Below are 57,211 nucleotides of genomic sequence, written 5' to 3'. Positions count from 1 at the left end.
AGCTGGGCGGGCATCGCGCAGGCGCCCGGCGGGAGCGACGGCGGCACGCTGCGGCTGGAGCGCGCCCGGGTGCTGGACACCGTGACGGTGCTGGCCGAACCGGGCACCACGGGTTCCGTGGAGGTGCGTACGCAGGCCGGGGCCTGGCGGCGGATCGGCGCGCTGGCCGCTGAGGGCGCCACCGAACTGCGCGCCGGCGGGCGGCCGGTTGACGCCGTCCGGGTCGTGGACGTGGATCCGGAGCGGGTGCGGCACGTGGTGCCGTGGTTCGCCGACGTGCCGGACGCCGTGGTGGAGCTGCCCGGCGGCCGCGCCGACGCCGACATCGGCCGCACCCGCACGGTGACGGTCACCCTCGGCTCGGCCCGCCCCGAGGACGTACGGGACCGGCTCACCGTGGACGCGCCGGAGGGCGTCGAGGTGCGGGTGCCGAAGGAGCCGCTGTCCGTGCCGCGCGGGACGCCGGTGCGGGTGCCGGTCGAGGTGACCGTGAAGCCCGGCACGCCCACCCGCTCCTACGACGTCCGCCTGGGCTTCGGCGGCGCGGCCCGCACACTGACCGTGGACGCGGTGCCGCCCGTCGAGGGCCGCGACGTGGCCCGTACCGGCCGCGCGGAGTCCTCGGCCGACGAGACGCCCGACTTCCCGGCCTCGGCGGCCAACGACGGGGAGACCGGCACGCGTTGGTCGTCGCCGGCCGAGGACGACGCGTGGTGGCAGGTGGAACTGGACCGCCCGGTGCGGCTGGGCAGGGTCGACCTGCACTGGCAGGACGCGCACGCCTCGGCGTACCGCGTGGAGGTCTCCCGGGACGGCCACGCCTGGCGCACCGCGGCGGAGGTCCACGACAGCCGCGGCGGCCACGAGACGGTCCGCATGGACGAGCCGGACGTCCGCCACATCCGCGTCCAGGGCGAACGGCGGGCCACGCGGTACGGGTACTCGCTGTGGTCGGTGGAGGCGTACGCGGTCGCAAAATGATCATTTGCGGCACACCGTCCACGCCCGGCCAATCGGACAGCTGAAAAGGCGAAGGCCGCCTCAGGCAAATAAAGTTGACCCTCAGTCAAGTCTGCTGCTAGCTTTTCCGGGCTGGCCGACATTCGGCCGCACGGGGGGCGGTAAAAGTGGGGGGACACCACTCGCGCGAGCTTCCTCGTGTCTTTACGGAAACAGGGGAAGATGAAGAACAGCGTTCGCATTTCCACCATCGCCGGTACCGCAGCAGTGATCACGCTGGCCCTCGCGCCGCTCGCCCAGGCCAACTGGAGCAGCTCCATAACGGGCGCCAGCGTGGGCTTCGAGTCCCGGCGCTGGTCGGACGAGCTGTACTCGCAGGTCCAGTTCACCAACTGCCGGACGGACGGCTCGAAGAGCACCGACGTGCAGATGTGGAACGACATCTCGCTGCAGCCCGACGAGTCGTACGACAACAAGACGTTCACGGCCTGCTTCAGCGGCGGCACCAGCAACGGTGAGTGGACCGACCTGCCGTCCGGCAAGCGCGACTACTACTTCAAGATCATGAAGATCGGCGGCTCGACCTTCGGCCCGCAGCTGAGCGTCAGCACCGTCACGGTGGACACCACCAAGGCCGACGGCTGATCGACCAGCCCCGAGGGGTGCCCACCGGGCACCCCTCCCCGTCGACCGAAGAACAGTCCGGTGAATCAGCATGAAATTCAGCACCGCCTTCCGCAGCGGTAGTGCGCGATGGGCCTCACCCGCCGTTCTCTTTCTTGCGCTGCTTTATTACGTCACCGGGGAAACAGCCCCGCTTTCCAGTTATTACCATTACGCGCCCAGCATTGTCGCGGAGCCTTTGAAGACGCTTTATGCGCTGGCTTATGCGGTGGCCGCGGCGCTCTCCTGCTGGGAAAGCGGACGACTGCGCAGCGCTCGCGTCTGGGAACTCGCACCCGCACGGTCCCGCTACCGCATCGCGGCCAACGCCCTGGCGCCGGCCGTGGTGCTGGCGTGGCTGGTCGTCCTGGTGCCCCCGGCGCTGTCGCTCGCGCGCTCCGGCACGCTGCCCACACCGGACAGCCTCCGGCTGCCGCTCGGCGCCATGGTGCTGTGCGTCGCCCACGCCGTCCTCGGCTTCGCCGTGGGCTGCTGGATCCCGCGGGTCATCGCCACGCCGATCCTGGCCGTGGCCGACTGGATCACCGTCGCGTTCACCAGGTCGGTGCTGCCCTACTGGCCCCGTCACGTCTCCGGCCAGTACGGCTCCATAGGCTTCGGCGAGGTGCCCGGTCTCGTCACCGTCCTCGTGCCGGTCCTGCTGGCGGGCGGTGTGGCCGTGGGGCTCCTGCTCCTGTGGCTCCCGTACGGGCCGCTCGCGCTCCGTGCCGCACTCGCACTCGCCGTCGCGGCGGGCGGCGCCCTCGGCGCGTACCGGACGGCCGTCCCCTGGACGGCCACGCCTCCGCTGACCGCCGGCCACGTGGCCATGACGTGCACCGGTGAGGCCCCCCGCATGTGCGTCCCGGAATTCACCGCCGGCACCCTGCCTCAGGTGCAGCGGGACACGGCCGAGGCGCTGGACACGCTGCGCGAGGCGGGCGCGACCTCGGCGCGGCCCCGGCTGATCACCGACAGCTATGTCGACGGCCGTCTGCACAAGCCGTCGACCGACGCCGTCTGGCGCATGGCGCTCACCGGGCCGATGCAGAGCGGTGACGCCGTCTACCGGGTCGTGGTCCGGTCGCTGCGCTTCAGATGCGAGCAGGTGGACGCCAGGACCGCCCATGGCGTCTGGCTGTGGGCCGCGTCCAGGACCGGCCAGGAGGACGCTTACCGCAAGCGCCGCGAGGAGGAAGGTCTGACGCCGGTGGCCCGGCAGCTCGAGGAGCAGGTACAGGCGGACGTCACCCGGGTGCTGTCCACGTCGCCGGCCGAGCAGACCCGGTGGGTCAGGCGCTCCCTCGCCGCCTGCGGTACGGAGCAGTCGTGAGGTGGTGGTTCAAGGCCCGCAGGGGCTACACCCTGCTGCCTCTCGGCCTGGCGCTGTTCACGCTGGCCCTGTTCGCGGTGCAGGACACCACGGTGCTGCTGCCCTCCGTCACGGGCAGCCCGCGGGTGGCGCTGTCCCTGTTCGTCCCGGTGCCGCTGTTCGCCCTGCTCATGGCGGTGCTGGAGTCACGGCTCCCGTCCGCCGAGGCGTCCGGCGTGCGGTCCCTGATCTGGTTCGACAACGCGCTCGTCATCTCGGTCATGGCCGCCGCGGCCCTGTGCAGCGTGGCTGTCGCCGCACTGCAGGGCACCGCTGCCGCGACCACCGGGGCGCGCAACGCCCTGTTCCTGACCGGTCTGATGCTGATCGGACGGGCCTGGGCCGGCCAGGCGGCGGTCATGGTGCCCGTCGGCTGGCTGGTCACCGTCGTGGTGATCGGGTTCCGCGGCAACATCCCGCGCCCCTGGACGGTGATCGCCCTGCCCGCGGACGACGTGTTCGCCGCGGTCGCCTGTGCGACGGTGTTCGCCGTCGGTCTCGTGGCCCAGATCCCTTCGTCGAGGAAGACAGCGTGACACTCGAACTGCGCAACTGCACCTACGGCTACCGGCGCTGGAAGCGGCCGGTGCTGAGCGACTTCTCCTACGCCCTGCCGGACGGGATGACCGTCCTCCTCGGCCCGAACGGCGCCGGCAAGTCCACCCTCCTGAAGCTGGCGGCCTCGGTGAACCGGCCGCAGGCGGGCGAGGTGGTCCTGGACGACATGCGCGCGGGCACCCCGGCGTACCGGCGGGCCGTGGCGTGGATGCCGCAGGACATCGCGCCCATGCCCACCCTCACCGCCCGCGAGTACGTCGCCTACATCGGCTGGCTGAAGGGCATGAACCGCGCGGACGCCTGGAAGCAGGCCCGCAAGGCGCTGGTGCGCGTGGACCTGGCCGACAAGGCCGACGACCGCACCGGGCAGCTGTCCGGCGGCCAGTTGCGGCGCGTGGGCGTCGCCGGGGCGCTGGTGCACGGCGCGCGCGTCCTGCTGCTGGACGAGCCGACCGCGGGCATGGACCCCTACCAGCGCCGCGTGTTCCGCGACAACCTGCGCGCGCTCACCGATGACGTGCGGGTGCTCCTGTCCACGCACGACGTCGCCGATCTGGCGGAGGAGGCCGATCACGTCACCGTGGTGCACGGCGGCCGGATCCTGCATCACGGCGACACCCGGGCGTTCCTGCGCCACACCCCGCCGGGCACCGTGGAGGGGCGCGCCGCCGAGGCGGCGTACACGGCTCTCCTCCGGGACAACGGCGTGGCCGCCTGAGGGACGGGGCACCCGGGACCGCGGGGACGGTCCGGGGCGCGACGACGGCGGGCGCCGTCAGGCAGAGATCCCGTCGATCCTCGCCAGCGCGTCGTCCGCGCCGTACGGCTGGAGGTACGGCAGCCAGCGCGGGTCGCGGTGGCCGGTGCCGATGATGCGCCAGGCCAGGCCCGTCGGCGGTGCGGGCTTGTGACGCAGGCGCCAGCCCAGTTCGAAGAGGTGGCGGTCGGCCTTCACGTGGTTGCAGCGGCGGCAGGACGCCACCACGTTGTCCCAGACGTGCTTGCCCCCGCGGCTGCGCGGGATGACATGGTCGACGCTGGTGGCGACGCCACCGCAGTACATGCACCGGCCCCCGTCACGGGCGAACAGCGCCCTGCGGGTGAGTGGGACGGGCCCCCGGTAAGGGACCCGCACGAAACGCTTGAGCCGGACCACGCTGGGTGCGGGGACGGTGACGGTCGCGCTGTGCAGATAGGCGCCGGTCTCCTCGAGGCAGACTGCCTTGTTCTCGAGGACGAGCACGAGCGCGCGGCGGAGCGGTACGACGCCGAGCGGCTCGTACGACGCGTTGAGGACCAGGACATGCGGCACGGACGGCCTCCTTGTACGCCGGCGGCGCGTGGCTCGCGCCGGGACGATCCGTAGTCAGTCTCCCCTCATGCCTGGTGAACGCGCCACCATGTCCCGGTAACGGGCTGGGAGTGTTTTCGACCACACCCGGATACATCCCCAGGATCATGGCCTGTTCAAGCGCAGGTGAGCACGGTCTCTTCTTCACACATACCGGCGATCCGCTCACAATGCCCCGTTAGTGTGGTGGTTCCGTCCCCACCGGTGACCTGTTCGTGATCTCGCAGGTCTTGACGGCCGCACCGGGGACGGTCGTGCACCTGGAGGTACCCGCCGTGTCCTTGTCCGCCGCCCTGCCGGCCGCCGACCCCTCACCGACCCCCGCGGAGTCGGAGACCCCACGGGTCCCCTCGCTGCAGGACGCCCAGGAGAGCGCCACGAGCGCGGCCGGCTGGGTCGAGGAGAACTGGTCGACGTGGCTCGCCATCGGGCTGCGGGTGCTGCTCATCGTGGTGATCGCGGCGGTGCTGCGCGTGCTCGTCCGGCGGGCCATCACCAAGCTGGTCGACCGCATGTCCCGCACCGGGCAGGCGATGGAGGGCGGCGGGCTCGGGGGTCTGCTGGTCAACGCCGAGCGCCGCCGCCAGCGGTCCATGGCGATCGGCTCGGTGCTGCGTTCCGTGGCGTCGTTCCTGATCGTGGGCACGGCCGCGCTGATGGTGCTGGGCACCTTCCAGATCAACCTCGCGCCGCTGCTGGCGTCGGCCGGTGTGGCCGGTGTGGCGATCGGCTTCGGCGCCCGCAATCTGGTCACGGACTTCCTCTCCGGCGTCTTCATGATCCTGGAGGACCAGTACGGCGTGGGCGACACGGTCGACGCGGGCGTGGCCACCGGCGAGGTGATCGAGGTCGGGCTGCGGGTGACGAAGCTGCGCGGCGAGAACGGCGAGATCTGGTACGTCCGCAACGGCGAGGTCAAGCGCATAGGAAACCTCTCGCAGGGCTGGGCGACCGCCAACGTGGACGTCACGGTCCGCTCCGACGAGGACCTGGACCGGGTGAAGGCCGTGCTGAGCGACGTCGCCGAGCGCACCAGCAAGGAGGAGCCCTGGAACGAGCTCCTGTGGAGCCCGGTCGAGGTGCTCGGCCTGGACTCCGTGCTGCTGGACTCGATGGTGGTCCGGGTCTCCGCGAAGACCATGCCGGGCAAGTCGCTCACCGTGGAGCGGGAGCTGCGGTGGCGCATCAAGCGCGCCTTCGACGCGAACGGCATCCGCATCGTCGGCGGCGCCACGGCCACGGAGGACGCCCCGGCCCCCGATCCGACGGCCGGGATGGCCGCGCCGTCCGCGTACGCCAGCTCGGTCTCCCCGCAGTCGATGGCCGCGTCCCCGCTGCCGGGCCCGAACACCACCAAGTAGCCGCAGGACCGCCGAGGGGCGGCGCCCGGGGGACCTCTCCCGGGCGCCGCCCCTCTCCCCTGTCCGGGGCCGGCTCTTGACGCCCGCTCGACGCCAGGCCTACCTTCGCCTCGTCCGACAGGAAACTTTCCTAACGGTTTCCGGCGAGTGGCCACCGGGATGGACGTCCCGTGCGGCCCGCTGAGAAGCTGTGCAGGCGACGAAGGGCAGGTGGCGCACCCCATGGCAGGAACGGCCGGCACGCCGGGCACCCCGCGCGTCCTGCGCGCCATGAACGACCGTGCCGCCCTGGACCTCCTGCTGGAGCACGGCCCGCTGTCGCGCACCCGGATAGGCAAGCTCACCGGCCTGTCCAAGCCGACCGCCTCCCAGCTCCTTGCCCGCCTCGAGGCGGCCGGGCTGGTCCTCGCCACCGGCACCACGGAGGGCCGCCCGGGCCCGGGCGCCCAGCTCTACGCCCTGAACCCGGCCGCCGGGTACGCCGCCGCGCTGGACGTGAACCCGCACCGGATCCGCGCGGCCGTCGCCGACATCACCGGCCGCACCGTCGGCCACCACGAACTGCCCACCCCCGGCCGCCGCCCCGCCGTGCCCGTCGTCCGGCAGGTCACCGACGCCCTGGACGGCGCGGTGAAGGCGGCAGGACTGACCCGCGCGGACGTCCACCGCACGGTGATAGGCACCCCCGGCGCGTTCGACCCGAACACCGGCCGCCTGCGGTACGCCTCCCACCTGCCCGGCTGGCACGCCCCCGCGCTCCTGGACGAGCTGGCGGCCGCCCTGCCGATGCCCTGCGAGTACGAGAACGACGTCAACCTCGTCGCCCTCGCCGAACAGCGACTCGGCGCGGCCCGCGACCACGGCGACTTCGTCCTGCTGTGGAACCAGGAGGGCCTGGGAGCCGCCCTGGTGCTGGGCGGCCGGCTGCACCGCGGCTTCACCGGCGGCGCCGGGGAGGTCGGTTTCCTGCCGGTGCCCGGCACCCCGCTGGTCCGCCGGGTCACCAAGGCCAACAGCGGCGGCTTCCAGGAGCTGGCCGGCGCCCAGGCGGTGCCCCGCCTGGCCCGGGAGCTGGGCGTCGAGCACGTCCCCGACGGCCCGTACGCCGAGGTCGCGGCGGCGCTGCTGGAACGCGCCGCGGCCCGCCCCGGCGAGGAACCGCACCGCGCGCTGCTGCGCACCTACGCCACCCGCCTGGCGACCGGCCTGGCCTCCCTGGTCGCCGTCCTCGACCCCGCGCTCGTGGTGCTGAGCGGCGCCGTCCTCACCGCGGGCGGCGAGCCGCTGCGCGATCTGGTCCAGGCCGAGCTGGCGGAACTGGCCGCCTCCCGCCCGCGGCTCGTCCTCGCCGGCGTCCGCGATCACCCCGTGCTGCGCGGCGCGCTGGAGAGCGCGCTCGCGACCACCCGCGACGAGGTGTTCGACACCTCGCGCTGACCCCGCTGCCCGACCCGTCCCGCACCACCCCGTCCGCAGGGAGCATCGTCATGCCCGGAACATCCGGCCACCGCCGCCTTCCCTCGCCCCGCTCACCACCGCCCGCCCCAGCTCATTACGAGGGCCTTCCGCGGCGCCTTCTCGGTGCTCCTGCTCATCGCCGCAGTGGCCCTCTTCCGCTTCCTCCACGCCTGGAACGACTACTTCGCCCCGCGGATCCACGCCTCGGAGAACCCGGCGGCCTGGACCCTCTCCCACGGCCTTCAGCCCTGCAAGGGCGCCCACCACACCGGCCGGAACCTCACCATGGCCGCGACCGTACCGGTCATGGCCCCCGTCGTCCTCGTGTTCTTCTTCGCCCGGAAGGCGTTCGTCGAGGGCGTCACTTTCACCGGAGTCAAGGGACAACGCGCATGAAACTCACCGTGGTCGGCGGAGGCTCGACCTACACCCCCGAACTCATCGACGGTTTCGCACGGCTGAGAGACGTCCTGCCCATCACGGAGCTGGTCCTCACCGACCCGGCGGCCGACCGCCTGGACCTGATCGGTCCCCTCTCCCGCCGCATCTTCGCCCGCCTGGGCCACCCGGGCCGCATCACCACGACCACGGACCTGGACGCGGCGGTCGAGGGCGCCGACGCGGTCCTCCTCCAACTCCGCGTGGGCGGCCAGGCGGCGCGCCTCCAGGACGAGACATGGCCCCTCGAATGCGGCTGCGTGGGCCAGGAGACGACCGGGGCGGGCGGCCTGGCCAAGGCGCTGCGCACGGTCCCGGTCGTCCTGGACATCGCCGACCGGGTCCGCCGCACCAACCCCGACGCGTGGATCATCGACTTCACCAACCCGGTCGGCATCGTGACCCGCGCCCTGCTCAGGGAGGGCCACAAGGCCCTGGGCCTGTGCAACGTGGCGATCGGCCTCCAACGCAAGTTCGCGGCCCTGTTGAACGTGGCCCCCTCCGAGGTCCACCTGGACCATGTGGGCCTGAACCACCTCACCTGGGAAACGGCGGTCCACGTCAACGGCGAGAACGTCCTCCCGCGTCTCCTGTCCGACCACGGCGGGACGATCGCCGCGGACCTCCGCCTCCCCCTCCCCCTCCTCACCACGCTGGGCGTGATCCCCTCCTACTACCTCCGCTACTTCTACGCGCACGACGAAGTGGTGGCGGAGATGCGCACCAAGCCGTCCCGCGCAGCCGAAGTGGCCCGCATGGAGAAGGAACTGCTGACGCTCTACGCGGACCCGGCCCTCGACTCGAAGCCGGCCCTCCTCGCCAAGCGGGGCGGCGCGTACTACTCGGAGGCGGCGGTGGACCTGGCGGCGGCGCTCCTGCGCAACGCGGGCTCGCAGCACCAGGTGGTCAACACCCTCAACAACGGCACGCTCCCCTTCCTCCCCGACGACGCGGTGGTCGAAGTACCCGCAACGGTCACCGCCAAGGGCGCGTCCCCCCTCCCCGTACAGCGGCTCGACCCCCTCCTCACGGGCCTGATGGCGAACGTGACGGCGTACGAGGACCTGGCTCTGGAGGCGGCCCTGCACGGGGGCCGGGACCGCGTCTTCCGCGCTCTGCTCGCCCACCCCCTGATCGGCCAGTACGCGTACGCCGACCGCCTGACCGACGACCTGATCGCGCACAACCGGGAGCACCTCACGTGGGCCTGACCGCAGCCGTCCTCGCCGTCGACGCGGGCAACAGCAAGACGGACGTGGCGGTGATCGCCCCCGACGGCACGGTGCTGTCCACCGCCAGAGGAGGCGGCTTCCGCCCACCGGCGGACGGCCTGGACAAGGCGATGGAGGCCCTCTCCCGAACGGTCACGGAGGCCCTCACGACGGCGGGCGCCCCCACCGCCGCCCACACCTCGGCCTGCCTGGCCAACGCGGACCTGCCGGTCGAGGAGGAAGAACTCACCGAGGCCATCGCATCCCACAACTGGTCCTCCACGACCACGGTCCGCAACGACACGTTCGCCGTCCTGCGCGCGGGAGTCCCGGAACCCCGCGGGGTCGCGGTCGTCTGCGGCGCGGGCATCAACTGCGTGGGCATGCGCCCCGACGGCCGCACGGCGCGCTTCCCCGCCCTGGGCCGCTTCTCGGGCGACTGGGGAGGCGGCTGGGCCCTGGCCGAGGAGGCTCTGTACCACGCGGCGCGCGCGGCGGACGGCCGAGGCGAACCCACCGCCCTCTCCACCACCCTCCCCGCCCACTACGGCGTCCCCGACATGCCGGCCCTGATCGAGGCCCTGCACCTGCACCGCATCCCGCACCACCGCCGCCACGAGGCGACGCCCGTCCTCTTCACCACCGCAGGCCAGGGCGACGCCGTGGCCCGCAGCGTCATCGACCAACAGGCCACCGAAATAGTCGCGATGGCGACGGTGGCACTCACCCGCCTGGACCTCCTCGACGAGGAGACCCCGGTCTGCCTGGGAGGCAGCGTCCTGGCAGCGGACCACCCCCTCCTCACGGAGGGAATCCGCACAAAACTGAAGGCGGCAGCCCCCAAAGCCGTACCGCACGTCGTGACGGAGCGCCCGGTCCTGGGCGCGGCCCTCCTCGGCCTGGACGACATAGCAGCCCCACCGGAGGCCCAGGAACGCGTGCGCGCGCACTTCACCTGACGGGATGTCCCATACGGCGGTAAGGGGACGGGGTGGGGGTGCCCCGCCCGCAGCGGCCGGCGCGTCCGCACCCTGAGCTTTCCAGGAAGCACAGTCGCGCCGGACCGAGGACGGGCACCTCACCACGGCCCCGGCCCCCACCCCGTCGGCGGGACGTGCACCCCCACTCACGGGCACAACGTCCCGGAACCGAACGGATTTCCCGGGCGTGTTCCTGGGCAGGGTGGGGTGCGGCGGCCGGAACTTCCGGCCATCTCGCTGCAATTGGATCAAGATCGTGCCAAGGCCGGTGCGGATGTCGCGCCCGACGGCGATACTTGCCGCGGAGGATGACCATGGGGGAGGTCAGATGACACACACACCGGACACGGGCGCGCCACCGACGCTGCCCGCGATCCCGCCCCAGCCGTCGTCCTCCACGCCCCCCGGCACCAGCACCGCCCGGCCCCCCGCACCCGCCTCTCCCCCCACACCCCCCACCCGCCGCCGCACGGCTTTCGCCGAGGGCGTCGACCAGCTACGCCACGCCGCCACCACGGAACCCGGCCGCCTCCGCATCATCGGCGCGGTCCTGGCCGCACTGGTCGTCGCGTTCGGCGCGGTCACGGCCTGGCAGATGACCGAACGAGCGGCCGCCGCGGACGCCGTCCTCACCAGCAGCCAGCCCCTCACCTCCGACGCCGCCGACATCTACCGCTCCCTCACGGACGCGAACACCGCCGCGAGCAGCGGCTTCCTCGCAGGCGGCCAGGAGTCCGCAGCCACCCGCGACCGCTACGAACGCGACATCGCGACGGCCGCGGCGAAACTGGTGAACGCAGCAGCCAACGCGGCCCCGGGCTCCCCCTCCACCCGCACCATCACCAAGCTCAACCGCCTCCTCCCCGAGTACAAGGGCCTGGTCGAACGCGCCCGCACGTACAACCGCCAGGGCTACCCCGTGGGCGGCGCCTACCTGCGCTACGCCAACGAGAAGATGCAGCAGGAGATGCTCCCGGCCGCCCAGGACCTCTACACCAAGGAGAACGAACGCCTCCGCGCGGACTACGCGGACGCGACCCCGTACCCCTGGCCGGCGATCGCCCTGGGCCTGGCCACCCTCGCCGCCCTCGCCTGGGTGCAGCGCCGCACGTACCTCCGCACGAACCGCGTCCTCAACCACGGTCTCGTCGCGGCGACGACAGCGACCACCGTCGTGCTGCTGTGGCTCACGGCCGGCCACGCCCTCGCCCGCAGCCACCTCGACGACTCCTACGACCACGGCGTCCGGTCCCTCGCCGTGCTCCACGACGCCCGCATCGCCTCCCTCAAGGCCCGCGGCAACGAGAACCTCACCCTCGTCGCCCGCGGCGCGGAGACGGTGAAGGTCGGCGACGAGACCCTCGACGCCTACGACCACGACTTCACCCGCGACATCGGCGCCCTCGCCAAGGGCCTCGCCCACGCCCGGCGCCTCGCGGACGACGACACCGGCGCGAAGCCGGTGACCGCGGCCGTGGGCAGCATGACGGAGTGGAAGAAGCGTCACGCGGCCGCCCGCGAGCAGGACGAGAACGGCAACTACCAGCAGGCGCTGGACATGGTGATCGGCGCGAAGGGAGCGACGGGCGAGTGCTTCGACGCGGTCGACAGGAATCTGGCGACGGCGCTGAAGCACGAGGAGGCCGAGTTCGTGACGGCGGCCGGCGACGGCCGGGACGCGCTGACGGGCCTGCCGACGGGCGCCGCGGTCCTCGCCGTGCTGGGCGCGACGGGCGCGGTGCTGGGCATCGGCCGCAGGCTCTCGGAGTACCGATGAGTGAGCGGCGGCGGACGACGAAGCCGGAGGGGGCGATGACGATGCACGCACGACACCTGCGGGCCCGCCTGAAGGGCTGGGGCGGGGTGGGCGCGATGGCGGCTGCCTGCGCCCTCGCCGTCGTGTTCGCCCTCGCCGTGACCTGCACGGGCTCGGTCGCCTCACAGACGGGAGCACAGCCGGCGGGCCACCGCACCGCGAAGGCCCTCACCGTCGACGCCGCCCGCGCGGCCGACGACTGCGAGGCACCCGAGAAGCAGACCCTGTCCCCGTCCCGCGCCGACGGTCCCGCCATCACGGCGATCAAGAACCGCCCGGGCGAGAAGCGCAAGCTGGTCGTCGGGGTGGACCAGAACAGCTTCCGCTGGGGTTACCGCGACCCGAACGGCGGCGAGAGCGGCCGCCTCGAGGGCTTCGACATCGACCTGGTGCACCGCATCGCGGAGGACATCCTCGGCGACCCGGACGCCGTGCAGTTCAAGGCGATCCCGACCGACCAGCGCATCCCGGCGATCCAGGACGGCCGGGTGGACCTGGTGGTCCGCACGATGACGATCAACTGCTCGCGTCTGAAGGACGTGGCGTTCTCCGCGCCGTACTTCAAGACGGGCCAGCAGGTGCTGGCGCCGAAGTCCTCCCCGATCGAGGGGTACGACGAGACGCTCGCCCACCGCAAGGTGTGCACGGCGAAGGGCTCGACGGCGTACGCGAAGCTGGAGGAGGACCGCAGGAGCGGCGACCTGCCGGCGTCGACGGACATCTCCACGACCGTGCCGAACCAGCTGGACTGCCTGGTGCGGCTCCAGCTCGGCGAGGTGGACGCGGTCGTCAACGACGGCGCCCTCGCGGCGAGTCAGGCCGCGCAGGATCCGACGGTGGAGCTCAAGGGCGAAGCGTTCACGACCGAGTACTACGGCGTGGCGATGAAGAAGGACGCGGACGACCTGGTGCGCCGGGTCAACCAGATCCTGGTCGACTTCCGGCAGGACACCGCGACCGGCTGGCAGGCGTCGTACACGAAGTGGCTGTCCGCCACGCTGGACGACGACCCGTCCGCGTCGAGGCCCCCGGCCCCGGAGTACCTGCGTCGCAGCTGACCGCGATGTGTGTCACCCACAACCGCACCGCACCAGACCGAATCCCCCGCAGCGAGAGGTGATCGATGGCCGACACGGATCCCGCCGGGCCGGTGATGGACCGGGACGAGGTGGACCGTGCGCTGGCGCGGCTCGGCCAGGAGCACGAGGCGATCGAGACCTCGCTCCTCGCCCTGCAGGACCACGCGGGCCGACGACTGCTGGAGGGCGCCCGGCTCACGGGCGTCACCGCCGAGCGGTGGACGTCCACCGAGGCGGCGATCACGCTGCTGTGGACGTACTTCGACGCGTACACGGACGTGTTGCGCCGGGCGCGGGAGATCCGCGCCCGCCGCCGCTGGTCCAGCCGCGAGGACCTGGTGGAGCTGACGGAGCTGCTGCGCGGCGAGCCGGTGACGGTGGCCGGCAGCGCGGCCGCGACGGCCGGCGCGCCGACGCCGCACGGCGGTCAGGCCGGTCCGGGCGTGCTCAGCGAGCGCTGGTCCCTCTCCGCCCTCGTCGACCGGATGAACGAGCTGTACGCGTCCTCGCTGGACATGGTGGTCGCCGCGGACGCGGTGTGGTCCGCCCTGCCCGCCCGGATCGACTTACTGTCGGCGGAGCTCCGGCGCACGAGCAGACTGGCGCACTCGGTCGGGGTGCGCCCGGGCGAGCATCCGGCGGGCGACGACCTGGAGCGGATCACCCGCACGCTCAAGAAGCTGCGCGAACAGGTCGTGTCCGACCCGCTGGCGTACTGGAAGCCGGCGGAGGGCAGCTCGGCGCCGGGCGGCGGAAAACCCGACACCACCGTCTACGACCGTGAGGCCCGTGCCCTGGAGGAGGTGCGCCGCGAGATCGACGCGGTGCTGGCGGTCCGTCAGGACGCCGAGAAGCGCATCGTCCGCCTCCGCGACGTCCTCTCCCGCGCCGACCGCACCCTCGCCGAGGCGCGCACCGCGCGCGGGGAGGTGCTGGCGAAGATCGCGGCGACGGAGGTGCCGGTGGTCAGCGGCCCGCCGACGGCGCTCCAGGAGCAGCTGTCGACGGCGGCGGAGTACCGGCGGCATGCCCAGTGGCACCGGCTGTCCCCCCTGCTGGAGTCGCTGGAGCAGAAGGCGGAGGACGAACTGCTGCGTGCCCGCGAGTCGTTGACCGCCGTCACGGCGCCGCTCGCGGTGCGCGCGGAGCTGCGCGGGCGGCTGGACGCGTACAGGGCGAAGGTGTCCCGGCACGGTCTGGCCGAGGACCCGCTGCTGGTGGAGCGGTACGAGAAGGCGCGCCGCATGCTGTGGAGCGCGCCGTGCGACCTGCGCGCGGCGGAGCAGGCGGTGCTGCGCTACCAGCAGGCGGTGGCGGAGCTGCTGGGCGCGGCGCCAGGGGTGCCGGGGCAGGGTGCGGGACCGGACGAGCGGAGGGGGCCGGGCACATGAGCGGACCGGGAACACAGGGACCCGTGGCGCCCGCGACGCCCGCGCAGGAGCGGTCCGCCTGTCAGCGTCCCGAGTGCGACGGCACGTACGACGACGTCGGCGGGGGCGAGCTGTACTGCGACACGTGCGGTCTGGCGCCCGTGGTGTCGCCGACGGGCCTGGTGGCCTCACCGCCGACGGGCATCACGGCGGGCGGACACGACTCGCAGGGCGCGCGCTCGGGGAGCGGGGGCGCGGGCAGCGGCCGCAGCTCGCGCACGTCCTCCCAGTCGTCGAAGTCCCGCCGCTCCGTCTCGGGGCGGCTGTCCCGTTCGCTGTCCGGCCGGACGGCGGCGGGCCGCTCGGTGTCGGTGCGCAGCTCCGGCTCGGGCGGCAGCAGTTCGGGGCGGGGCCGGCTGGGGGCGGGGCTGGTGCAGGTACCGCCGATCCCGCGGCCCGATCCGCGGCGGATGGTGCTGGACAACCCGGAGGTGCCGGAGCGCAAGCGGTTCTGCTCGCGGTCGGACTGCGGGGCACCGGTCGGCCGCGCCCGCACCGGCCGGCCGGGCCGTACGGAGGGCTTCTGCACCAAGTGCGGCCACCCGTACTCGTTCGTGCCGAAGCTGCGCCCCGGTGACGTGGTGCACGGCCAGTACGAGGTGGTCGGCTGTCTGGCGCACGGCGGGCTCGGCTGGATCTACCTGGCCGTGGACCGCGCGGTGGCCGACCGGTGGGTGGTGCTGAAGGGCCTGCTGGACACGGGCGACCAGGACGCGATGGCGGCGGCCATCTCCGAGCGCCGCTTCCTCGCGGAGATCGAGCACGCCAACATCGTGCGGATCTACAACTTCGTCGAGCACCTCGACCAGCGCACCGGCTCCCTCGACGGCTACATCGTCATGGAGTACGTCGGCGGCAAGTCGCTGAAGGAGATCGCCAACGCCCGCCGCACCCCGGAGGGCAGGCGTGACCCGCTGCCGGTGGAGCAGGCGTGCGCGTACGGCATCGAGGCGCTGGAGGCGCTCGGGCATCTGCACAGTCGCAACCTGCTGTACTGCGACTTCAAGGTCGACAACGCGATCCAGACCGAGGACCAGCTGAAGCTGATCGACATGGGCGCGGTGCGGCGGACGGACGACGACGAGTCGGCCATCTACGGCACGGTCGGCTACCAGGCGCCGGAGGTCGCCGAGGCCGGCCCGTCGGTGGCGTCCGACCTGTACACGGTCGCCCGCACCCTCGCGGTCCTCACGTTCGACTTCCAGGGCTACACCAACGTCTACGCGGACTCCCTGCCGGACCCGGACACCATCGAGGTGTTCCGGCAGTACGAGTCCTTCTACCGGCTGCTCGTGCGGGCCACGGACCCGGACCCGGCGCGCCGGTTCGCCTCCGCGCAGGAGATGGCGGAGCAGCTGACGGGCGTGCTGCGGGAGGTCGTCTCGCTCCAGTCGGGGCAGGCGCGCCCTGCGCTTTCGACGCTGTTCGGTCCTGAACTGCGGGTGACCGACACGGAGTTGTTCCCCGCGCTGGACGGCGACGTGTCCCGTCTCGGCGCCCGCCGTCTCCGGACCCGCGCGGGCGCTCTCGTCCCGCCGCCCGCGCTGCCCCGCTCCTCCGCCTCCCTGGTGCGGCCCGTGGACTGCCCCACGGCCGCTCTCGCGCTGCCCGTGCCGCACGTCCAGCCCACCGACCCCAACGCCGGTTTCCTCGCGGGTCTGCTGACGTCCGCGCCCGGCGAGCTGATCCACGCGCTGGCCGCCGCGCCCGACCCGTCGGCCGAGACCCGGCTGCGCGCGGTGCGGGCCCGGCTGGAGACGGGCGAGTGGGCGACCGCGCTGGAGGCGCTGGACGCGCTGGAGGCGCAGGACCCCGACGACTGGCGGGTGGTCTGGTACCGGGGCGTGGCCTCGCTGGTCACCGGCGACCACGAGGGCGCGGCGCTCGCCTTCGACGCGGTCTACGACGCCTTCCCGGGCGAGATCGCGCCGAAGCTGGCGCTGGCGCTGTGCGCGGAGGTGCTGGGGCAACTGGACAACGCGGCCGAGTACTACCGGCTGGTGTGGTCCACCGACCCGAGCTACGTCAGCGCCGCGTTCGGGCTGGCCCGGGTGCAGCTGGCGGCCGGCGACCGGCACGGCGCCGTGCGGACGCTGGAGTCGGTGCCGGAGTCCTCCATCCACTGCACCGCCGCCCGGGTCGCGGCCGTCCGCGCGCGGCTGCGGGGGCGCACGGCCACCGCGGCCGACGCGCCGTTCCTGGACGACCTGACCGCCGCCGCGGGACAGGTCGAGGCCCTGGAGTCGTACGGTCTGGATCCGGCGCGCCGCGAGCTGTTGGCGGCGGAGGTCCTCGGTTGCGGACTGGACTGGGTACTCTCCGGGGGCCAGGGTTCCGCTCCTCCCGCCGCCGGGGGGCGGACGCTGCTCGGCAGCGGCCTGGACGAGCGCGGGCTGCGCTTCGGCCTGGAGCGCTCGTACCGCACGCTGGCCCGGCTGGCGCGCAGCGGCGAGGAGAGGATCGACCTGGTGGAACGTGCCAATCGTTACCGCCCCCGGACGTGGGTGTAGTTGATGTCGCAGATGCCCCAGCAGGCCGCGCTGTCGAAATGCCCGAGCTGCGAGGAACCCCTCGAGTCGGGTGATCGTTTCTGCGGCGCATGCGGATACGACTTGTCGGCCGTCCCGGCCCGACCGGTGGACGAACCGACGATCGCCATGACCGGCACGGTGCCACCCCGGCCGGCGCCGCCGGCCGCCCCGCCCGCCTGGCCCGCCCCGGCCGTGCTCCCCCCGCCCCCTCCGGCCCACCCGGCGGCGGCCCCTCACGCCGCGGTCGCACCGACGCCCGGCACCCCGCCGGCCGGCGGCACCGCGCACCCGGCGGAGGCCGGCCGGCCTGCGGCCGCCGTCCCGTACGCGGATGCGGCAGCGCGTCAGGCGGCAACCGGCGCGCAGGCGTCGGCCCCGAGCGCGTACGCGGCCGACGGCCCGCCGCACCCCGCGGCACCCGGCCCTCACCCCACGGCCCCCGACGCGCACGCCGTGCACCCGGCAGCGCCCCACCCCACCCCAGCGGCGCCCAACGCCCACGCTGTGCCCGCGAGTGACGCCGCGTCGGCCGGAGGCCCCGTCCACCCGGCAGCAGCCGGCCCGGGCCCGGCCGCGGCTGCCGACCGGCCGGCCCCTCCCCCGGGCGCGCCCGCGCGGCCCGGCGCCGCCCCGACGGGTGTTCAGGGAACGTCCGTTCCCGCGCAGCCCGCGGCGCCTGCCGCGCCCTCCGGCGGGGTGCGGCTCGACCGGCGGGCGTCGGACGAGGGCGGCGGCGGGGACGACTACACCCTTCAGACGCCCGACCCCCGCGTCGCGGCCGAGCCGCACGCCGCCGTGTGTGTGGCGTGCCGCGCAGGCCGGGTGGACGACGACGGATACTGCGAGAACTGCGGCCACGCCCAGCCGCGCGAACGGGACCACATGGAACAGGAATGCGGCCCCGTCGCCGCGGTCAGCGACCGCGGTTTGCGGCACCACCGCAACGAGGACGCCTTCGCCGTCGGCACGACCACGCTGCCCGACGGCTCCCCCGTGTCCGTGGCGGTCGTCTGTGACGGCGTCTCCTCGGCGACCCGCCCCGACGAGGCGTCACTCGCCGCCTCGCGCGCGGCGAACGCTTCCCTGCTCGACGCCCTGCCGCGCGGCACGCACCCGCAGCAGGCGATGCACGAGGCGATCCTCGCCGCCTCCGAGGCGGTCAACGCCCTGGCGGACGAACAGCCCGCCGAGGCACGCGAGCACGCCCCGCAGCAGAACGCGCCCGCGTGCACGATCGTCGGCGCCGTGGTGACCGCGGGCCTGCTGGTCGTGGGCTGGGTCGGCGACAGCCGGGTGTACTGGATCCCGGTGGACCGTTCCGCCCCGCCGGCGCGGCTGACCGAGGACGACTCGTGGGCCGCGCAGATGGTCGCCGCGGGGCTGATGGGCGAGGCGGAGGCGTACGCCGACCACCGCGCGCACGCGATCACCGGCTGGCTCGGCGCGGACGCCTACGAACTGGAGCCGCACACGGCCGCGTTCAAGCCGGACCGCCCCGGTGTGGTCGTGGTCTGCACGGACGGTCTGTGGAACTACGCCGAGTCCGCGGACGAGATGGCCGAGGCGATGCCCTCCGACGCCGCCGCGCGCCCTCTGCACGCCGCCCGCGTACTGGTCGGTCATGCCCTCGACGGCGGCGGCCACGACAACGTAACAGTGGCACTGGTGCCGTTCCCCGCCGCTCCGCGAGGGGCAGGATCGGCCTGAGGCCGCGCACCGCGCGCCGAACGCGGCACACGCACGCACGCGTGTGCCGCACCCGCGTGCCGCGTACGGCCGGCCTCGCACGGGGAAGCTTCAACGGACCGGAGGGGACCGGTCCTTGAGGACGTCGTCGCCCCGCGCCGTCGGGGCACCGGAGGGGGAGCGAACCAGGCATGGCCATTTTCTCGAAATCGAACGTGCCGCAGTTCTCGGTGGACGTGTACCAGAACGAGTACCTGCCGGAAGGGGGCCGCGAGGTCAACGCGGTGGTGACGGTCACGGCGACCGGCGGCGGCACCATCGGCAGCGCGGTGGCGGCGCCGCACCTGTACTCGCCCGGCGAGGGCCCGTCGGCGGCGGTGGTCCTGATGGTCGACTGCTCGGGCTCGATGGATTACCCGCCGACGAAGATGCGCAACGCGCGGGACGCCACGGCCGCCGCGATCGACACCCTGCGCGACGGCGTGCGCTTCGCGGTGGTCGCCGGCACCCACCTCGCGCGGGAGGTGTACCCGGGCGACGGCGGGCTCGCGGTGGCCGGACCGGACACCCGGGAGCAGGCCAAGCAGGCGCTGCGGAAGCTCGGCGCGGGCGGCGGCACGGCGATCGGGACATGGCTGCGCCGCGCCGACCGGCTGCTGGCGTCGGCGGACGTGGCGATCCGGCACGGCATCCTGCTCACCGACGGCCGCAACGAGCACGAGTCGCCGGAGGACCTGAAGGCGGCGCTGGACGCCTGCGCGGGACGGTTCACCTGTGACGCCCGCGGCGTGGGCACCGACTGGGAAGTGAAAGAAGTCACAGGCATCGCCTCGGCCCTGCTCGGCACCGCCGACATCGTCGCCGACCCGGCCGGACTCGCGGCAGACTTCACGCGGATGATGGAAACGGCGATGGGCAAGGAGGTCGCGGACGTCTCGCTGCGTCTGTGGACCCCGGCCGGCGCCACCGTCAGGTTCGTCAAGCAGGTCGCGCCCACGGTGGAGGAGCTGACCGACAGGCGCACCGAGGCGGGCCCCCGCGCGGGCGACTACCCGCTCGGTTCCTGGGGCGACGAGTCCCGTGACTACCACCTCTGCGTGGAGGTGCCGCCCGCCGCCGTGGGCCAGGAGATGCTCGCGGCGCGCGTCTCGCTGGTCATCCCGCACGCCGGTGGCACCTCCCGTTCAAGCGCGGCCGGGAGTGGGGGAGGCGGCGTGCAGAACCTGGGCGCGCAGGGGCTGGTGCGGGCCGTGTGGACGGACGACCTGGCCGCGTCGACGTCGATCAACCCTCAGGTCGCCCACTACACGGGCCAGGCCGAACTGGCGGAAGTCATCCAAGAAGGTCTGGATCTGCGCAAAGTGGGAGATATGGACGGGGCAACGGCCAAGCTGGGCCGTGCCGTTCAGCTCGCGAGCGTCTCCGGCAACGCCGATACTGCGAAACTGCTTGCGAAGGTGGTGGACGTCGTCGACGCCGCGACCGGTACTGTGCGACTGAAGACGAAGGTCGAGGAGGCCGACGAGATGACACTCGAGACACGGTCGACCAAGACTGTTCGTGTGAAGAAATGATCTGCAAGTAATCGAGCCCGGCCCCTCGGGGTTGGAGAAACCCGGTCGGAAACGACCGGAAAAGGAGAGGGGGAAGCGCCGACATGCCGACCTGCCCGAACGGACACCAGTCGGGTTCCGACGACTGGTGCGAGGTGTGCGGTCACCGCATGGCGGGTGCCGTGCCTCCACCTCCTCCCCCGCCGCCGGCGCCCGGTGGCGGCGGCTACGGCTTCCCGCCGCCCGGCGGCCCGGGCGGCGCTCCGGGCGGCCCCGGCGGCTACGGCGGTCCCGGCGCTCAGCCGGAGCTGTGCCCGCAGTGCCGCACGCCGCGTGAGGGCGGTGCGCCGTTCTGCGAGGAGTGCCGGTGGAACTTCCTCACCAACACGGCGACCTCGTACACCCCGGCCGCCCCGCGCCCGCCGGCCCCCGGCCCGGGCGGTCCCGGCGGCGGCCCCGGTGGTCCCGGCGGACCCTTCGGTCAGCAGCCGCCCCCACCGTCGTACGGCGGCGGTGACGGGTTCGACTACCAGAGCTCGCGCCCCTCGCAGGTGAACCGGCCCGCCGAGCCGATCCCGCCGGGCCCGCCCGGCTTCGGCGGCGAGCCCTCGCGCCCGGTCCCGCCCCCGCCCCCGCCCGGCCGCGGCAACCCGGGCGGTCCCGGCGGCCCGCACGGGCCCGGTGCTCCGCAGGCGTTCCACTCCGGTCCCCCGGCACCTCCCGGCTTCCCGCAGGAGACCGGCCGTCCGCCGCAGGGCGGCGGCCCGTCGTACGGCGGCGGAGACGACGACTGGGTGATCTCCCCGCCGAACGGCCCCGGCGGGCACGGCGGCCCCGGCGGTCCGAACGGCCCCGGCGGGCACGGCGGTTACGGCTACCCGCAGCAGGGCGGCACCCAGGCGCCTCCCGGACCCGGCGGTTTCCCGCAGCAGCCGCGGCAGCAGCAGGGCCCGGTCACCTGGACGGCGACCATCGGCCCCGACCGCGAGTACTTCATGGCGATGATGCAGCGCTCCGGCCCCGAGGCCGCGGGCCTGAACCTGCCCGCGTACTCCCCCGAGCAGCAGCGCACGCTCACCGGCAACCAGATCACCATCGGCCGCCGCCGGCACTCCACCGGCGACACCCCCGACATCGATCTGTCCACCCCGCCGGAGGACCCGGGCGTCTCGCACCAGCACGCGGTGCTGGTGCAGCAGCCGGACGGAAGCTGGGCGGTCGTCGACCAGAACTCGACGAACGGCACGACGGTCAACGGCTCCGAGGAGCCCATCCAGCCGTTCGTCCCGGTCCCGCTGCAGGACGGCGACCGGGTCCACGTGGGCGCGTGGACGACGATCACCATCCGCCGGGGCTGAGCGCCGGCCGGCCCGGCCGGACGTACCTCTCCGTGAGGCCGTCCGGCCGGGCCAGGCACGCGGCACAGGGGGCGGGTCCTAGGCCTTGAGTCCTATGCCGTGGCGTCTGAGACCATGGACGGCGTGACAGAGATTCGGCGCGGCACGCTTCAGGAGCAGACCTTCTACGAGCAGGTCGGCGGGGAGGAGACCTTCCGCCGGCTCGTCCACCGTTTCTACCAGGGTGTGGCGGAGGACCCGCTGCTGCGGCCCATGTACCCGGAGGAGGACCTGGGCCCGGCCGAGGAGCGCCTCGCGCTGTTCCTCATGCAGTACTGGGGCGGTCCGACCACCTACAGCCAGAACCGGGGCCATCCGCGGCTGCGGATGCGGCACGTCCCGTTCAAGGTCGACCGGGCGGCGCACGACGCGTGGCTGAAGCACATGCGGGACGCCGTGGACGAGCTGGGCCTGTCCGAGGAGCACGAGCAGACCCTGTGGAAGTACCTGACCTACGCGGCCGCCTCCATGATCAATTCGCCGGACTGACGGGCCCACGGCCGGCCGTGGTCACGCGGTCGTCACATACCGAGCACAAGACTCCGCATTGCGATCACGATCAGGTCAAAAGCGGACCCGGACCGATGCCTCCCGTCATGTCCCTCTGACAACATCCCCGAGAGGTCTGGACAACACGCGGGGGGTCGCGGGTGGATGCCGCAGGGGGATCGGCGGGATTCGTGCTCGCCCGCGCTCGGGCGCACCGTCCGCTGCTCGCCGCCGCGCTGCTCACGGTCCTGCTGACCACGGCCGTCCTGGCCACCCTGACCGCCTACTCCACGACGATCGGCGACGCGGCCCTGCGGCACGCGCTGGCCAACCCCCGCGACGCCGCCGGGACCACACTGCTCGTCAAGGCCGAGTCGCTGCCCGAGGGCGGCCTGCCCGCCGCCGACGCCGCCGTGCGCCGCGCGGCCGGGCGGGCCTACGACGGCCTGCCGGTGACGCTGCGCACCCTCGTCCGGTCCGGCCCGTACGGCCTGCCGCCGTCCCCGCGCCCGGCCGACCGGCGCGCCGAGGGCGAGGAGCCCGACCTCACGCACTTCGCGGCGCTCGACCGGACGCAGGTGCGCATCACCGAGGGCCGGATGCCCTCCGCACGCCCCGCCGGACCGGAGATCGAGGTCGCCCTCCCGGTCGTCGCCGCCCGTGAACTGGGCCTGCGGCCGGGCGCCCGGATCACCCTGGACAACCGGATGGAGGGCCCTGCGGCGCGGGTGCTCGTCACCGGCCTCTACCGCCCCGCCGACACCTCCGCGCCCTACTGGCAGCTCGACGAGCTCGCCGGCCGCGGCATCGTCACCGTCCACTTCACCACCTACGGCCCGCTGCTCGCCGACCCCGCCATGCTGACCGGGGGCCGGGTGAGCGCGGGGTCCGTGGGCTGGCTGGCGTCGGCCGACTTCTCCGGGATGACCACCGGCCGGATCGACGCGCTGCGCACCGCCATGAAGGAGGGCGTGGCCGCGCTGCCCGCCGCGCCGGCCCTGCACGGCTCGGCGACCGCCGCCGGGGACCTGCCCGCCACCCTGGACCGGGTCGAGCGGGCCCTGTTCGTTGCCCGCTCCACGCTGCTGGTCGTCGTCCTCCAGCTCGCCCTGCTCGCCGCGTGCGCCCTGCTGCTGGTGGCCCGGCTGCTGACCGCCGAGCGCGCGACGGAGACCCGGCTGCTGCGGGCCCGCGGCGCCTCCCGCGCCCGGGTGGCACGGCTCGCCGCCCTGGAGGCGCTGCTGCTGGCCGTGCCCGCGGCCCTGTGCGCGCCGCTGCTCGCGGGCCCGCTCACCCGGCTGCTCGCCGGACGGGGCGCGCTGGCCCGGATCGGGCTGCGCCTGGACGCCTCCGTGACGTCGGTCGCCTCGCAGGGCACGGTGTGGCTGGTGTCGGTGGGCGTGGCGCTGGGCTGCGCGCTGGCCGTCACGCTCCCCGCGCTCGCCACCCCGTACGCCCCCGGCCGCGCCAAGCCGCTGCCCGGCCTGGTGCGGGCGGGCGGGGACCTGGGGCTGCTGGTGGTGGCCGGGGTGGCGTACTGGCAGCTGAGCCGCCGTGCGTCCGGGGCCGTCGGCGAGGACCTCGGCGTGGATCCGCTGCTGGTGACCGCCCCGGCGCTGGCGCTGCTCGCCGGCACGGTGCTGACGCTGCGGCTGCTGCCGCTGCCGGCCCGGCTCGCCGAACGGCGGGCGGCCCGCAGCCGGGGGCTGTCGGGTGCGCTGGCCGGGTGGCAGCTCGGCCGCCGCCCGATGCGCGGGGCGGGCCCGGTGCTGCTGCTGGTGCTCGCCGTGGCGCTCGGCATGCTGGCGGTCGGGCAGGGCTCCTCGTGGGAACGCTCGCAGGACGACCAGGCGGACTTCCGGGCCGGCACGCAGGTGCGCGTCCTGTCCAACGGCACCGAGGGCCCGGGACGCGGCGCCGCCTACGCGGCCGTCCCCGGCGTCCGCTCGGCCTCGCCCGCCTTCCGTACGACCGTGTCCCTGTCCGGCGGACGACAGGCCACGGTGCTGGCGCTGGACAGCGAGGGCGCCGCGGGCACCCTGCTGATGCGCCCCGACCTGGCGGACGTGCCGGTGCGCACCGCGCTGTCCGGGCTGGCCCCGAAGGGCGCCGCGGCGGGCGTCCGCATACCGGCGGGCACCGCGCGGCTGGCGCTGACCGCGTCCCTGCACGGCGCGGACGCCACCGCCACCGCCGACGTGACCGCCACCGTGGAGGACGCCCACGGCACCCCGTACCCGCTCATGTTCGGCGAGCTGCCCCAGGACGGGCGGCCGCACGACCTGGTGACCGACCTGGCGGCGGTCGCCGGGGGCCCGGCCGGCCCGCTCACCCTGACCGGGTTCCACCTGGACCTGCCTCAGCCGGCCGGGCCTCCTCGGCGGAGCCGGCTCGCCCTCACCGCGCTGACCGCCGCGGACACCGCGGGCCGGGACCGCGCGCTGCCGTTGTCGGCCCGCTGGCTCCCGTCGCTCGACGGCGGCGGCCCGGACACCGCCGACGACGATGCGGCACGGCCGCGGATGGCCGCCGGCGCCCCCGCCACCGCCGACTTCACCGCCACACCCCTCCCGCCCGACATGGCCTGGCTGCCCACGACCCTCACGCTCCACCTGCGCGTCCCGCAGCCGCCGGTGCCCGTGGTCGAGGGCGTCGCGACGGACCGGTACCTGGAGTCCACCGGCGCCCGGACCGGTCAGCGGCTGAGCGTGCAGCTCGGCGGCGGCACCGTGCCGGTGCGGATCGCCCGCGCGGTGCGGGCGCTGCCCACCACCCCGTCGGACGGGGCGGACGACGACGGCGGCGCCCTGCTGCTCGACCTGGCCTCCGTCAACCGCGCCCTCCAGGCGGCCAAGGGCGAGGCCGTGCTGCCGAACGAGTGGTGGCTCGCCACCGGGCCTGGCGCGTCCTCGCGGGTCGCGGGGGCGCTGCGGCAGCGACCCGACATCGACCCGTCCCGTGTGGTGGTGCGTGACGAGATCGCGGAGCAGCTGCGCGACGACCCGTTCGGCGCCGGCCCCGGCAACGCCTTCGCGGCGGCGGCCTTCGCCGCGGCGGCCCTGACGGCGGTCGGCTTCGCGGTGAGCGCGGCCGGCTCGCTGCGGGAGCGGTCCGCCGAGTTCGGGGTGCTCCGCGCCCTCGGCGCCTCCCGGCGCCGGCTGGCCCGGGTGGTGCTCGTCGAGCACACGGTGCTGGTGGGGACGGCGCTCGCGGTGGGCGTACTGCTCGGAGCGGTGCTGGCCCGTGCGGTGATCCCGCTGGTCATGCTGACCGCCGAGGCCACCCGCCCGCTGCCCGGGGTGCTGGTGGTGCTGCCGCCGCTGCGGGTGGCGGCGCTGCTGGCCGCCGTGGCGGCCGTCCCGCTCGTGATCACGGCCATCCTGTCCCTGCGCAGGGTCGACGCGGTGTCCTCGCTGCGCGACCGGGGAGGTGAGTGAGGTGAGTGAGGTGACCGAACGGCCCTCCGGACGGCCGCGGACGGCCGCCTCACGGGTGACCGTGCCCTGGGTGCGCACCCGGCTGCGGACCGCGCCGGGCGCCGCTGCGGCGCTCGCCCTGCTGGTCGCGGTGACCGCGTTCCTCGCCGCCGCGCTGCCGCCCACGCTGGAGCGGTACGACGAGGAGGGGGTGCGCCGCGCGCTGGAGGCCGCGGGGCCCACCCGCACCAGCGTTCAGATCCAGACGTCGGACGCCGACCTGTATCTGAGCGACGAGCCGTGGGAGGACCGGCTCTCCCGGGACCGGGTGGAGGGCCCGTTCGCCAAGCTGCTCACGCTGCCGGGACGCGCGCTGCCGCTGGAGGTGGACCAGTCGTCGGCCGGGGTGCGCACCACCCGGCCCCTGGAGGCCCCCGACCGGTACCTGTCCCAGCCGGACGGCGTCGCACCGGTGTTCCACCTCGTCGCCCAGGGCGGCGTCGCCGCGCACTCCCGGCTCACGCAGGGCCGGCTGCCGCGGGCCCCCGAGGACCCCGGTCCCGAAGCCGCCGCCCTGGAGGCCGCCGTCACCACCGGGACGGCCGCGACGCTGAACATCCGGGTGGGCTCGGTCGTCCACCTCCCCCGGGCGGAGGGCGACCCGCTCGCCGTGCGCGTCACCGGCCTGGTCGCTCCCCGTGAACCGGACGGGGCCTACTGGTCCACACTGCCCGGACTGGTCCGGCCGCACCGCATGGTCACCCAGGGCCCCGTGCCCAGCCAGTACTGGGCCGGCGCCCTGCTGCTGGCGCCGGACGCGGGCCCGGCGCTGCTGGGCACCCCGGGAGCGCCCGCGCGGTACTGGACGCTGGCCCCCGATCTCTCGGCCCTCCAGGGCCGTGACCTGAGGGATCTGACGTCGTCCGTCGCCTCCATGGAGGGCGGGCCGCTGCTGGAGCGGGTCACCGCCACCGTCTCGCCGCACCTGGACGTGTCCACCGACCTCGACGACGTGCTCGGCGGCTACGAGGGCCTCCGGTCGGCCATCGGTCCCCTCGTCGCGGTCGCCGCCTTCGGGACCGGCACGGTCGCGGCCGTGGTCCTGTGCATGGCGGGCGGACTCGCGGCCGAGCGGCGCCGCGCCGAACTCACCCTGCTGCGCGCCCGCGGTGCCTCGCTCCGCGGTCTGGCGGGCCGGCTCCTCGCGGAGACGGCCGTGGTCGCCGTGCCCGCGGCCGCACTCGGCCTGCTGGCCGCCCGGCTCGCCGTCGGCACCGGCCGGCCCCTGCAGTCCGCGGCCGCGGCGGGCGCCGTAGCCCTGGTCGCCGCCCTCGCGCTTCCGCTGCGCGCCCTGGCCGTCCACCGTGCGGTGGGGGTGCACACCGGCCGCGAGGACGTCGTCCGGGCCCGTCCGTCCAAGGGACGCCTGGTCGCCGAGGTGACGCTGCTGGCCGTGGCGGCGGGCGCGGTGCTGACGCTGCGGACGCGCGGCACGTCCGCCGACGGCGACCCCACCGGCGACGAACTGGTGTCGTCGGCCCCCGTGCTGGTGGCGGTGATCGCCGCCCTGGTGCTGGTGCGCCTGTATCCGCTGCCGCTGCGCGGCCTGGCGCGCCCGGCGCGGCGGATGCGGGGTGTGGTCGGGCCGCTGTCGCTGGCCCGGGCCGGGCGCGCGGACGGTTCCACGGTGCTGCCGCTGCTCGCGCTGCTGACCGCGCTGACCACCGCCGCGTTCGGCGGCTCGGTCCTGGCCGGGGTGACCGACGCCCGGGAGCGCGCCGCCGTGTTCGCCGTCGGCGCCGACGCCCGCGTCGACAACCTCGACGAGGGAGCGGCGGACGTCGAGGAACGCGTACGGCGCGCCCCCGGCGTCGAGGACGTCACCCCCGTGAAGGTCTCCTACAACGCGCTCGCCGGGAACCAGCGGGTGTCGCTGGCCGGGGTCGAACCGGACGCGTACGCGGCGCTGAGCGGCCGCCTGGACGACGGCGCCTTCGACGCGGACACGCTGGAGGCGGACGGTGAGGACGCGGTGCCCGCGCTGGGCTCGCCCGCGCTGGCGGAGCGGTTCGGCGACGACCCGTTCCCGGTGATCCTGGACGACGGCGACTCCTTCACCGCGCAGGTCGTGGCGGTGCGCGCCTGGACGCCGGCGCTCGGCGCGGACGACTTCCTGGTGGTGGACGGCTCCGCCCTGCGCGCCGGCCTCGAACCGCCCACCGGGCTGCTGGTCACCGGCGACCACCCGGACGCGGCGGCGCTGAAGAAGGCCGCGGGCGGTGACGCGCACGTGCGGCTCCGGTCGGACGTGGTCGCCGCCACCGTCGAGTCGCCCCTGCAGACCGGCGCCGAGCGCGTCTACGCGGCCGCGGTGGGGGCGGGCGCCGGGTACGCCGCGCTCGCCCTGCTGCTGACCCTGCTGCGCGCCGCACCGGAACGCGCCGCGCTGCTGGCCCGGCTGCGCACCATGGGCCTCACCCGTGCCCAGGGCAGGCGGCTGCTGATCCTGGAGTCGCTGCCGCAGGCGCTGCTCGCCGCGGTGGGCGGCGCCCTCACCGCGTGGGCGGCGATCCGGCTGCTGGCGCACGGCATCGACCTGACGACCGTCGCGGTCGCCTCGGGCGCGCCTGATGCGGGACGTGCCCTGCTGCGCGCCGACCAGGTGTCCCTGCTGGTGCCGGCGCTGGCGGTGGTCGCCCTGACCGTCGGTGTCGCGGCGGCCCAGGCCTGGTGGTCGGGGCGCAGGGGCGCGGTGCGCGAACTCCGGGCGGGTGACGCGCGATGACCCCGCCCGACTCCGTGTTTCTCCCCGCAGGAGGCTCCCGATGACCTCGGACCCGACCCTCGCCGACCTCACCGAGCGCGTCACGGCCCGCCGCGACCGGCCCGCCTACGGCCATGACGCGCTCATCACCTGCGACCGTCTGGTCCGCGTGTTCACCGCGGACGGCGTGGAGGTGCAGGCGCTCCAGGGGCTCGACCTGCTGGTGCGGGAGGGCGAGCTGATGGCGCTGGTGGGGGCGTCCGGCAGCGGCAAGTCGACCCTGATGAACATCCTGGCCGGCCTGGACACGCCCACGGCCGGCGCGGCCCGGGTGGCGGGCCGCGACCTGCTGACGATGTCCGCGCGGGACCGGCTCGCCTACCGCCGTGAGGTCGTCGGCTTCGTATGGCAGCAGACCTCGCGCAATCTGCTGCCATATCTGACGTCGGCGCAGAACGTGGCGCTGCCGATGCAGCTCTCCGGCCGCCCCGGCGGACGCTCGCGGTCCGCGCGCCGGGCCCGCGCCGAACGCGCCCTGGACCTGCTGGAGATGCTGGAGGTGGCGGACTGCCGGGACCGGCGCCCCCATGAGATGTCCGGCGGCCAGCAGCAGCGGGTCGCCATCGCCGTGGCCCTGGCGGGCGACCCCGCGGTGCTGCTCGCGGACGAGCCGACCGGCGAGCTGGACTCGCACACCGGTGAGCAGATCTTCGCCGCGTTCCGCACGGCCAACGAGCGGCTCGGCACGACCGTCGTGATCGTCACCCACGACCAGGCGGTGGCGAACGAGGTCAGCCGCACGGTCGCCATCCGCGACGGCCGCACCTCGACGGAGGTGCTGCGCCGCAGCGAGGTGGACGAGGCCACCGGCGACGAGAAGGTGGTCGCCCGCGAGTACGCGATGCTGGACCGGGCGGGCCGCCTCCAGCTCCCGGCCGAGTACACCAGCGCGCTCGGCATGCGCGACCGGGTGGCGCTGGAACTGGAGCCGGACCACATCGCCGTCCGCCCGGACGACAGCGGGCGGGAGGAACGGTGAGGCGGGTGCGGGGCGTCAGCGGACGCTGAGTCCGAGAGCGCCCGCACCCGACCGTCGGACGGCGACGGACCCGTAGGGCGTCCGCAGCCGCAGCCACGCCCCGGACGAGAACAGGGCCCGCTCGTCGCCCCGCAGGAAGCCGAGCGACTGGGCGGCGTGCACGGCGCGCACCGGCAGACCGGTGTCCGCGACCGTGCGGGACCATATCTCCCGCCCGATGCGGTCGAGTTCGGCGCGCGTGCGCTGCTCCGGCGCCAACTGCTCGGTGCGGGAGCGGAATTCGGCGACCGATGCGGCGACGAGCCGGCGCAGCCGCTCGGGCTCGGGAAGGCCGGGCTCGGGCCTCCAGCCGCCGCGCGGCGGGAGCACCCCCGCCCACGGCGGCCCGGTGACCGCCGCCGGCACGGCCGCCGTGGCGGCGGACTCGTCCACCGACTCCAGCAGCTCACCGGCGGACACGGTCACGTCCAGGGTGACGTCGAGCCCGTTCTCGTACGGTTTGGCCAGCCGCACGGCGCGGATCGCCAGCACCTCGAACGAGGGGGGACGGCCGAAGACCGCGAACGCCGTGCCGGCCGCCTGGAGGCGGACGGCGGCGCCGCGGTCGTAGTGCAGCAGCCGGGACAGGAAGGCCGCGAGATCCGCGGCCTCCCCCTCGTCGGCGAGGTGGAGCACCGTCATGCGGCGACGGCCTCCTCCTTGTCACCGGCGGTGGCGTCGTCCGTGTACTCCTGGAGGAACTCGCGCTCCTCCGCGGTGAGCCGCCGGGGACGCTGTGCCTCGAAGTCGAACGGCACGATCACCGTCGACGCGCGGACGTAGACCAGGTCGTCGTCCTTCACCTCGTAGGTGAGGGTGAAGGACGCCGCCCTGATCTCCGTGACCCACAGCTCGATGTCGACCGGGTGGTGCCGGTGCACGAGCTGCCGCTTGTAGTCGATCTCGTGGCGCGCCACCACGGACCCCTGCTTGAAGTCCTTCTCCGGGCGGAACAGGAAGTCGATACGGGCCTCCTCCAGATAGCGGAGGAACACCACGTTGTTGACGTGGCCGTACGCGTCCATGTCCGCCCAGCGCAGCGGGCAGCGGTAGATGTGCCGCAAGAGATCAGCCCCGGGTCAGCTTCTTGTAGGTGGCGCGGTGCGGACGGGCGGCGTCCGGGCCGAGCCGCTCGATCTTGTTCTTCTCGTACGACTCGAAGTTGCCCTCGAACCAGAACCACTTGGAGTCGCCCTCGTAGGCGAGGATGTGCGTGGCCACGCGGTCGAGGAACCACCGGTCGTGGGAGACGACCACGGCGCAGCCGGGGAACTCCAGCAGCGCGTTCTCCAGGGAGGAGAGGGTCTCGACGTCGAGGTCGTTGGTCGGCTCGTCGAGAAGCAGCAGGTTGCCGCCCTGCTTCAGGGTGAGCGCCAGGTTGAGGCGGTTGCGCTCACCGCCGGACAGCACACCGGCCGGCTTCTGCTGGTCCGGGCCCTTGAAGCCGAACGCGGACACGTACGCCCGGCTCGGCATCTCGACCTGGCCGACGTTGATGTAGTCGAGGCCGTCGGAGACGACCTCCCACAGCGTCTTCTTGGCGTCGATGTTCTCGCGGCTCTGGTCGACGTACGAGATCTTGACGGTGTCGCCGACCTTGATGGACCCGGAGTCGGGCTGCTCGATCCCCTGGATCATCTTGAACAGCGTGGTCTTGCCGGCGCCGTTGGGGCCGATGATGCCGACGATGCCGTTACGGGGCAGGGTGAAGCTGAGGTCGTCGATGAGGAGCTTGTCGCCGAAGCCCTTGGTGAGGTTGTTGACCTCGACCACGACGTTGCCCAGGCGCGGGCCCGGCGGGATCTGGATCTCCTCGAAGTCCAGCTTCCGCATCTTGTCGGCCTCGGCGGCCATCTCCTCGTAGCGGGCCAGACGCGCCTTGGACTTGGCCTGGCGCCCCTTGGCGTTGGACCGCACCCACTCGAGCTCTTCCTTGAGCCGCTTCTGCCGCTTGGCGTCCTTCTGGCCCTCGACCTTGAGGCGGGCGGCCTTGGTCTCGAGGTACTTGGAGTAGTTGCCCTCGTAGCCGTGCAGACGGCCGCGGTCGACCTCGCAGATCCACCCGGCGACGTTGTCCAGGAAGTACCGGTCGTGGGTCACGGCCACGACGGTGCCCTCGTACTTGGCGAGGTGCTGCTCCAGCCAGTTCACCGACTCGGCGTCGAGGTGGTTGGTGGGCTCGTCGAGCAGCAGCAGGTCGGGCTGCTCCAGCAGCAGCTTGCAGAGCGCGACGCGGCGCTTCTCACCGCCGGAGAGGTTGGTGACGGGCCAGTCGCCGGGCGGGCAGCCCAGGGCGTCCATGGCCTGCTCGAGCTGGGCGTCGAGGTCCCAGGCGTTCGCGTGGTCCAGCTCCTCCTGCAGCTTGCCCATCTCCTCGAGCAGCGCGTCGGAGTAGTCGGTCGCCATCTGCTCGGCGATCTCGTTGAACCGGTCGAGCTTGCCCTTGACCTCGGCGACGCCGTCCTGCACGTTCTCCAGGACCGTCTTCGACTCGTCCAGCGGCGGCTCCTGGAGCAGGATGCCCACGGTGTAGCCGGGGGTGAGGAACGCGTCGCCGTTCGACGGCTGCTCCAGCCCCGCCATGATCTTCAGAACGGTCGACTTACCGGCGCCGTTCGGACCGACGACACCGATCTTCGCCCCCGGCAGGAAGCTCAGGGTGACGTCGTCGAGGATCACCTTGTCGCCGTGCGCTTTGCGCGCCTTGCGCATGGTGTAAATGAACTCAGCCAAGAGAAACCGTCCGGCAACTTGAAATCTGGCAGTGGGCAGATACACCCCATCTTGCCCGACCGCCACCCCTTGGGGGAAACCCGTTCCGTCCGGTGGCCCTGACCTGGCCTTTCCCGGATGACGCCTGAGCCTCACCGGTCACTGTCGGTCGCCACCGGTGGGCCTCGGGCACCCTCGCACGGCCCAGGGACGGCCCGGCCCGAGGATGCCGTTCCCCCACCGTGCCGGGCTGCCGTGCTGTCGTGACCAGCACGGCAGAGCGCCCTCTCCTCTTCCTCGACGTCGATGGCCCACTGATTCCGTTCGGATCGTCGTCCGGCCACCCACGGGCCGCCGCTGCCGCCGCCGTGAGGGCTACCGATCAAGGGAACCCACTGCTGGCCCGGCTCGACCCTGGGATCGGGGCACGCCTCATGGTTCTGGGCTGCCATCTCGTGCGGGCGACGACCTGGATGGAAGAGGCGGCCGTCACCTGCGCTGCCCTGCTGCTGGCGCCGAGGCACCACCGCCCCCCATCCGCCTGTCAGCCGTGGGTGTCAGACCGCCCTGGCATTCTGCGCCCGTGAGAATGACATGGGCCGACTTCTGGGCACTGATAGCCACCCTGAATGGTGAGGCCACCCAAGCGAACTGCCGACACCTCGCCGCAGAACTGAGCCGCCGCTCCGTCTCCGACATCATCGGCTTCGCGGAACGCCATGCCGAGGCTCTCTACCGTCTGGACCAGGAGAAGTTCGGCTGCCTCCCCGTCGTTGACCTGACGGCCCGATTCGGTAGCTTTTTCCCGCAGTCGGCCGACGTGTTCCTGTATGCCCGCTGCGCTGTGGTGGCCGCGGGGCAAGCTGTATGGGAGAGCGTCTTCTTCGATGCTGCCAAGTTCGCCCCGTACACCTCCAGCGAACACGACGGCGAATGGCTTCTGTATGTGCCGGACATGGCGTACGAGCTGGCCACTGGTGAGGAGTGGAACCGCTCGACCCGGTACTGCTTCGAGAGCTTCTCCAACCGGGACGGCTGGCCCCATCTGCGGGACTGAACCGAACTACCGCGCAATGGGGATCTCGTAGACGATCTCGCAGAGCGCGGCGGGCACGACGATATCCGCCGTCTCCACGGGCCGCCCCTGGTCGCTGTAGTACGTCCGCCGGATGTGTGTGACGAGTGCGCCCTTCTGGACGCCCAGAAGTGAAGCCTCCTCGGCGGTCGCCTGCCGGGGCTCCGGCTGTTCCACGGCGTGGCTGACGGTGATGCCGATCTCCGCCATGCGGTTCACGACCCCTGCCCCGGCGTGCGGCCCTCCCTCGGGGAGGACGACGAGAGTGCCGGCGGTGAGGTCGTACGGCTCCCAGCTCGTCGACAGCTGCACCGGCCGGCCGTCGGCCAGGAATTCGTACGCGGTCCGCACGCACAGTTCACCTTCGGCGATACCGAGCCGCGTGGCGATCTCCGCCGGTGCCGGAACCTTGGCCTCGGTCCGGCTCTCCCAGTCGCCCTGCCTGCCCACGGCCTTCATGTCCGCCCGGAACGGGGAGCCGCTGGGCTGTTCCCGCGCGGATGACCGGACCACGCGCACGCGCTGCCGTGGCTCGGCGACGTAGGTGCCGGAACCGGCGCGCCCCTCCAGCACACCTTGGGAGATCAGCAACTCCTGTGCCCGGCGCACCACGTTGTCACCGACGCCGTACTCCTGGCCGATCTGGGCGCGGGAGGGGAGCCGGTCCCCCGGTACCCACTCGTGCTCCGCGATCCGCCGCCGTAGCTCGTCGGCGATGCGGAGATAGGGCGGTTGCTCAGGCATATGGAAAATCTAGTCCACTAGCTCTAATCTAGTTAACTAGCTTCACTCAAAGTGATCGCCGCTAACCGGAGGGCTGCCCTGCGCCTGCTTCCAAGGAGCGCGCGGAGGCCATCGCAGCCCGGTTATCGGCCGTCGGGCTCGCCACCCGCGTGGAGGAGCGCGACGACTGCACGGCCATCGAGGCGGAGGTGCCGGAACCACTCTCCGCCGAGTCATGGCGGGAGGTCCTGGAAGCGGTGGCCGATGCCGACCGCTTCGGCCTCCACGCCACCAGTTCGAACGACCGCACCCTCTGGGCGGTCGTACGCAAACGGTCCCCGCGACGGGCGATGTCGGGGGACCGGGCCATCAGCGATAGGAGCTGAACACCGTGCTCAATCGTATCCGCCGTACCGCCTCGCACCTCAGGGAGCGGTACCTCTACAAGGGCCGGCACCGCCGCTCCGCAACGCCTGTGCGGCCCGTGGCCGCTTCCCCTGAAGTCGCCCACGGTGCGGTGCTGTTCCTACGCCGACACCGCGAGCACACGGGCCTTCTCGTGGGGGAGGAAACGGCGCTCGTCCGCCCGTACGTCCTGGCCAGTGAGGCCCGCGCACAGCACCGCTCGGCGCCCGTGAGCTGCGCCCCCCTCGCCGCTCCCTGGTACGCCTCGGCAGGTGACCACTGATGCCGCCCCGCCAACAGCCTCACGTGCCGGGGCCTGACTCCTACCGATCAGCCTCGTGCCGGATCGGCACGCACCACGCCTCCGCGGAGTCGTCCCCGGCCACCGCGCCGGTCGATGTGCCAGTGATCTACGAAGCCTGCGACTGCTCGTGCCACACGATCGCCAAGTGCCCCGTACCGACGGAGGCGGCACGGTGAAGGTGACGGCACTCGGTGGCGCGGTGCTTTCCCCTGTCGAGATCACCTCGGTCAGCGTGCAGCGCGGCGACGTCATCCAGGTCGGGGGCCAGCAGTGCCGGGTGAGCGACCTCTTCCAGCTGCCCGGTGGAGCAAAGCGACTCGTTTTCGACTCGGGTGAGTTGCTGACCATCCACACGATGACCCGGCTCGTGGCCCTGCGGCTCGTGCGAGTAAGAGGCGGTGATCCAGCCCATGCCCTCGCGACGCGACACCATCGCCGATGACCTCCGGGACCGGATCGTCACCGGACGGCTCAAGCCCGGCGACCGCCTGCCTTCTGAGGCGCACTTGGCCGCGCAGTACACGGTGAGCACACCGACATTGCGGAACGCCCTCGCCGTGCTCCAGGCGGAAGGCCTCGTCGAGAAGGTCCACGGCAAGGGGAACTTCATTCGCCGTCCGGTCCGCAGGATCACGTACGTAGGAGGGGGCCGGACACCGGACACGCGCATCGTGGATTTCGCACCCCTGAGCGTCACCGTCCGCACCACCCGGGTCCGGGCCCACGGGCATCTCGCGTCCCTGCTGAAGATGCCGACCGGCAGTGCTCTGACGGAGATCCTCTGCCTCGGCCATGAGGACGAGGGGCCTCACAGCCTGGCTCGCATCTACGTCCCTTGTGACCTGGCGCCGGCCGCCGCACTCCGCAAGTCACTCCCGTACGAGGAGATCATGACGGGCCATGGAACTTCGCCCGCCGCCGGCTGAAGTCCGGGAGCAGATCAGCGTCCGCCTCCCGACACCGGAGGAGGCATCCACGCTCCGCATCAGCTCCGCCCTGGCAGTCCTCTCCATCACCCGCCGTACGGCCGACGTCGCTGGACGCGTGGTCGAGGCGGCCCTCCTCGTGCTACCGGGAGACCGCGCCGACGCGGTGTTCACCACTCACCACATGATCGACGAGAGGCCCGCGGAAGCATGACGACGTCGCACGAACTGCGGCTCCTCCCCTGGACGGGCCCCGACGGCAAGCCGTGCTTTCTCAGCACCGACGACAACGGCGGCAACATGTCCCGCCTGGCAGACAACATCGAGTCAGCGCAACTCGGCATGGCAACCGCCCTCCTGGACCGAGCGTTGGACATCCTCGCCCAGGCAGAAACGGACCCCGACGACCTGCGACTCCTGACGAAGGACCTGACCGGAGCTCTACGGGACACGCCCCGAGTTGCGACCAGCCGCGGTCACCGTCTGGACAGCAGGTCTACCGATCAACGCCCCCCGCTGACCGGCGGGCCGGAAGAAGCCCACGGCTCCGACCAGTTCGGATGCCGTGGGCTTCTGTCGTTGGCGGCCGGAGTCGGGTGATCCTGGATGACCCAGAGGCGGCCCGAAATCGCACTGCTCCTCCGTCGAGTTGGGTTCGCTAGCATCCTGGGATCGAAGGGACAGGCATGGCACTGGGACGCAAGGGAGCACGGCGCATAGTCGTCGACGGCACGGCCTACCGCTGGCGGCTGCGACGCAGACCCACCTACAGCCAGGCACTGTGCTGGTCACCGTGCACTTACGCCGTGGAGCATGCGGATGCTCCTGGGACGACTCTTGTCGTCACCACGAACCAGCCTCACCTCAGCAACTGGCTCGGGGGCCTGGGTAACCCGGTACTGCCCTCCCATGTCGCCCATGCCATTGCATCCGCTCTACGACAGGGTTGGATGCCCACTCACGCGGGCTCGCCGTTTCACCTCGACCAGTCCGCCGGCTTCTCCTCCTTGCCCTGAGCTGCTGGCGAGTGAGCACCGCCTTAGCAGTTCGATCGCTGCTCGGCTACATAGTGGATCCCCACGGACGTATCAGTCTCGGGAAGCCATACGTGGCTGCTGGTGTCCACCATCGTTGATGTCAGTTGTGGATGTCACGTTAGGTGTTTCAAGGTCTCAGGAAAGCTTTCGAACATGCCAGGTGGGAACGACGTCATGCCCAGCTTCTCCATGCCCGCCACCAAGGTAGCCATAGAGACGACTTGGCCGAGTGGGCTGTCCTTCTTGATGACGAACACGAACTCATTCTCGGACGGAGGGAGCGTCTTCGGCAGCGTCATCAAGCCTTGCCTGTCGAGCTCCTTGCTGATCTCCTCACGCAGTGCAGCGCTGAGCCGCTCCCTGTCTGGTGCGGCGTATTTCTTGATGAAGCGCATCGAGAGGCGTTTGATGCCGTGGTCCACCTCTACCGCGTGAGCAATCACAGTGAAGTCCATAAGGCGGTAGACAACTGAGTTAATAGTGTAGTTGTCAAGTGGGCTGGTGTTACCTTCAGCGGCCGACACCTGTAGACCTGCAGCAGCGACCCGGTGTGAAGGGGGCAGCCCACCGGGTCGGCCAGTGAACTGGCAACACTGACGGAGTTCACCTGTGCCTCAGCCGACGACAGCCAGACACGGTGGTGGCTGCGCCGATCGATCAGGCGCACGTATGCCTCGTTTCGCCCCCACTGGCCTCAGCCGCGCTGTCGGGTGTTGTCCACCGTCGTTGGCAACGGCCTGATCCAGGACCAACACACAGCTCCGGAGACCGCTTGGGACCTGGGCAACGCAGAAGGTCACGGCCCTGCAAGTGCCATATCAGGCGGGACGAGTCTACGGATTACGCCCGGGGCTGTCTCCTTCTCGTGCTGCGCGATGCGGTGGCGGTGGTCGCGCTCAGGTGCTCGTGCTGGCGTGTTCTGGGTCGGCGGCTTGTGCTTCGGCAAAGGTGCCGTAGTCGGTGGAGCGGTTGAGCAGGGTGTAATCCATGTCGCCGGCGGTGAAACGGCTGGTGTAGTAGTGCCCGGTGGCAACTCGTGGGGTCAGGCCCGTGACAGAGATCCGGCAGGCCCCTTCGTGCCTGGGGCTGCGGTGCTGGTGTTCTACGCGCGGCGTGTTGTCGTACAGGAACCCGATCTCGGCCGTACCAGAGTTCTCAGGTGAGCCAATGGTGGCGTTGTTCGACCGGGAGGTGCTTTCCTTGGTGCGGAGCGTGGCGTGCAGGCTCCAGAAGGTCTGCTCGATCGTCATATAAGTGATGATCGGGCCTCGGTTGCCCCCCTTGGGGATGTGGCTGGCCGGGCTCGGGGACAACACCACACGCCAGGTGCCGGTGACCCAGGGCCGACCGGTCAAGCGGTGGATGACGGGCCAGTGCCAGGCCCACTTGTCGAAGACGACGACGCAGTATCCGACAGCGGCCGGGATGTAGGCGAACAGGTACCGGAACTGCGACGGGTACAGGCCCAGGACGACCAGGATGATCGTATAGAGGGTGGCGGCGATGGTGGCGCCGGTGCGGATGTTGCTGGCCGTGCTCATCGTCAGTCTCCGTAGCCGAGGTAGTGCCAGGCGCCTTCGATCAGCTCGCGGGCGTCCTTTACGTTCCACTTCTGGTCTTCGCCGAAGACCCTCTTCATTCCGTTCGGCTCCCACATGACCTGAGGCCCCATGAAGGAGCTGAGCTGCCGGTAGACCTCCTTCAAGCTGGAGCGGACCGCGTCGTCCAGGTCACCAGCGAGGAAGATGTGATCGGGGACGTTGTAGATCAGGCACTCGGAGAAATACGACGGCAGCGCCTTGATGACGCCCTCTGCAGCGAGGTCGTTTTCCACGTTCTTCAGGACCCGCACCACGAACTTGTACCGATAACTGGTGTTGGTGTTCTTCGTGCGGCCGTTGGTTAGCTGAAGCTCGGGCCAGTTGATGATTTGCTTGCCGTTGCGTCCGTAGACGACGCTCCCCGCGTGCTCGCCCTCAGGTGCAGCGAGGTCGTACTTCACCCACTTGAAGCACGGCACCACGTCAATGCTGGGACGGCTGCCGAGGACCTCCGGTACGTAGAAGGCGATGTTGTGTTCCGCGTCTACCCATCCGAAGTAGCTGGTGAGAGCGGCGTGGACTTCCTCGCGGAGCTTGGCCTTGGTCCACGGCCCCGTATACCGGGCTGGCTGGCCCCACCACCATGACGCTAGGCCGTCGGTGTGGCAGGGGTCGTTGAGCTTCACCATGATGTCCACGTCGCTGTCACCGCGGACATTCGTCTTGTTGGGGTAGGAACCCTTCGCCGCGACCGTGATGTCGAGCCCTCGGAACGGCTCATGCCGCCTGACCGCGTCCTTCACCATGCGCTCAGCCCGCTCCAACCGCGCCTGCTCGGAAGGTCCTGGAGGGTTCTTCCACTTGCTGATCAGTGCGAGCCGTTGAGCGTACGTCAGTTGTCGTGCCATGAACCTCTCCCTACTTCCGGCCCCGTGCCGGGGACAGCGTACGAGCGGGGTCTGACAAACCTGCCTACAGCAGAAAACTCACCCGACGTCTCGGTCCGGGCCGGAGATCGAGCGCCTGTGGCGGCAATCGCGCACATGACCTCTTCGTCCCGAAGCAACTTGGGTGGGGGCGCTGCCTTGGGCTTGGGTGCCTCTCACCTGGGCTGATGGTCCGTAGGCGTTCGGGCTTGTTCGCCGTTGTTCGTGGGCGTTGTCACGCAGTTAGACACGCACTGGTGCTGCGCCTTGCTGGTGCCTGTGGCAGAAGACCACCTGATGCATAGCTCTGGTCCGATCGGTCAGCGACGGTCATACCGCCCGCTCTGAGGCACTGGAGGGACGCTACCGGACGGGGTCGGTCGTTGGGATGCGGTACGAGTTGCCACACAGCGACCGGACAGGGAGCCTGTCACGCCGGCTCCTTCATCGGCCGCAAGCAGCCGCACCCTCCGGCCCGTCTGTGGCGCGCCGGGCGGTCACCAGATAGCCCGCGAAGCTAACGTCCGGCCTGGCCTTCGCCCACCTGTCAGGTTGGCCGTGATGCTCCTCGCGGAAGTCGATCTCATCCGCACGTTCGCTGCCAACGACGTCGGCGTACTCCTCCGGATCGACCTCCAGCAGCGTCCAGGAGACAACATCCTCTGACGCGAAGCTCTGTCCGCAGCACTGGATCTGCCAGTCATCGTCCCAAACCGTCAACGTCATGTCGCCATTGTCCGCCGAGCGTCCGGAGCGCATCAGGGGCCTCGCGCGTGATCGGCGACACCCGCCTTAGGAGTTCGATCACCTCGTGGATTGGCGTGCTGGAACGAGGCTTGGGGTGGGCTCCTCGATCCCTCCGTGACCGTCTCTGGGCGTCATCGTTTGCGGCCGTTGATGTCAGATGCTGATGTCAACCCGGTGCCCGGCTGGTCGCGCGCGTTCATTGGCAGCGTGCGTGACAACCATCCAGTTCCAGGACTCGCCGCGGTACCTGGTTCTGAACTCTTCAACTGGAGTGAAGCCCTTCATCCAGCGACCATGTCCGTGATACTTCGCTAGGCACGAACAAGTACAGTAAGGGCCTTGGCCGTTTTTGCATCTCGAATTACATTTTTCATTCGGATTGTACTCGCGTCCCAGGATCAAGTGCCTATGCCGACCAAGAAGCCTTCCGACCATTACTAAAAAGTGGTTCTTCGGGACTGTCCAGCACTCGCGCTGCGGGTCCCACACCGGCCGTGTGCGGGTCCTCATCATGTCGTCGATCGAAGCGATGTGTCCCAGAGAGGTGGTGTGCGGCAACCAGATACGCAGCGCACCGGACGCCGGGAGGGAAAGAGCCGCCACGTGCCGCTGCTGCCAGGACGGCAACCACTCGGGCGCCGCGAGATACTGGGAGGGTCGTTGTGCGGGTTGAGCATCATGCCGCGCCGCCTTCTCGTCCCACACAGGTCGCTGGCCTTCTCCCTTGCAGCGAAGATCACTGAATGTGGTCAAGAGGTGAGGAGCAACGAGCCCGTGCTCAGTCGGTTCGATGGGCTGAGTACAGTGCGGGCAGAGATACACAGTTCCCCCTTTTTTGACTGTGACTTCAGTCGTTTTCCCATAGTGCTCTGAGTCTGCAGCTGTCGAGAGACCAAGGCCACTTCTTCTTGCCCTGGGTCTTGCCGGGGATCTTGATGACCTGCGTTTTTCCCTGCTCAGGGTTGGTGTACTTGTGCGCCTGGTGGCCGGCGTTAATCGTCATTGGCCACTGTCGAGCGACATCGGACGGCCCAGGGACGACCCAGCTCCTCGGTCTGAGTGGGCGGCCCGCCGGTCTCAGCGCTAGGGGCGCCTCTTCGGGGGAAACGGCCCAGGGATCACATCCTTGCCAAGCTGTTCCGTGATCAGATACGTGAGTTCCGGCCCCTCGATGAGCTGGAGGCGGCCATGCTGGCGGGTAAAGTCGTGGCTGGCCCTGCCGAACCACGACGCGGTGATCAAGACCCCCCTTGGCAGCACGCTTGTGCTCCACAACTCCGGCGAGCGCCTGGACGGACTCAACACCCACCAGCTGGGGGGAAACCCGTATCCCGGCAGGGCCCTGACCTGCGCGTACGCTGTGCGGGGCGCGGCGGAACCGTTACGGTCGGTCACGGCGCCCGATCACTCCCGTACTGTGCAGGCGCATGACCGACGGCGAGATCGAGATCACCGCGGATCTGGTCCGCGACCTGTTGCGGGAGCAGCATCCGGACCTGGCGGGCCTCTCCATCCGCGAGGTGGCGGGCGGCTGGGGCAACCAGATGTGGCGCCTCGGGGACGAGCTGGCGGTGCGTGTGCAGCGCATGGACCCCACCCCGGAGCTCCAGCTCAACGAGCCGGCGGTGGCTGCCCGTGCTGGCCCCGCGCCTGCCGCTCCCGGTGCCGACCCCGGTGCGCTCCGGCGAACCGTCCGCCCGCTTCCCCAAGCGATCACCCCATGGTCATGTGCGCGCACTCCTCGGCCCCGGACGACACAGCCGCCCTCGAAGTACTGGATCAGCCCGGCGGCCCCCACGACTCCGCGCTCGACGCCCTCTCGTTCAAGGAGTTCGACCCCATGGTCGTCATGGTCACCCTGGCGGCGCAGCCGCCGTCACCCCGCATGAGTGCCGCGTCATGAGTGTCGCAGCGAAGCGTCCCCTCCTCTTCCTCGACGTCGACGGCCCGCTGATCCCCTTCGGGCCCGCACAGCCCTCACTCACGGAATCAGTCCCCGACCACGGCAACCCCCTGCTCTCCCGGCTCGACCCCACCGTCGGCCCCCGCCTGCTCGCCCTGAGCTGCTCGCTCGTCTGGGCCACCACGTGGATGGAGGAGGCGAACGCGGTCGTCGCCCCGCGCCTCGGGCTGCCGAAGCTGCCGGTGCTGGAGTGGCCGGAGGCCGACGAGCCGAGCCTTCACGGTCTGCACTGGAAGACCCGCCCACTCGTCGGGTGGGCCCGCGGCCGGCCGTTCGTCTGGGTCGACGACGAGATCGGCGCCGTCGACCGTCTGTGGGTCGCCGCCGCCCACCCCGGGCCGGTGCTGCTCCATCGCGTGGACCCGGCCCGAGGGCTCCAGGACTCCGACTTCCTCGCCCTCAGCGACTGGCTCGCCGCCCTCGACCGCCCGTCGTGAGGCACCGCGGGGCCCGAGCCCCGCGTCCCGTCCTCGGTCAGCCGTTGTCGCCGGAGGCGCCCTGCCGCCGGCGGGTGAAGACAAGGCCCGCACCGCCGAGGACGACCAGCGCGATGGCGGTGCCGGTGATCCACGGAGTGGCGCCGGACGCGCCGGTCTCGGCGAGGTTGGTGTCCGTGTCCGGGGCGGAGACCGGGACCGGCGTCGGACCCGAGAGGGTCTGGGTCGTCGTCCCCGCCTCGGCGGCCCGCGTACGGCAGTCGAGCATCCCGGTGAAGCGCTGCTGGAAACCGCCCGGTCCCTCGACGGTGAAGTCGTACGGCTGGTCCTCGTTCAGCGGGACCGTCACCGTGTGGGAGCTGCCGGCCTCCACCGTGTACTCGGCGCCCGCCAGCTCGAAGGCGAACGCGGCGTCACCCTGGTTGGCGACCGTGACGTCCACCGCGCCAGCGGCGCAGTTCTCCCGGGCCGAGACCGCGGGTATCGCGCCCTCCGCCGTCCAGCCGGCGCTCGCCGTCGCGGAGACGGTCGACTCGCTGGACCCGGCAAGGATCTGCGTCTGGCTCCGGCTCTCGGAGACGAAGGCACGGCCGACCGGCACGCTCGTCGCCGCCTGCACGGTCAGCTGGGCGGTGCCCGTCTCCGCGTCCTCGGGGACCTCGACGTACAGCTTGCTGCCGTTGCCGGCGGTGGTGACGGGTACGCCCTTGGCGTCCACGATCCGTATGCCGGAGGTGGCCGCGTCCGCGGGCGGGGAGACCGTGACGCTCCGCGCGTCGGTGCGGACGGTGACCGGGCCGAGCCGCTCGCCCGGACGGCCGGCGACGACCGGCGGGTCCAGGGTCAGCGACGCCTGCGGCTCCGCCACCTTCTTCGCCTTCTTCTCCAGGTAGTCGGCGAGCTGCTCGGCCTGCGGGTCGAGCGCGTCGACGTCCACGCCGTCGGAGTACCGCCATATCGCGACCTGGGTGCCGGCCGCGGCGTCCTGCTCGGTGAGCTGGCCCCGGACGCCTGCCTTCTTCGCGAGTGACGCCAGGTCGTTCACCTGCGGGTAGGAGTGCTCGAGGATCCAGAGGATCCGGCCGGCGTCCTTGTTGGTGCCGAGCGAGGTGCCGCTCCAGGCGGTCTCGTGGTACTTGGCGTCCTGCTGGGTGGGGGTGTGGATGTCGACGCAGTAGGTCTGCAGCATGCCGCCGCCCTCGACGGACATCTCGAACAGTCCCGCCGACACCTGCGTGTCACCGGCGGCCCCGTGGATGACGGCCGCGCCGTACGTCTTGAGCCCGTCGATCGTCGCGGCTGCTCCGTTGTGCTGCGGCATCGTCCCGGGGTCGTCCGCGGAGGCCGTTCCGGCACCGGCGAGCACGGTGGTGGCGACGATCCCCGTCACCAGCGTCCCCGCTGCGAGGCGGGCCGACCCACGTCCGCGCAGGCGCCGCGCGGAGAACGAAACAGACACCGAATTTCCTTCCGAGCAGGACCCGTTACGTGGGGGGACGGTCCCACCAGCAGAATCTCCGGCCCCGAGAACCCCCGGAGCCATGCCCGGCATCCTAAGGAGCCCTCGGACAGCGCTTGCCGGTGATCGCGTCGCAGCGATGATCCGAATCGGAATCGTTATCGCCGGGACATCGCCGAACAGGGCTTATCGACAAATCCCCGTAGGACGGTTCAGCATCGATCCGTCGATAAGCCTCGGTTCGGACAGCCGTCGTGCCGGAGTCCGTCACCGTTGATTTCACGTCACCAGGGTGACTTCCGGCCGCAGTTGACCCGCCGCGTCACTGTTGTGGGCGTCCGTGGCCCCGTCCGTCGCCGACCCGTCGACCGGCGGTGACGGCGCCGCATCTGTTTCCCAGGCGGGTTCCGAGCGGTCCGACGCGTGGTTCGACTCGGGGCGCGGCGTGCGGCGGAAGGCGGTCGTGCCGCGGGCCAGGTCGTGCCCGACGGACACCGCGTCGATGTCCGCCGACATCCAGCCGGGCTGGCCCTCCCGCGTCTCCGTCCGCACCTTCAACCGGCCCTGCACGATCACCGGTTCGCCCACCGAGAGGGACGCCGCCGCGTTGGTGGCGAGCTGCCGGTTGGCCCACACCGTGAAGAAGTTGGTGTGTCCGTCGGCCCAGCTGTTCTTCTCCCGGTCCCAGTAGCGCGCGGTGACCGCGATCCGGAACCTCGCCGAGGGTCCGGAGACCGTCTCCCGGTACACGGGCCGCGTCGCCACGTTGCCCACCACGCACACCATCGTCTCGTTCATCGCGTTTCCCTCCCTGGCCCGGACCCCGCCGGCTCGCTCACCGGCGCCGGGCGGATACGCGTACGGGTCCGTCCCGTACGGCTGCCGTCTGGCGCGGTGACCTCGGAACGTCTCGCGCTCCGTGGTCACCGCGGAGTCAGACTGCCTCCGCCGGGCCGGACCCCGCCGAGCCCTGTGGACCGCCCCCACCCTGTGGAAAACCTCGCCACCCGAATGAGTGGTCCGCCCACTCCCCCAGAAGCACGCCTCAGCGTCCCCCGCCCGCCGTTCCCACTCCCGCCACACGCCCGTACTGCTCCCGTACCTCCCGGTACCGCAGCAGCTCCGCCGCCACCGGATCCAGCACGCGGGCGCGCCCGCACCCGGCCGCCGCCTCCCGCAGCCGTCTCTCCGCCTCCAGCCCGTACCGCCGGGCCGGCCCCCGCGCGGCCATCCTGCAGCTCCACTCGACGAGCGGCCCGCCCACGATCCCGATGACCATCAGCAGCACCGGCACACCCAGGTTCGGCGCCATGACGCCGATGATCTGCCCGAGCAGCCACAGACCGCCCACGAACTGCAGGACGGTCATGGACGCCTGGGCGAGCACGGCCACCGGCCACCATCCCGGCCGCGGCGGCCGCCCCGGCGGCAGTCCGGCCCGTACGGCCAGTTCGTCGAGCGCCTCCGGCAGCCCCTGCGACCCGCGCACCGCCGCCTCGCGCACCGCCTGCGCCCAGGGCGTGGGAAGTCCGGCCGAGGCTCGGTCGGCCACCGTGCGGACCGCCTGCTCCACGCGCTGCCGTGCGGTGACCTCCTCGTCGGGCCGGCCGCCCAGCGGAACCCTGCCGGTGGTGGGCTCGCGCCGCGCCTGGCACCAGCGCCACAGCCGCAGCCAGGGGGTGCCGCAGGCGCGGTTGGCGTTGCGCAGCCAGGCGCGTTCGGCCGCCTCCCCCGCCGCGGTGGCGCCCACGGCGTCCGCGAGCCGGTCGGAGAACTCCTCCCGGGCCTCCTCGCTCAGCCCGGTGCGCCGGCGCGTCGCGTAGGCGGGCCACAGGCGGGCGGCGGTGATGTCGACGTCGGCGGAGATCCGGCGGGCGGGCGCCCCGCGTTCGGCCACGAACCGGGCGAGCGCCTCGCGCAGGTCGCCCACCCCGTCCCCGGTGAGCGCCGACAGGGCGAGCACGGTCGTGCCGGGTTCGCCGTACTCGCCCAGCACGATGCCGTCCTCGTCGAGGAGCCGCCGCAGGTCGTCGAGGACCTGTTCGGCGGCGTCGCCGGGCAGGCGGTCGATCTGGTTGAGGACGACGAACATGACCTCGGCGTGGGCCGCCATGGGCCGCAGGTAGCGCTCGTGCAGCATGGCGTCGGCGTACTTCTCCGGGTCGACGACCCAGATCACCGCGTCGACCAGCCCCAGCACCCGGTCCACCTGTTCGCGGTGCTCCACGGCCGCCGAGTCGTGGTCGGGCAGGTCGACGAGGACGAGTCCGCGCAGCCGTTCGTCGGCGTCGGTCATGGCCTGGAGGGGGCGGCGGCGCAGCCGGGGCGGGATGCCGAGGCGCTCGATGAGGCCGGCCGCGCCGTCGCTCCAGCTGCACGCGATGGGGGCGGCGGTGGTGGGACGCCGTACGCCGGTCTCGGAGATCGGCACCCCGGCCAGCGTGTTGAACAGCTGCGACTTGCCGCTGCCGGTGGCGCCCGCGATGGCGACGACGGTGTGCTGCCCGGAGAGCCGGCGCCGCGCGGCGGCCTCGTCCAGCACGCGTCCCGCCTGGGAGAGGGTGCGGTTGTCGAGCCGTGCGCGGCTCAGCCCCACCAGCTCGCGCAGCGCGTCCAGACGGGAGGCGAGCTGCGGGTCGTACGACAGGGGGACCACCTTCTGCGGTGTGGCGGCGCGGGGTTCCGCCACGGCGGGCCGTTCCACCGAGGAGGTCCCCGCGGTAGCGCCGCCCGTGGTGCCGTTCACCCGGCGTGCGATCAGCCCGTCGTCCCAGGCGCCGGCCGCGTCCTCGCGGGACCGGTCCTCGGTGTCACGATCGGGGTGCTCGGTGTGGTCCTGGTCAGTGACGGCGGTCACCGGTCACCTCTCCTTCTGCAGTACGGACAACGCGGCGATGAGTTCCGGCTGGGGTTCCGCGTGCACCTCGAGCGTGTCGATCGGGGCGAGCCGGCGTTCGCGTTCGGCGTGCATGATCCGGTCCACGTGGGCGACGAGGAGCCGTCCGCCGCGGTCGCGCAGGCGCAGCGCGCCGTGGGCGCCGATCCGCTCGGCGAGGGTCTCCCCGGCGGTCCGGGCGCGGCGGCCGCCGAGCAGGACCGTGGCGACGAGGGCGGTGACCGTCTCGGGATCGGGCGCGACGCCCCGCTCCAGCTCGCGCACCTCCTCCTCGGCCAGCTCCTCCAGCTCGCGCCGCCAGCGCCGCACGGCGAGGCCGATGCGGTGCTCGACGCTCTCGGAGGCGCTGTCGCGGGCGGCGAGCTCGGGCGCTTCGGCGGCGGGCTCGCGCCGCCAGGCCTCGTCGACACGTTCGTCGGCGGCGGCGACGGCGCACAGCAGGAGCGCGCCGAGGCTCTCCACGAGCGTGTCGAGCAGCTCGCCGGGGGTGCAGTCGAGGGGGAAGGCGCGCCACCGCTTGAGGGCGTCCCCGGCGAGCACGGCCCCGGCCTGCAGCCGTCCCCGCACCCGCGAGTGCTCGCTGTCGTACGCGGTCTCCACGGCGGAGGTGAGGCGCAGCGCCGCGGCGTACTGGGCGGCGGCGGCGCCGGCCAGCTCGGGCAGCCGGGCGTTGAGCGAGTCGAGGATGCCGTACGCGGTGCGGGCCATGACGTGCTGGCGGGCGGCCGGGTCGAGCGTCTGGTGGACGAGCCAGGTGCGCAGCGCGGCGACGGCGGTGCCGGGCAGCAGTCCGCCGCCCCAGGCGGACTCGGGCAGCTCGGGCACGGTGAACCGGGGTACGTCGCCGAGCCCGGCCTTGGTGAGGAGGGCGCCGTACTGCCGTGACACCTCGGAGACCACCTGGTGCGGCACCCGGTCGAGCACCGTGACCAGGCTGACGTCGTACTCCTTGGCGGTGCGCAGCATGTACCAGGGGACGGCGTCGGCGTAGCGGGCGGCGGTGGTGACCATGATCCAGATGTCGGCGGCGTTGATGAGCTCGGCGGCGAGGATCCGGTTGTCGGAGACCAGCGAGTCGATGTCGGGCGCGTCGAGGAGGGCGAGGCCGGGCGGCAGGGTGTCGGCGGTCTCGACGCGCAGGACGCGCGCGGGGTCCTCGCCGGGCAGCAGCAGGTCGTCGGCGGGGTCCTGGTGGTGGGGCACCCAGACGCGGGTGAGGTCGGGCAGTACGCGCATCCCGCTGAACCAGTGGTGGTCCTCCGGGTGGCAGACGAGCACCGGCGTCCGTGTCGTCGGCCGCAGCACCCCCGCCTCGCTGACGCGCCGGCCCACGAGCGAGTTCACCAGCGTGGACTTCCCCGCTCCGGTGGATCCCCCGACGACGGCCAGCAGCGGCGCCCCGGGGTCTCTCAGCCGCGGCACCAGGTAGTCGTCCAGCTGGGCGAGCAGTTCGTCGCGGTTGGCACGCGCGCGGGCGGCCCCGGCGAGGGGCAGCGGAAAGCGTGCGGCGGCGACACGGTCGCGCAGGGCGGAGAGTGCGTCGAGCAGCTGAGGCCGTACGTCCAAGGTCACCACATGCGAAGAATGCCCAATTTAAGGGTGATTATGAAGCATATGGGCACGTCTGCGCGCCGACAGGACACAAGCGGATGGAAGGGACGTCTGCGGCGCGGGCACAGCCGAGGCATAACGAGTGCACAACACCCGATGCGCCAGAGGCCAAAACGAGTGCACGATTCGTACCTGCCTGCGATTATCAGGACCGCTTCACCGAACCTCCACATCGAGCCACGGAGGCGAGGCGACAGGGACAAGGATGCGGGAGCCCTATCCTTGTCTCCGGCAACGTCAAGGACAGGCCCCCACCAGGGCACCACGACGACAGGCCACCACACCCGGCCCCCGTAGCTCAGTGGATAGAGCAGGCGCCTTCTAAGCGCTTGGCCGCAGGTTCGAGTCCTGCCGGGGGCGCAAACCAAGCCTCACCTGCGCAAACGCGAGTGAGGCTGCTTCGTGGCCGCTTCGCACAAGGCGGAGAGGCCAAGCGCCTGCCTGGCGCTGGCCGCAGGTTCGAATCCATCCGAGGGCGCCAGTGTCCGCCTTCCCGTGGGAGGGCCTTCCGCTGTTCGGCGCGCTGCGTGTGACGCCGGCAAGGTCGGTACGCTCGGTCAGGACGTCTCCCCACTGGGTCAGTAGGTCCACGAACGCGTCGAAGTCATGGACCCAGCCGCCGGGAACGGCGGCATGCTGGGCGAAGGGCTCCCGTATCCGGTCGAGATGAGGGCGTGCGCGCTCCCAGCTCGCGGCCAGTTCCCGCACGCTCCCGAAGCAGACCGGCGTGGGTGGTGCCTCGTGGGACTGAGCGAGTAGTCCGACTGCGCCTGCTGCCCGAGGTGCGCCCGGTGATCGAATCGTTGCCGCCGCGCGCACAACCCCGCACCACGCTCCCCAGTCCCCTGATCAGCCGCTGAACACCACAGCGGGCCACAGGGGAAAGGGAGGGCACTTGAGGACGAGAAGGACCATGGGGAGCGCGTTGGTGGCCGGCGGGGCCGCGATCGCGTTCACGGCGGTCTCCGCGGTGCCGGCGGGCGCGGCCGAGGGAGGCGTCTCCTTCAGCAACGTCAAGGTGAACGGCGGGAAGCCGATCGTGATCGGGGTCAAGGAGGAGGTCGTGGTGCACGCGACCTTCCGGATGACGACCAGGCTCAGGCACGACCCGGGGGTGTTCGTGTTCCCCTACCGCGGCCGCCTCGAGTCCGGCGACGAGCTGTGGAACACGATCGACGGCTCCAACTGCAAGGTGGTGAACCGGGCGAAGGGCATCTGCGACTACGAGGAGTGGCTGTACATCGATCCGCGCCATGGCGACTTCGGCAACGAGGACGCGGGCGCCTGGAAGACCGCCGGCCGCGTCTGGCTCGCCGGTGACAAGCACGACATCGACGACGTGAAGGTCCCGCTCCAGGTAAAGCGGGCCACCCGTGTCACCGTCAACGCCTCGCCCGAGCCGGCCCTGAAGGGCAGGACGCTCACCGTGACCGGGAAAGTCACCCGGGCCAACTGGGACACGCACACGTACCAGGGGTACGCGGGCCGCACCGTGAGCCTCCAGTTCAAGGCAGCGGGCGCCAAGGCATACACCACCGTCAGGAAGGTGAAGTCCGACAGGACGGGTGCCCTCAGGACCACGGTGAAGGCCACCAGGTCCGGCGCGTGGCGCTGGGTGTACTACGGCAACACCACCTCCGGCGCCAAGGCGTCGGGCGGGGACTACGTGGTCGTCCGTTAGCCGACGCCCCCGACGCGAACGTCGAAGGACCGCTCAGCCCGTCCGGACGGGCTGAGCGGTCTCATCGCCACAGGGGCGCTTGCGCGCGAGTGCGCTCCCCCACGCGGGCCCTTTTTTCTCCAGCCCGGCAGGCCAGCACCCCCCACCTACTTAGGATTTGATCAGGATCGCCCGCATTTGAGTGATTGCGCCCATATAGCGAGTTTCCTGGTAATCATGGAGCGGTTAACCATCGTTCCGTTCTTCCCGGAGCCGCTCATGCGCACAGCCGTCATCGCCGCCCAGGACCCGCCCCGGACAGGGGGCTCCGGGCTCGTCCCCCCGGTCTCGCCTCCGGGAGAGGCGGAGGAACGAGAGCTGCAGTTCCAGGGTTTCGCGTACACCTGCCGGATCGTTCGTCAGAGCGCCCCGCAGACCGCCCCGCTGCTACTGCTCGGCGGGTCCTCGCAGAACCGGTACTCCTGGCAGAGCCACGAGAAGTGGCTGGCACCGCTGTGCACGCTGATCACAGTGGATCTTCCTGGGTACGGCAGTTCCGATTTCCTCCCGGCCCGCTACGACATCGACTTCCTCGGTGACGCGGTCCAGCACATGCTCACCGAGATCGGCGTGTCCGAGGTGAACCTGTTCGGCGGCTGCTTCGGCGAGGTCGTGGGGCTGCGTTTCGCGCAGCGCCATCCGCAGTCGGTCCGGCGCATCATTTTCGCGGCCGCGGCGAACCGGCTGCCCGAGCTCTACCGCGAGGCCGTGCCGCAGTTGTCGAAGGCCCTGGAACAGGGTGACATCGAAAAGGCCGCGGACGGACTGGTGCGGCTGTTCATGTCGAACCCGGAGGCCGGCAAGGTCCGGAGGCACGCGGCCGTCGCCCGGCTGCTGCAGCGCCAGTTCACGAACCAGACGCCGGACGACATCGACAAGGCGGTCGAGCACAACATCAGGCTGATGACCCACGGCCCCTACCGGCCGCTGCCCGTGCCGCGCGTACCGACGCTGGTGTTCACCGGGGAGTACGACACCCTGTGCACCCCGCAGATGGGGCGGGAGCTCGCCGCGACGATGCCGGGGGCGCTGTTCACGACCGTGAAGGAGGCGGACCACCTCGTCACGGTCGAGAGGAGGCAGGAATCGGCCGACTTGATCGCCCGGTTCTGCACCGACCGTCCCATCGGCGACCTGCCGTTCTGCACACCACCCGAGATCCCGTGCCCCATGCCCAGCCCCGCCTCGGCCTGACGCCGGGCGTACGGAAGGGCCGCAACCCGCTGCCGGGTTGCGGCCCTTCCGTACGGCGCGGCAGGCGTCAGGACTTCGCGCCGGCGACGACGACCCTGGCGGCGCAGGACACCTTCGCGTCGCTCCCGGAGCACTGCTCCAAGTCGTTGACCAGCTGAATCGGCCCGCGCTCCTCGCCGGTGATCCGTTCCTTACGCACGTCCACGCAACGCTCGTATCCCTTGCCGTCGTTCTCGCACTTACCGGAATCCTCGACAGCGGCGGCCTGAACGGCGCCGAAGCCGATCAGAACGGAGCTACCGAGAACCCCTGCCATCAGCGTGATGGTCATCGACTTGCGCATCCACCTTCTCCTCAACGCTCGACCTCGCCGCTGCCCCGTGCGGCGCGCCGCCACGAAAGCCGGGACGGCCAACGAAACGGAGAAGGCCCGGCATCCGGATCGCGTGCGATCGGACACCGGGCCCGCCCCTTCACCCAGGGGTGGTCACTCGCCGCCGAGGGCGAGGTTGCTCTCGCACTTCACGGCGTTCGTCTCCTCGTTCTCGACGTTGCCGAGGCCCAGGATGCCGACCGCGAGGTTGATGTCGTCGATGGCGATCAGCGACTGGACCGAGCTGTCCTGAACGCACTTGGTGGTCTGGCTGTTGTTGATCTCCACCTCCGGCTCGTCACCGGCGAAGCTCATGCCGGAGCCGAGGAAGCTGACGCTGCCCAGCATCGCGACGACGACGGCGGCCTTCTGGTACTTGCGCATTACTGCTCCATTCTGGAAGTGAACCGGTCCCTGGTGGGCCGGCCTTGATCGCCGCCCAACATAGGGCGGCATTTGCGACAATTGATAGCGAAACGCCGAACGGTATTCACATGGCGGAAAAAGGCACTTCAGGCTGCTGTCGCCATTTCACACAATCAGCCCGGCAATTCGACGATCGAGCGACACAGACAGGCGCGTCTGCGCACAGTCAGGACTGCTCGCCCTTGACCGAGAAGCTGCTGCTGCAGCTGACCTCGCCCTTGCCGGAGCAGCTCTGCGACACCTTGCTGTCGACGCGGACCCGGCCGTCCTGTTCGGTGACGTGGTGCTCGTTGACCTGGACGCAGCGAGTCACACCCTTGTCGTCCTTGGTGCAGTTGCCCGGGTTCTCCACACCGATGGCCTGGACGGCACCGGCACCGATCAGCGCGAGGCTTCCGAGGAGGCCCGCCACCGCGATCTTCTTCGACTGGAACATCGACTTTTCCTTGACGGTCGTGAAGTGAGGGAAGGGGCCGTGCGGGCCCGGGCCCGCGCCACGAAGGCGCGGAACCCGGAGCCCGCCCGGCTCACCTGACGGCGACTGTTCAGCCGACGTTCGAGGAGCAGGCCACGGCGTTGGTCTCGGCGTTGGACGCGTTGCCCAGGCCGAGGATCGCGCCGACACCGGCGGTCACGTCGTCGATGGCGATCAGCGACTGGACCGACTGGTCCTGGACACAGGTGGTCGTCTGGTCGCTGTTGAGCTCGAAGCCCGGGTTGTCACCGGCGTGGCTCACGCCGGCGCCGAGGAAGCTGACGCTGCCGAGCATGGCCGCGACGACGGCCGCCTTCTGGAACTTACGCATTACCTCTCCGTTTCTCGTGCGGACACAGCCCGTTATGGGCTGGTCACTGACGGTTGTTAACGTAAGCGAACATTGCGGCTTTGGGTAGTCGAAACGCCCATATGCGTAAGTTTCTTGTGAAGATGCAGGTCAAGGCCTTGAGTGACCGCCCCAAACGGTCCACGGCCAGGTGAGCGCATGGCGCGGTTCGACTCATAGGGGGCCAAAGAGTGATCCCTGGACATACCCCGTGACCCGGGCCGCCGTCCCGCGTTGAGCGGTGCGTGCGGCGCTAGTCGTGCTGCCGCGCTTAACCAGTCACTAAGGAGAACGTGATGTCTCACATCGCGAAGGTCGGCGCAATCGCTCTCGGCACCGGTGCCGTGGTTCTGGGCAGCGCCGGTCTGGCCTCGGCCCACTCGGGCGCCGAGGGTGCGGCCGTCCACTCACCCGGCGTCGTGTCGGGCAATGTGATCCAGGCTCCGATCCACGTCCCCGTCAACGTGTGCGGCAACACCGTGAACATCATCGGCGCCCTGAACCCCGCTTTCGGCAACTACTGCGTGAACAAGTAGCAGTTCCGCGGTCTACGCACGTCCGTCGTAGCGCCCCAAGGAGCCCCGGTAGCCTCGCGCCCGGGGCTCCTTTGCTGCGCCTCTCCGCAGGAGCGGAGAAAACATGTGGCCCCCGGTGAAGCACCGGGGGCCACATGCCGCTGGAAGGTGAAGAGGGCTCAGGCGTGCAGACCCACGTCGCCGCGCACCGGCTTGACCTCGTTCACGACGCCCGCGGCCTCCTTCGCGGTGCCCATCACCGACTCCTGGTCGGCCTCGAGCGTGTCCGACTCGTGCAGCGGCATCAGCTCGAAGGGAACCGCGGTGCGCAGGCCCGTGTCGAGGCCGGTGGACGCCAGGTCGGTGGTGTCGGCGTACGCGGGCGCGGCGACACCGGCGGCGATCAGGGACCCGGCAAGGACGGCGGCAGCCTTCAGGGACTTCATCGTGTTCCTTTCTTCGGCAACGCAAGTCGCCGGAGTGGTTCTGTCGCCGTGCACAACGATTCCCGGCCGGAGCGGAAACCGGGAAATCGAAGATTGCCGAGTCCTCATACGAATTCTATGAACTGATGGAGTGTCTGACCCTCCGATCGCGTTTCAGGAATTCGGTGTCAGAAGTGAGGTGAGCGCGGGCAGCAGCCCCGGTGCCGCAGCGGGCTCGGCGGGGGTCGCCGGGGCCGCGGGAGCGGGCAGCGTCGTGGCGGTCGGCGCGTCGGTGCCGACCAGCGCGGCGAGCAGTTCGTCCACCCGGGCCAGCAGCGCGTCGGCCGACGTCAGCGCCGCATCGACCGACTCGTCGGCGGTGACGCCGTCCACCGGCTCCGTGGTGCCCGTGGCGCTCGTGTCGTCCGTCTCCGTCGTCGACGTGCCGCTGGGCTCGGTGGGCGCGCTGTCCGCGTCGGCCGGCTCCGACTTCGGAAGCAGCAGGTCCAGGAGGTTGTCCAAGGCCTCCCGTACGGCACCCAGGGTGCTGTCCGTGATGGCGGCCGGGGTGGTGTCCTCCTCGGCCGTGGGCAGCAGGACGCCCGTCGTCGGGGTCGTGGCGCCGGGCAGAGCCGGGGTGGCGAGGGTCGAGGAGTTGCTGACCACCGTGACCGACGTGGACGACGGGTCGTCGGTGGCCGCCCGGGCGACCGCCTCCCGTGCCGCCGCCGCGAGCCGCTGGGCCTCTGCCAGGGGAAGTCGGCCGTCGGGGGCGGCGAGGACCGCGCGGACCAGGTCGGTGACCGGGGTCAGGTCGGTCCGGGCGGTGTCGGTCTGCGGCAGCCGCGCGACGAGTGATGCCGCCGGGTCCTGTCCGGGGTGGGAGTCGGCCGCGAGGGCGGCCGGGCCGGTGGTGGTGACCAGGAGGGCGGCGCACAGGGCGCCGAGTGCGATGCGCCGGGCCGGCAGAGCGCGCATGGAGAGTCCTTTCGCGGGGCTTCGGATCTTGGACCCACCGTCGAAGCGCCCGCCACACCCCGCAACCGGGCGTACGCCTTTCGGTGCGGGCACCGTCACCCTGCTGCACGTTCCGGCAGATGAGCCGGTGTGCGGGGGCGCGGGCCAGACAAACCCGGCTTCACGATTCCAACACACTTGCCACCCTTGCGGCGAATTTCACCGCATTTGTCCGTTTGGTCACTAGAGTTGCGGTGCTCCGACGCACCTTCCTTGGGCGGCCGCATCGCACTCGTCCCCGCTGCCGTGCCGCCGCCACCCTTTCCCGAAAGGCTCCGAACGGTCATGCGCCAAACCCTGGGTCAGCTGCTTCGCCGTGCGACGGTGGGCGTCCTCGCCCTGACCGCGCTCTGGGCGCCCTGCGGCCCCACCGCCGTCGCCGCGACCGCCGCGCCCTCCGCGCCGGCTCCGGAGGCGGAGGCACTCCCCTTCGGCGAGCGCTACCGGGCCCTTCAGCACGGCAACATCGTGCGCGCGGCCAACTCCTCCGCCACCTGCCGGACCTCGGCGTCCTCCTGCCGCTCGGTGCAGAGCGGCACGCGGCCCGGAGTGAACGGCGACTTCGACATGCACTACGTCGACGTCGACGACGACCCCAACACGTACAACTCCTCGCAGGGGGAGGTGCGGCTGCCCCAAGGATCGCGGGTGACGTACGCGCGGCTGTACTGGGGCGGCAACCTGCTCGTCGGCGAGCAGAAGCCGGCCGAGGACAACGAGCGCGTGCTGATCGCCGAGCCCGGCGGCAACTACAAGGAACTGCTCGCCGACACCGTCGTCGGGCACCGTGTTGCGGGCGGCATGGACGCCTTCCAGGCCTCCGCCGACGTGACGCGGCTGGTGCGGGACAGTGGCACCGGGCTCTACACGGTCGCGCAGGTCAACGTGGCCGGCGGACGGTCGACGGCCGGCGCCTGGGGCGGCTGGACGCTGGTGGTGGCGTACGAGAACGCCGCCGAGCCGCTGCGGCACCTGTCCGTGTGGGACGGCTTCGCCCCGCTGAGCGGTGACTCCGGCGCGACCTTGGCGCTGCGCGACCTGCCGTTCCCCGCGGCCGCCGGAGGCCGGGTGGGCATGGTGGCCTACAACGGCGACCGCGGCACCGCCGGCGACTCCCTCGTCCTGACCGCGGGCGACACCGCCACCGCGCTCGGCAACGACGCCAACCCCGCCGACGACGTGCTGAACTCCACCATCTCCGGCCCGGCGGACGCGCCCTCCTCGCGCGTGCCCGCGTACGCCAACACCCTCGGCTACGACTCCGACGTGTTCGACCTCGGCGGGCGCCTCACGCGCGCCGGTGACCAGGCGTCCCTCCGCCTCACCTCCGAGCGGGACGCGGCGTGGGCCGGCGTGCTCTTCGCCGCCGTGGACGCACGGCCGTGACGGTGCCGTCCCACCCGCCCCACACCCGGGTGAGCGAGGAAGCCGTGCCCGCGGACCTGACACCGCCCGGCCGCCGGCCGCGGGTCCTGCACCTCACCCAGCCCGTGGACGGAGGCGTCGCCCGGGTCGTGACCGACCTGGTGCGGGCGCAGCTGGCGGACGGCATGGACGTCGCCGCCGTCTGCCCGGACAGCCCTCTCGCCGCCCGGCTGCGCTCCCTCGGCGCGCACGTCCGCACCTGGGAGGCGACCCGCGCGCCCGGTCCCTCGCTGGTGCGGGAGGTACGGCAGCTCAGCGACGCGATCAGTCATGTGCGGCCGGACCTCGTGCACGCGCACAGCGCGAAGGCGGGGCTGGCCGGGCGGCTCGCCGTGCGCGGGCGCATCCCGACCGTGTTCCAGCCGCACGCCTGGTCGTTCGAGGCGGTCGGCGGGAGCACGGCCGCGCTCGCCCTGCGCTGGGAGAGGTGGGCGGCGCGCTGGGCCTCCCGGGTGATCTGCGTGAGCGAGGCGGAGCGGGACACCGGGGCGGCCGCCGGGATCCGCGGCCGGTGGACCGTCGTGCCCAACGGCATCGACCCCGAGCGTTTCCGGCCCGCGGAGGACACGGACCCGGTCAGGGCCCAGCTCGCCGCCCGGTACGGCCTGGACGCGGACGCGCCGCTCGTCGTGTGCGTGGGGCGGCTGTGCCGGCAGAAGGGGCAGGACGTCCTGCTGCGCGCCTGGGACGCCGTACGGCGGCAGGTGCCCGGGGCGCGGCTCGTGCTGGTCGGCGACGGCCCCGACGGCGAGCGGCTGCGGGCCGCCGCGCCGCGCTCCGTGGTGTTCGCCGGGGCCGTGACGGACGCGGCGCCCTGGTACCAGGCCGCCGACCTCGTCGTCCTGCCGTCCCGCTGGGAGGGGATGGCGCTGGCCCCGCTGGAGGCGATGGCGTGCGCGCGGCCCGTGGTGGTCGCGGACGTCGACGGGGCGCGCGAGA

50 protein-coding genes, 1 tRNA gene and 5 pseudogenes (2 of these 56 running past the window's edge) are annotated in these 57,211 nt (G+C 71.9%); 37 read left to right on the top strand and 19 right to left on the bottom strand.

The features are described from left to right. From ELQ39_RS21075 to ELQ39_RS21055, 5 genes are all read left to right on the top strand, one after another. A protein-coding gene (locus tag ELQ39_RS21075; RefSeq protein ID WP_242593398.1) for a beta-N-acetylglucosaminidase domain-containing protein crosses the window boundary here: on the top strand, positions 1–981 show its final stretch. The gene continues 1,899 nt to the left of window position 1, outside the view; 981 of the gene's 2,880 nt are visible here — the last part of the coding sequence; its start codon lies off the left edge, out of view; it ends in the stop codon at positions 979–981. Positions 982–1,182: 201 nt separating this feature from the next. Then, positions 1,183–1,605, top strand: coding sequence for a hypothetical protein (locus ELQ39_RS21070; protein WP_190000658.1), 423 nt, complete (start codon positions 1,183–1,185; stop codon positions 1,603–1,605). A gap of 217 nt (positions 1,606–1,822) precedes the next feature. Beyond that, positions 1,823–2,956 carry a hypothetical protein gene (locus tag ELQ39_RS21065; protein WP_225628059.1) on the top strand — a complete coding sequence of 378 codons (1,134 nt, stop codon included), beginning with the start codon at positions 1,823–1,825 and terminating at the stop codon, positions 2,954–2,956. Further along, positions 2,953–3,531, top strand: a complete 579-nt coding sequence (locus ELQ39_RS21060; RefSeq protein WP_242593396.1) for a hypothetical protein — start codon at positions 2,953–2,955, stop codon at positions 3,529–3,531. The genes ELQ39_RS21065 and ELQ39_RS21060 overlap by 4 nt, the downstream gene beginning before the upstream one ends. Next, positions 3,528–4,271 (top strand): ABC transporter ATP-binding protein, encoded by a 744-nt coding sequence (locus tag ELQ39_RS21055; protein WP_242593394.1) that lies wholly within the window; start codon positions 3,528–3,530, stop codon positions 4,269–4,271. Before ELQ39_RS21060 ends, ELQ39_RS21055 begins: the two co-directional genes overlap by 4 nt. Before the next feature lie 57 nt (positions 4,272–4,328). On the opposite strand, the gene ELQ39_RS21050 is transcribed toward ELQ39_RS21055, so the two are convergent. After that, the gene (locus ELQ39_RS21050) at positions 4,329–4,865 is read right to left on the bottom strand and encodes an HNH endonuclease (protein WP_006133642.1); all 537 of its coding nucleotides are present in this window, start codon (positions 4,863–4,865) and stop codon (positions 4,329–4,331) included. Positions 4,866–5,179: 314 nt separating this feature from the next. Here ELQ39_RS21050 and ELQ39_RS21045 point away from each other — a divergent pair, with 314 nt between their 5' ends. The 16 genes and pseudogenes from ELQ39_RS21045 to ELQ39_RS20970 all read left to right on the top strand — a co-directional run bounded on the left by ELQ39_RS21045 (position 5,180) and on the right by ELQ39_RS20970 (position 29,552). After that, entirely contained in the window at positions 5,180–6,265 is a 1,086-nt protein-coding gene (locus ELQ39_RS21045; RefSeq protein ID WP_190000662.1) for a mechanosensitive ion channel family protein, read from the top strand. Positions 6,266–6,487: 222 nt separating this feature from the next. Further along, complete coding sequence (locus ELQ39_RS21040; protein ID WP_242593391.1) at positions 6,488–7,702, top strand: ROK family transcriptional regulator; 1,215 nt, start codon at positions 6,488–6,490, stop codon at positions 7,700–7,702. Positions 7,703–7,858: 156 nt separating this feature from the next. Next, a pseudogene (locus tag ELQ39_RS21035) lies at positions 7,859–8,119 on the top strand (carbohydrate ABC transporter permease); the annotation flags it as partial. After that, complete coding sequence (locus ELQ39_RS21030) at positions 8,116–9,372, top strand: 6-phospho-beta-glucosidase (protein WP_242593389.1); 1,257 nt, start codon at positions 8,116–8,118, stop codon at positions 9,370–9,372. The pseudogene ELQ39_RS21035 and the gene ELQ39_RS21030, both read left to right, overlap by 4 nt. Continuing rightward, positions 9,363–10,331, top strand: coding sequence for an N-acetylglucosamine kinase (locus ELQ39_RS21025; protein WP_242593387.1), 969 nt, complete (start codon positions 9,363–9,365; stop codon positions 10,329–10,331). Before ELQ39_RS21030 ends, ELQ39_RS21025 begins: the two co-directional genes overlap by 10 nt. Before the next feature lie 349 nt (positions 10,332–10,680). Then, the gene (locus ELQ39_RS21020; protein WP_242593385.1) at positions 10,681–12,129 is read left to right on the top strand and encodes a hypothetical protein; all 1,449 of its coding nucleotides are present in this window, start codon (positions 10,681–10,683) and stop codon (positions 12,127–12,129) included. Positions 12,130–12,170: 41 nt separating this feature from the next. Then, complete coding sequence (locus tag ELQ39_RS21015) at positions 12,171–13,226, top strand: glutamate ABC transporter substrate-binding protein (protein ID WP_242593383.1); 1,056 nt, start codon at positions 12,171–12,173, stop codon at positions 13,224–13,226. Positions 13,227–13,291: 65 nt separating this feature from the next. Beyond that, entirely contained in the window at positions 13,292–14,638 is a 1,347-nt protein-coding gene (locus tag ELQ39_RS21010) for a hypothetical protein (protein WP_242593381.1), read from the top strand. Further along, positions 14,635–17,187, top strand: coding sequence for a serine/threonine-protein kinase (locus ELQ39_RS21005; protein WP_242593379.1), 2,553 nt, complete (start codon positions 14,635–14,637; stop codon positions 17,185–17,187). The genes ELQ39_RS21010 and ELQ39_RS21005 overlap by 4 nt, the downstream gene beginning before the upstream one ends. A gap of 474 nt (positions 17,188–17,661) precedes the next feature. After that, complete coding sequence (locus tag ELQ39_RS21000) at positions 17,662–18,915, top strand: PP2C family protein-serine/threonine phosphatase (RefSeq protein WP_443334364.1); 1,254 nt, start codon at positions 17,662–17,664, stop codon at positions 18,913–18,915. Positions 18,916–19,085: 170 nt separating this feature from the next. Next, positions 19,086–20,468 (top strand): vWA domain-containing protein, encoded by a 1,383-nt coding sequence (locus ELQ39_RS20995; RefSeq protein WP_190000671.1) that lies wholly within the window; start codon positions 19,086–19,088, stop codon positions 20,466–20,468. Between the two features lie 83 nt (positions 20,469–20,551). Then, positions 20,552–21,805: an FHA domain-containing protein gene (locus ELQ39_RS20990; protein ID WP_242593375.1), complete on the top strand. Its 1,254-nt coding sequence runs from the start codon at positions 20,552–20,554 to the stop codon at positions 21,803–21,805. A gap of 114 nt (positions 21,806–21,919) precedes the next feature. Further along, positions 21,920–22,333, top strand: coding sequence for a globin (locus tag ELQ39_RS20985; protein ID WP_033274617.1), 414 nt, complete (start codon positions 21,920–21,922; stop codon positions 22,331–22,333). Positions 22,334–22,524: 191 nt separating this feature from the next. Continuing rightward, a complete protein-coding gene (locus ELQ39_RS20980; RefSeq protein WP_242593373.1) occupies positions 22,525–25,770 on the top strand; it encodes an FtsX-like permease family protein in 3,246 nt (1,081 codons plus the stop codon). Positions 25,771–25,780: 10 nt separating this feature from the next. Next, positions 25,781–28,534 (top strand): ABC transporter permease, encoded by a 2,754-nt coding sequence (locus tag ELQ39_RS20975; protein ID WP_242595642.1) that lies wholly within the window; start codon positions 25,781–25,783, stop codon positions 28,532–28,534. Positions 28,535–28,574: 40 nt separating this feature from the next. After that, positions 28,575–29,552: an ABC transporter ATP-binding protein gene (locus ELQ39_RS20970; protein ID WP_190000675.1), complete on the top strand. Its 978-nt coding sequence runs from the start codon at positions 28,575–28,577 to the stop codon at positions 29,550–29,552. A 15-nt stretch (positions 29,553–29,567) separates the two neighbouring features. Here the strand turns inward: ELQ39_RS20970 and ELQ39_RS20965 are convergent, their stop codons facing one another. The 3 genes from ELQ39_RS20965 to ettA are packed head-to-tail and all read right to left on the bottom strand — an operon-like array spanning position 29,568 to position 32,324. Then, positions 29,568–30,233 (bottom strand): hypothetical protein, encoded by a 666-nt coding sequence (locus tag ELQ39_RS20965; protein WP_242593371.1) that lies wholly within the window; start codon positions 30,231–30,233, stop codon positions 29,568–29,570. Further along, complete coding sequence (locus ELQ39_RS20960; RefSeq protein ID WP_006134697.1) at positions 30,230–30,655, bottom strand: acyl-CoA thioesterase; 426 nt, start codon at positions 30,653–30,655, stop codon at positions 30,230–30,232. Before ELQ39_RS20960 ends, ELQ39_RS20965 begins: the two co-directional genes overlap by 4 nt. Before the next feature lie 4 nt (positions 30,656–30,659). After that, the gene (gene ettA / locus ELQ39_RS20955; RefSeq protein WP_225629257.1) at positions 30,660–32,324 is read right to left on the bottom strand and encodes an energy-dependent translational throttle protein EttA; all 1,665 of its coding nucleotides are present in this window, start codon (positions 32,322–32,324) and stop codon (positions 30,660–30,662) included. A gap of 242 nt (positions 32,325–32,566) precedes the next feature. Here ettA and ELQ39_RS32585 point away from each other — a divergent pair. Together ELQ39_RS32585 and ELQ39_RS20945 are read left to right on the top strand one after the other, a co-directional pair. Further along, positions 32,567–32,824 (top strand): annotated as a pseudogene (locus ELQ39_RS32585) (hypothetical protein); the annotation flags it as partial. Between the two features lie 68 nt (positions 32,825–32,892). Beyond that, on the top strand, positions 32,893–33,360 hold the full coding sequence (locus ELQ39_RS20945; protein WP_242595641.1) for a DUF4240 domain-containing protein: 468 nt from the start codon (positions 32,893–32,895) through the stop codon (positions 33,358–33,360). A 6-nt stretch (positions 33,361–33,366) separates the two neighbouring features. On the opposite strand, the gene ELQ39_RS20940 is transcribed toward ELQ39_RS20945, so the two are convergent. After that, positions 33,367–34,122 (bottom strand): GntR family transcriptional regulator, encoded by a 756-nt coding sequence (locus ELQ39_RS20940; protein ID WP_242593369.1) that lies wholly within the window; start codon positions 34,120–34,122, stop codon positions 33,367–33,369. 110 nt (positions 34,123–34,232) lie between these two features. Between ELQ39_RS20940 and ELQ39_RS20935 the strand changes: the two are divergent. From ELQ39_RS20935 to ELQ39_RS20915, 5 genes and pseudogenes are all read left to right on the top strand, one after another. Beyond that, positions 34,233–34,480 (top strand): annotated as a pseudogene (locus ELQ39_RS20935) (hypothetical protein). A gap of 12 nt (positions 34,481–34,492) precedes the next feature. Then, entirely contained in the window at positions 34,493–34,789 is a 297-nt protein-coding gene (locus tag ELQ39_RS20930; protein ID WP_242593367.1) for a hypothetical protein, read from the top strand. A gap of 193 nt (positions 34,790–34,982) precedes the next feature. After that, positions 34,983–35,252, top strand: a complete 270-nt coding sequence (locus tag ELQ39_RS20925) for a hypothetical protein (protein WP_242595640.1) — start codon at positions 34,983–34,985, stop codon at positions 35,250–35,252. After that, a pseudogene (locus ELQ39_RS20920) lies at positions 35,221–35,950 on the top strand (GntR family transcriptional regulator). Before ELQ39_RS20925 ends, ELQ39_RS20920 begins: the two are co-directional and overlap by 32 nt. Further along, positions 35,947–36,336 (top strand): hypothetical protein, encoded by a 390-nt coding sequence (locus ELQ39_RS20915; protein ID WP_242593365.1) that lies wholly within the window; start codon positions 35,947–35,949, stop codon positions 36,334–36,336. The pseudogene ELQ39_RS20920 and the gene ELQ39_RS20915 overlap by 4 nt, the downstream one beginning before the upstream one ends. A 550-nt stretch (positions 36,337–36,886) precedes the next feature. Here ELQ39_RS20915 and ELQ39_RS20905 read toward each other — a convergent pair. The 4 genes from ELQ39_RS20905 to ELQ39_RS20890 all read right to left on the bottom strand — a co-directional run bounded on the left by ELQ39_RS20905 (position 36,887) and on the right by ELQ39_RS20890 (position 39,966). Further along, positions 36,887–37,228: a hypothetical protein gene (locus ELQ39_RS20905; RefSeq protein ID WP_242593361.1), complete on the bottom strand. Its 342-nt coding sequence runs from the start codon at positions 37,226–37,228 to the stop codon at positions 36,887–36,889. A 441-nt stretch (positions 37,229–37,669) separates the two neighbouring features. Next, the gene (locus ELQ39_RS20900; protein WP_242593359.1) at positions 37,670–38,314 is read right to left on the bottom strand and encodes a hypothetical protein; all 645 of its coding nucleotides are present in this window, start codon (positions 38,312–38,314) and stop codon (positions 37,670–37,672) included. Between the two features lie 2 nt (positions 38,315–38,316). Beyond that, complete coding sequence (locus tag ELQ39_RS20895; protein ID WP_242593357.1) at positions 38,317–39,222, bottom strand: nucleotidyltransferase domain-containing protein; 906 nt, start codon at positions 39,220–39,222, stop codon at positions 38,317–38,319. Positions 39,223–39,684: 462 nt separating this feature from the next. Next, complete coding sequence (locus tag ELQ39_RS20890) at positions 39,685–39,966, bottom strand: DUF6578 domain-containing protein (protein ID WP_242593355.1); 282 nt, start codon at positions 39,964–39,966, stop codon at positions 39,685–39,687. A 1,448-nt stretch (positions 39,967–41,414) separates the two neighbouring features. Here ELQ39_RS20890 and ELQ39_RS20885 point away from each other — a divergent pair. The 3 genes and pseudogenes from ELQ39_RS20885 to ELQ39_RS20875 form a co-directional block, all read left to right on the top strand. After that, positions 41,415–41,697 (top strand): annotated as a pseudogene (locus ELQ39_RS20885) (phosphotransferase); the annotation flags it as partial. A gap of 16 nt (positions 41,698–41,713) precedes the next feature. Next, positions 41,714–41,890, top strand: coding sequence for a hypothetical protein (locus tag ELQ39_RS20880; protein WP_242595707.1), 177 nt, complete (start codon positions 41,714–41,716; stop codon positions 41,888–41,890). Continuing rightward, positions 41,887–42,387: a hypothetical protein gene (locus ELQ39_RS20875; protein ID WP_242595639.1), complete on the top strand. Its 501-nt coding sequence runs from the start codon at positions 41,887–41,889 to the stop codon at positions 42,385–42,387. Before ELQ39_RS20880 ends, ELQ39_RS20875 begins: the two co-directional genes overlap by 4 nt. Positions 42,388–42,424: 37 nt before the next feature. Here ELQ39_RS20875 and ELQ39_RS20870 read toward each other — a convergent pair whose 3' ends face one another. From ELQ39_RS20870 to ELQ39_RS20855, 4 genes are all read right to left on the bottom strand, one after another. After that, a complete protein-coding gene (locus tag ELQ39_RS20870) occupies positions 42,425–43,846 on the bottom strand; it encodes a Cys-Gln thioester bond-forming surface protein (protein WP_242593352.1) in 1,422 nt (473 codons plus the stop codon). Positions 43,847–44,125: 279 nt separating this feature from the next. Beyond that, a complete protein-coding gene (locus ELQ39_RS20865; RefSeq protein WP_242593350.1) occupies positions 44,126–44,644 on the bottom strand; it encodes a single-stranded DNA-binding protein in 519 nt (172 codons plus the stop codon). Positions 44,645–44,891: 247 nt separating this feature from the next. Then, complete coding sequence (locus tag ELQ39_RS20860; protein WP_242593348.1) at positions 44,892–46,703, bottom strand: GTPase; 1,812 nt, start codon at positions 46,701–46,703, stop codon at positions 44,892–44,894. 3 nt (positions 46,704–46,706) lie between these two features. Further along, positions 46,707–48,317 (bottom strand): dynamin family protein, encoded by a 1,611-nt coding sequence (locus tag ELQ39_RS20855; RefSeq protein ID WP_225629262.1) that lies wholly within the window; start codon positions 48,315–48,317, stop codon positions 46,707–46,709. A gap of 323 nt (positions 48,318–48,640) precedes the next feature. Between ELQ39_RS20855 and ELQ39_RS20850 the strand changes: the two genes are divergently transcribed. From ELQ39_RS20850 to ELQ39_RS20840, 3 genes are all read left to right on the top strand, one after another. Continuing rightward, positions 48,641–48,713 (top strand) — tRNA-Arg (locus ELQ39_RS20850). Between the two features lie 553 nt (positions 48,714–49,266). Next, on the top strand, positions 49,267–50,034 hold the full coding sequence (locus tag ELQ39_RS20845) for a hypothetical protein (protein WP_242593346.1): 768 nt from the start codon (positions 49,267–49,269) through the stop codon (positions 50,032–50,034). A gap of 258 nt (positions 50,035–50,292) precedes the next feature. Then, positions 50,293–51,267, top strand: coding sequence for an alpha/beta fold hydrolase (locus ELQ39_RS20840; protein WP_242593344.1), 975 nt, complete (start codon positions 50,293–50,295; stop codon positions 51,265–51,267). A 67-nt stretch (positions 51,268–51,334) separates the two neighbouring features. On the opposite strand, the gene ELQ39_RS20835 is transcribed toward ELQ39_RS20840, so the two are convergent. From ELQ39_RS20835 to ELQ39_RS20820, 4 genes are all read right to left on the bottom strand, one after another. After that, entirely contained in the window at positions 51,335–51,610 is a 276-nt protein-coding gene (locus tag ELQ39_RS20835; RefSeq protein WP_242593341.1) for a hypothetical protein, read from the bottom strand. A 144-nt stretch (positions 51,611–51,754) separates the two neighbouring features. Then, positions 51,755–52,024 carry a hypothetical protein gene (locus ELQ39_RS20830; protein ID WP_242593339.1) on the bottom strand — a complete coding sequence of 90 codons (270 nt, stop codon included), beginning with the start codon at positions 52,022–52,024 and terminating at the stop codon, positions 51,755–51,757. A 208-nt stretch (positions 52,025–52,232) separates the two neighbouring features. Beyond that, entirely contained in the window at positions 52,233–52,502 is a 270-nt protein-coding gene (locus ELQ39_RS20825; RefSeq protein ID WP_242593337.1) for a hypothetical protein, read from the bottom strand. 109 nt (positions 52,503–52,611) lie between these two features. After that, positions 52,612–52,872 carry a hypothetical protein gene (locus ELQ39_RS20820; protein WP_190000690.1) on the bottom strand — a complete coding sequence of 87 codons (261 nt, stop codon included), beginning with the start codon at positions 52,870–52,872 and terminating at the stop codon, positions 52,612–52,614. Between the two features lie 314 nt (positions 52,873–53,186). On the opposite strand from ELQ39_RS20820, the gene ELQ39_RS20815 reads away from it, so the two are divergent. After that, on the top strand, positions 53,187–53,426 hold the full coding sequence (locus ELQ39_RS20815) for a chaplin (RefSeq protein ID WP_242593334.1): 240 nt from the start codon (positions 53,187–53,189) through the stop codon (positions 53,424–53,426). 158 nt (positions 53,427–53,584) lie between these two features. Here ELQ39_RS20815 and ELQ39_RS20810 read toward each other — a convergent pair whose 3' ends face one another. Continuing rightward, on the bottom strand, positions 53,585–53,851 hold the full coding sequence (locus ELQ39_RS20810; protein ID WP_190000692.1) for a hypothetical protein: 267 nt from the start codon (positions 53,849–53,851) through the stop codon (positions 53,585–53,587). A gap of 153 nt (positions 53,852–54,004) precedes the next feature. Further along, entirely contained in the window at positions 54,005–54,808 is an 804-nt protein-coding gene (locus ELQ39_RS20805) for a hypothetical protein (RefSeq protein ID WP_242593333.1), read from the bottom strand. A gap of 324 nt (positions 54,809–55,132) precedes the next feature. Between ELQ39_RS20805 and ELQ39_RS20800 the strand changes: the two genes are divergently transcribed. Both ELQ39_RS20800 and ELQ39_RS20795 read left to right on the top strand, forming a co-directional pair. After that, positions 55,133–56,233 (top strand): DUF3344 domain-containing protein, encoded by a 1,101-nt coding sequence (locus ELQ39_RS20800; RefSeq protein WP_242593330.1) that lies wholly within the window; start codon positions 55,133–55,135, stop codon positions 56,231–56,233. Positions 56,234–56,235: 2 nt separating this feature from the next. Then, positions 56,236–57,211, top strand: partial view of a glycosyltransferase gene (locus ELQ39_RS20795; protein ID WP_443334363.1) — the 5' portion only. The gene runs 317 nt beyond the window's last position; only the first 976 of its 1,293 coding nucleotides appear in the window; its start codon is at positions 56,236–56,238; the stop codon falls past the right edge of the window.

The sequence above is a fragment of the Streptomyces sp. GB4-14 genome, from assembly GCF_022696125.1.
In the GTDB taxonomy this organism is placed as follows: Bacteria; Actinomycetota; Actinomycetes; order Streptomycetales; family Streptomycetaceae; genus Streptomyces; species Streptomyces werraensis.
Note: the sequence above shows the minus strand (reverse complement) of the source record. Positions and strands in the feature narration are given on the sequence as shown.

Coding starts and splice junctions, on each gene's coding strand:
- ELQ39_RS20985 (WP_033274617.1), top strand. CDS start 21,920: ATGGACGGCGTGACAGAGATTCGGCGCGGCACGCTTCAGGAGCAGACC.
- ELQ39_RS20895 (WP_242593357.1), bottom strand. CDS start 39,222: ATGGCACGACAACTGACGTACGCTCAACGGCTCGCACTGATCAGCAAG.
- ELQ39_RS20820 (WP_190000690.1), bottom strand. CDS start 52,872: ATGCGTAAGTTCCAGAAGGCGGCCGTCGTCGCGGCCATGCTCGGCAGC.
- ELQ39_RS20945 (WP_242595641.1), top strand. CDS start 32,893: ATGACATGGGCCGACTTCTGGGCACTGATAGCCACCCTGAATGGTGAG.
- ELQ39_RS20835 (WP_242593341.1), bottom strand. CDS start 51,610: ATGCGCAAGTCGATGACCATCACGCTGATGGCAGGGGTTCTCGGTAGC.
- ELQ39_RS20840 (WP_242593344.1), top strand. CDS start 50,293: ATGCGCACAGCCGTCATCGCCGCCCAGGACCCGCCCCGGACAGGGGGC.
- ELQ39_RS20810 (WP_190000692.1), bottom strand. CDS start 53,851: ATGAAGTCCCTGAAGGCTGCCGCCGTCCTTGCCGGGTCCCTGATCGCC.
- ELQ39_RS20940 (WP_242593369.1), bottom strand. CDS start 34,122: ATGCCTGAGCAACCGCCCTATCTCCGCATCGCCGACGAGCTACGGCGG.
- ELQ39_RS20800 (WP_242593330.1), top strand. CDS start 55,133: ATGCGCCAAACCCTGGGTCAGCTGCTTCGCCGTGCGACGGTGGGCGTC.
- ELQ39_RS20915 (WP_242593365.1), top strand. CDS start 35,947: ATGACGACGTCGCACGAACTGCGGCTCCTCCCCTGGACGGGCCCCGAC.
- ELQ39_RS21010 (WP_242593381.1), top strand. CDS start 13,292: ATGGCCGACACGGATCCCGCCGGGCCGGTGATGGACCGGGACGAGGTG.
- ELQ39_RS20970 (WP_190000675.1), top strand. CDS start 28,575: ATGACCTCGGACCCGACCCTCGCCGACCTCACCGAGCGCGTCACGGCC.
- ELQ39_RS20825 (WP_242593337.1), bottom strand. CDS start 52,502: ATGTTCCAGTCGAAGAAGATCGCGGTGGCGGGCCTCCTCGGAAGCCTC.
- ELQ39_RS20965 (WP_242593371.1), bottom strand. CDS start 30,233: ATGACGGTGCTCCACCTCGCCGACGAGGGGGAGGCCGCGGATCTCGCG.
- ELQ39_RS20815 (WP_242593334.1), top strand. CDS start 53,187: ATGTCTCACATCGCGAAGGTCGGCGCAATCGCTCTCGGCACCGGTGCC.
- ELQ39_RS20880 (WP_242595707.1), top strand. CDS start 41,714: ATGTGCGCGCACTCCTCGGCCCCGGACGACACAGCCGCCCTCGAAGTA.
- ELQ39_RS20890 (WP_242593355.1), bottom strand. CDS start 39,966: ATGACGTTGACGGTTTGGGACGATGACTGGCAGATCCAGTGCTGCGGA.
- ELQ39_RS20805 (WP_242593333.1), bottom strand. CDS start 54,808: ATGCGCGCTCTGCCGGCCCGGCGCATCGCACTCGGCGCCCTGTGCGCC.
- ELQ39_RS21015 (WP_242593383.1), top strand. CDS start 12,171: ATGCACGCACGACACCTGCGGGCCCGCCTGAAGGGCTGGGGCGGGGTG.
- ELQ39_RS20830 (WP_242593339.1), bottom strand. CDS start 52,024: ATGCGCAAGTACCAGAAGGCCGCCGTCGTCGTCGCGATGCTGGGCAGC.
- ELQ39_RS20900 (WP_242593359.1), bottom strand. CDS start 38,314: ATGAGCACGGCCAGCAACATCCGCACCGGCGCCACCATCGCCGCCACC.
- ELQ39_RS20995 (WP_190000671.1), top strand. CDS start 19,086: ATGGCCATTTTCTCGAAATCGAACGTGCCGCAGTTCTCGGTGGACGTG.
- ELQ39_RS21020 (WP_242593385.1), top strand. CDS start 10,681: ATGACACACACACCGGACACGGGCGCGCCACCGACGCTGCCCGCGATC.
- ELQ39_RS21030 (WP_242593389.1), top strand. CDS start 8,116: ATGAAACTCACCGTGGTCGGCGGAGGCTCGACCTACACCCCCGAACTC.
- ELQ39_RS21005 (WP_242593379.1), top strand. CDS start 14,635: ATGAGCGGACCGGGAACACAGGGACCCGTGGCGCCCGCGACGCCCGCG.
- ELQ39_RS20905 (WP_242593361.1), bottom strand. CDS start 37,228: ATGGACTTCACTGTGATTGCTCACGCGGTAGAGGTGGACCACGGCATC.
- ELQ39_RS20865 (WP_242593350.1), bottom strand. CDS start 44,644: ATGAACGAGACGATGGTGTGCGTGGTGGGCAACGTGGCGACGCGGCCC.
- ELQ39_RS20990 (WP_242593375.1), top strand. CDS start 20,552: ATGCCGACCTGCCCGAACGGACACCAGTCGGGTTCCGACGACTGGTGC.
- ELQ39_RS20875 (WP_242595639.1), top strand. CDS start 41,887: ATGAGTGTCGCAGCGAAGCGTCCCCTCCTCTTCCTCGACGTCGACGGC.
- ELQ39_RS21070 (WP_190000658.1), top strand. CDS start 1,183: ATGAAGAACAGCGTTCGCATTTCCACCATCGCCGGTACCGCAGCAGTG.
- ELQ39_RS20845 (WP_242593346.1), top strand. CDS start 49,267: ATGGGGAGCGCGTTGGTGGCCGGCGGGGCCGCGATCGCGTTCACGGCG.
- ELQ39_RS21040 (WP_242593391.1), top strand. CDS start 6,488: ATGGCAGGAACGGCCGGCACGCCGGGCACCCCGCGCGTCCTGCGCGCC.